The sequence below is a fragment of the Acinetobacter sp. CIP-A165 genome, from assembly GCF_000367985.1.
Taxonomy (GTDB): domain Bacteria; phylum Pseudomonadota; class Gammaproteobacteria; order Pseudomonadales; family Moraxellaceae; genus Acinetobacter.
Genome location: NZ_KB849201.1, coordinates 211,133 through 268,803, shown reverse-complemented (window position 1 = coordinate 268,803; position 57,671 = coordinate 211,133). Strand labels below are relative to the sequence as shown.

General features: G+C 39.0%; 54 protein-coding genes, 1 tRNA gene, 4 pseudogenes and 2 other annotated features (1 of these 61 cut by a window edge). Of the genes and pseudogenes, 37 read left to right on the top strand and 22 right to left on the bottom strand.

The features are described from left to right. On the bottom strand, positions 1–1,144 hold the 5' portion of the coding sequence (gene gmtY, locus F991_RS03985; protein WP_004669098.1) for a gamma-mobile-trio recombinase GmtY. It extends 167 nt beyond the left edge of the window; the window shows 1,144 of its 1,311 coding nt (coding positions 1–1,144); it begins with the start codon at positions 1,142–1,144; its stop codon lies off the left edge, out of view. Positions 1,145–1,253: 109 nt separating this feature from the next. On the opposite strand from gmtY, the pseudogene F991_RS03980 reads away from it, so the two are divergent. Continuing rightward, a pseudogene (locus F991_RS03980) lies at positions 1,254–1,601 on the top strand (GreA/GreB family elongation factor); the annotation flags it as partial. 96 nt (positions 1,602–1,697) lie between these two features. Further along, positions 1,698–1,787: transfer RNA gene (locus tag F991_RS03975), tRNA-Ser, on the top strand. Positions 1,788–2,066: 279 nt separating this feature from the next. Here F991_RS03975 and F991_RS03970 read toward each other — a convergent pair. The 4 genes from F991_RS03970 to F991_RS03955 form a co-directional block, all read right to left on the bottom strand. Further along, a complete protein-coding gene (locus F991_RS03970; protein ID WP_004669095.1) occupies positions 2,067–3,137 on the bottom strand; it encodes a hypothetical protein in 1,071 nt (356 codons plus the stop codon). 1 nt (position 3,138) lies between these two features. Then, positions 3,139–4,326 carry a YagK/YfjJ domain-containing protein gene (locus F991_RS03965; protein ID WP_004669094.1) on the bottom strand — a complete coding sequence of 396 codons (1,188 nt, stop codon included), beginning with the start codon at positions 4,324–4,326 and terminating at the stop codon, positions 3,139–3,141. Positions 4,327–4,696: 370 nt separating this feature from the next. Beyond that, positions 4,697–4,930: a helix-turn-helix transcriptional regulator gene (locus F991_RS03960; RefSeq protein ID WP_004669093.1), complete on the bottom strand. Its 234-nt coding sequence runs from the start codon at positions 4,928–4,930 to the stop codon at positions 4,697–4,699. Positions 4,931–5,064: 134 nt separating this feature from the next. Then, complete coding sequence (locus F991_RS03955) at positions 5,065–6,141, bottom strand: hypothetical protein (RefSeq protein WP_004669092.1); 1,077 nt, start codon at positions 6,139–6,141, stop codon at positions 5,065–5,067. Between the two features lie 894 nt (positions 6,142–7,035). Here F991_RS03955 and F991_RS17045 point away from each other — a divergent pair. From F991_RS17045 to F991_RS03925, 7 genes and pseudogenes are all read left to right on the top strand, one after another. Beyond that, on the top strand, positions 7,036–7,293 hold the full coding sequence (locus F991_RS17045) for a hypothetical protein (protein WP_004669028.1): 258 nt from the start codon (positions 7,036–7,038) through the stop codon (positions 7,291–7,293). 12 nt (positions 7,294–7,305) lie between these two features. Further along, positions 7,306–7,455: a hypothetical protein gene (locus tag F991_RS17630; protein ID WP_004669091.1), complete on the top strand. Its 150-nt coding sequence runs from the start codon at positions 7,306–7,308 to the stop codon at positions 7,453–7,455. A 61-nt stretch (positions 7,456–7,516) separates the two neighbouring features. Continuing rightward, the gene (locus F991_RS03945; RefSeq protein WP_004669090.1) at positions 7,517–8,014 is read left to right on the top strand and encodes a hypothetical protein; all 498 of its coding nucleotides are present in this window, start codon (positions 7,517–7,519) and stop codon (positions 8,012–8,014) included. 15 nt (positions 8,015–8,029) lie between these two features. Further along, positions 8,030–8,707: a hypothetical protein gene (locus F991_RS03940; protein WP_004669089.1), complete on the top strand. Its 678-nt coding sequence runs from the start codon at positions 8,030–8,032 to the stop codon at positions 8,705–8,707. A 69-nt stretch (positions 8,708–8,776) separates the two neighbouring features. Further along, positions 8,777–9,112 (top strand): hypothetical protein, encoded by a 336-nt coding sequence (locus F991_RS03935; RefSeq protein ID WP_004669086.1) that lies wholly within the window; start codon positions 8,777–8,779, stop codon positions 9,110–9,112. A gap of 105 nt (positions 9,113–9,217) precedes the next feature. Continuing rightward, on the top strand, positions 9,218–9,508 hold the full coding sequence (locus F991_RS03930; protein ID WP_004669084.1) for a hypothetical protein: 291 nt from the start codon (positions 9,218–9,220) through the stop codon (positions 9,506–9,508). A gap of 27 nt (positions 9,509–9,535) precedes the next feature. Continuing rightward, positions 9,536–10,135, top strand: a pseudogene (locus tag F991_RS03925) (DUF932 domain-containing protein); the annotation flags it as partial. Between the two features lie 38 nt (positions 10,136–10,173). Here F991_RS03925 and F991_RS03920 read toward each other — a convergent pair. Then, a protein-coding gene (locus F991_RS03920) for an IS3 family transposase (protein ID WP_155757136.1) occupies positions 10,174–11,393 on the bottom strand; the annotation gives its coding sequence in 2 pieces (ribosomal slippage) (positions 10,174–11,117 and positions 11,117–11,393; 1,221 coding nt in all). Next, positions 11,002–11,118: a sequence feature (AL1L pseudoknot), on the bottom strand. It overlaps the preceding gene by 117 nt. Positions 11,394–11,441: 48 nt before the next feature. Between F991_RS03920 and F991_RS03910 the strand changes: the two are divergent. Beyond that, positions 11,442–11,903, top strand: a pseudogene (locus tag F991_RS03910) (DUF932 domain-containing protein); the annotation flags it as partial. Between the two features lie 176 nt (positions 11,904–12,079). Here the strand turns inward: F991_RS03910 and F991_RS03905 are convergent. Continuing rightward, positions 12,080–12,589, bottom strand: coding sequence for a hypothetical protein (locus tag F991_RS03905; protein ID WP_004669080.1), 510 nt, complete (start codon positions 12,587–12,589; stop codon positions 12,080–12,082). A gap of 278 nt (positions 12,590–12,867) precedes the next feature. Here F991_RS03905 and F991_RS03900 point away from each other — a divergent pair, with 278 nt between their 5' ends. From F991_RS03900 to F991_RS03840, 13 genes are all read left to right on the top strand, one after another. Next, positions 12,868–13,983, top strand: coding sequence for a YqaJ viral recombinase family nuclease (locus tag F991_RS03900; protein WP_004669078.1), 1,116 nt, complete (start codon positions 12,868–12,870; stop codon positions 13,981–13,983). A gap of 386 nt (positions 13,984–14,369) precedes the next feature. Continuing rightward, positions 14,370–14,588, top strand: coding sequence for a hypothetical protein (locus F991_RS03895; RefSeq protein WP_004669076.1), 219 nt, complete (start codon positions 14,370–14,372; stop codon positions 14,586–14,588). Between the two features lie 114 nt (positions 14,589–14,702). Next, complete coding sequence (locus tag F991_RS03890) at positions 14,703–15,605, top strand: recombination directionality factor (protein ID WP_004669075.1); 903 nt, start codon at positions 14,703–14,705, stop codon at positions 15,603–15,605. A gap of 99 nt (positions 15,606–15,704) precedes the next feature. Then, on the top strand, positions 15,705–16,340 hold the full coding sequence (locus F991_RS03885; protein ID WP_081398946.1) for a restriction endonuclease subunit S: 636 nt from the start codon (positions 15,705–15,707) through the stop codon (positions 16,338–16,340). An 8-nt stretch (positions 16,341–16,348) separates the two neighbouring features. Further along, positions 16,349–17,629 (top strand): N-6 DNA methylase, encoded by a 1,281-nt coding sequence (locus F991_RS03880; RefSeq protein ID WP_004669071.1) that lies wholly within the window; start codon positions 16,349–16,351, stop codon positions 17,627–17,629. Positions 17,630–17,639: 10 nt separating this feature from the next. Further along, positions 17,640–17,906 (top strand): DUF4258 domain-containing protein, encoded by a 267-nt coding sequence (locus F991_RS03875; RefSeq protein WP_004669069.1) that lies wholly within the window; start codon positions 17,640–17,642, stop codon positions 17,904–17,906. A 108-nt stretch (positions 17,907–18,014) separates the two neighbouring features. Beyond that, positions 18,015–20,435, top strand: a complete 2,421-nt coding sequence (locus F991_RS03870) for a type I restriction-modification system subunit M (RefSeq protein ID WP_004669068.1) — start codon at positions 18,015–18,017, stop codon at positions 20,433–20,435. Beyond that, positions 20,432–21,685: a restriction endonuclease subunit S gene (locus F991_RS03865; RefSeq protein WP_004669066.1), complete on the top strand. Its 1,254-nt coding sequence runs from the start codon at positions 20,432–20,434 to the stop codon at positions 21,683–21,685. Before F991_RS03870 ends, F991_RS03865 begins: the two co-directional genes overlap by 4 nt. Then, on the top strand, positions 21,682–23,505 hold the full coding sequence (locus tag F991_RS03860; RefSeq protein ID WP_004669065.1) for an ATP-dependent nuclease: 1,824 nt from the start codon (positions 21,682–21,684) through the stop codon (positions 23,503–23,505). The genes F991_RS03865 and F991_RS03860 overlap by 4 nt, the downstream gene beginning before the upstream one ends. A gap of 1 nt (position 23,506) precedes the next feature. Further along, the gene (locus F991_RS03855) at positions 23,507–25,411 is read left to right on the top strand and encodes an ATP-dependent helicase (protein ID WP_004669063.1); all 1,905 of its coding nucleotides are present in this window, start codon (positions 23,507–23,509) and stop codon (positions 25,409–25,411) included. Positions 25,412–25,414: 3 nt separating this feature from the next. Next, positions 25,415–26,635 (top strand): RNA-binding domain-containing protein, encoded by a 1,221-nt coding sequence (locus F991_RS03850; protein WP_004669061.1) that lies wholly within the window; start codon positions 25,415–25,417, stop codon positions 26,633–26,635. Between the two features lie 13 nt (positions 26,636–26,648). Then, positions 26,649–29,741, top strand: a complete 3,093-nt coding sequence (locus F991_RS03845) for a type I restriction endonuclease subunit R (protein ID WP_004669060.1) — start codon at positions 26,649–26,651, stop codon at positions 29,739–29,741. Next, complete coding sequence (locus F991_RS03840) at positions 29,741–30,442, top strand: M48 family metallopeptidase (protein WP_004669059.1); 702 nt, start codon at positions 29,741–29,743, stop codon at positions 30,440–30,442. Before F991_RS03845 ends, F991_RS03840 begins: the two co-directional genes overlap by 1 nt. 310 nt (positions 30,443–30,752) lie before the next feature. Here F991_RS03840 and F991_RS17035 read toward each other — a convergent pair. The 7 genes from F991_RS17035 to F991_RS03800 all read right to left on the bottom strand — a co-directional run bounded on the left by F991_RS17035 (position 30,753) and on the right by F991_RS03800 (position 39,084). Beyond that, positions 30,753–31,897 (bottom strand): IS3 family transposase gene (locus tag F991_RS17035; protein WP_155757138.1). Its coding sequence is split into 2 segments (ribosomal slippage): positions 30,753–31,633 and positions 31,633–31,897, totalling 1,146 coding nucleotides; the frame shifts between segments, so codons are not numbered across the junction. A gap of 37 nt (positions 31,898–31,934) precedes the next feature. Continuing rightward, the gene (locus F991_RS03825; RefSeq protein ID WP_004669058.1) at positions 31,935–32,888 is read right to left on the bottom strand and encodes a hypothetical protein; all 954 of its coding nucleotides are present in this window, start codon (positions 32,886–32,888) and stop codon (positions 31,935–31,937) included. Next, positions 32,885–34,066 (bottom strand): YagK/YfjJ domain-containing protein, encoded by a 1,182-nt coding sequence (locus F991_RS03820; protein WP_004669057.1) that lies wholly within the window; start codon positions 34,064–34,066, stop codon positions 32,885–32,887. The genes F991_RS03825 and F991_RS03820 overlap by 4 nt, the downstream gene beginning before the upstream one ends. Before the next feature lie 407 nt (positions 34,067–34,473). Then, positions 34,474–35,603, bottom strand: a protein-coding gene (locus F991_RS17030; RefSeq protein ID WP_119026777.1) for an IS3-like element ISAcsp5 family transposase whose coding sequence is annotated in 2 segments (ribosomal slippage) — positions 34,474–35,351 and positions 35,351–35,603 — 1,131 coding nt in all. Because the reading frame shifts where the segments join, the coding sequence is not laid out codon by codon here. 140 nt (positions 35,604–35,743) lie between these two features. After that, positions 35,744–35,977, bottom strand: coding sequence for a helix-turn-helix transcriptional regulator (locus tag F991_RS17025; RefSeq protein ID WP_004669055.1), 234 nt, complete (start codon positions 35,975–35,977; stop codon positions 35,744–35,746). Positions 35,978–36,109: 132 nt separating this feature from the next. After that, positions 36,110–37,594, bottom strand: coding sequence for a hypothetical protein (locus tag F991_RS03805; RefSeq protein WP_004669054.1), 1,485 nt, complete (start codon positions 37,592–37,594; stop codon positions 36,110–36,112). 44 nt (positions 37,595–37,638) lie between these two features. After that, positions 37,639–39,084, bottom strand: a complete 1,446-nt coding sequence (locus F991_RS03800) for a tyrosine-type recombinase/integrase (RefSeq protein WP_004669053.1) — start codon at positions 39,082–39,084, stop codon at positions 37,639–37,641. 333 nt (positions 39,085–39,417) lie between these two features. Here F991_RS03800 and F991_RS03795 point away from each other — a divergent pair, with 333 nt between their 5' ends. After that, the gene (locus tag F991_RS03795; protein WP_004669052.1) at positions 39,418–40,629 is read left to right on the top strand and encodes a tyrosine-type recombinase/integrase; all 1,212 of its coding nucleotides are present in this window, start codon (positions 39,418–39,420) and stop codon (positions 40,627–40,629) included. Positions 40,630–41,045: 416 nt separating this feature from the next. Further along, on the top strand, positions 41,046–42,014 hold the full coding sequence (locus tag F991_RS03790; RefSeq protein WP_265588193.1) for an IS30 family transposase: 969 nt from the start codon (positions 41,046–41,048) through the stop codon (positions 42,012–42,014). 293 nt (positions 42,015–42,307) lie between these two features. On the opposite strand, the gene tnpC is transcribed toward F991_RS03790, so the two are convergent. The 6 genes from tnpC to F991_RS03760 all read right to left on the bottom strand — a co-directional run bounded on the left by tnpC (position 42,308) and on the right by F991_RS03760 (position 47,516). After that, positions 42,308–43,954, bottom strand: a complete 1,647-nt coding sequence (tnpC, locus tag F991_RS03785; protein ID WP_034595387.1) for an IS66 family transposase — start codon at positions 43,952–43,954, stop codon at positions 42,308–42,310. Positions 43,955–44,028: 74 nt separating this feature from the next. Further along, positions 44,029–44,364, bottom strand: coding sequence for an IS66 family insertion sequence element accessory protein TnpB (gene tnpB, locus F991_RS03780; RefSeq protein WP_004669045.1), 336 nt, complete (start codon positions 44,362–44,364; stop codon positions 44,029–44,031). Further along, a complete protein-coding gene (gene tnpA, locus F991_RS03775; RefSeq protein WP_004669044.1) occupies positions 44,361–44,801 on the bottom strand; it encodes an IS66-like element accessory protein TnpA in 441 nt (146 codons plus the stop codon). The genes tnpB and tnpA overlap by 4 nt, the downstream gene beginning before the upstream one ends. Before the next feature lie 114 nt (positions 44,802–44,915). After that, on the bottom strand, positions 44,916–45,182 hold the full coding sequence (locus F991_RS03770; protein WP_004669042.1) for a helix-turn-helix transcriptional regulator: 267 nt from the start codon (positions 45,180–45,182) through the stop codon (positions 44,916–44,918). A 79-nt stretch (positions 45,183–45,261) separates the two neighbouring features. Next, a complete protein-coding gene (locus tag F991_RS03765) occupies positions 45,262–46,305 on the bottom strand; it encodes a hypothetical protein (protein WP_004669040.1) in 1,044 nt (347 codons plus the stop codon). Next, on the bottom strand, positions 46,305–47,516 hold the full coding sequence (locus F991_RS03760; protein WP_004669038.1) for an inovirus-type Gp2 protein: 1,212 nt from the start codon (positions 47,514–47,516) through the stop codon (positions 46,305–46,307). Before F991_RS03760 ends, F991_RS03765 begins: the two co-directional genes overlap by 1 nt. 887 nt (positions 47,517–48,403) lie before the next feature. Between F991_RS03760 and F991_RS03755 the strand changes: the two genes are divergently transcribed. Further along, positions 48,404–49,240: a hypothetical protein gene (locus F991_RS03755; protein ID WP_004669036.1), complete on the top strand. Its 837-nt coding sequence runs from the start codon at positions 48,404–48,406 to the stop codon at positions 49,238–49,240. A 23-nt stretch (positions 49,241–49,263) separates the two neighbouring features. Here the strand turns inward: F991_RS03755 and F991_RS03750 are convergent, their stop codons facing one another. Continuing rightward, positions 49,264–49,584: a pyrimidine/purine nucleoside phosphorylase gene (locus F991_RS03750; RefSeq protein WP_004669035.1), complete on the bottom strand. Its 321-nt coding sequence runs from the start codon at positions 49,582–49,584 to the stop codon at positions 49,264–49,266. Positions 49,585–50,117: 533 nt separating this feature from the next. Between F991_RS03750 and F991_RS03745 the strand changes: the two genes are divergently transcribed. From F991_RS03745 to F991_RS03690, 11 genes and pseudogenes are all read left to right on the top strand, one after another. After that, positions 50,118–51,149 (top strand): hypothetical protein, encoded by a 1,032-nt coding sequence (locus F991_RS03745; RefSeq protein ID WP_004669032.1) that lies wholly within the window; start codon positions 50,118–50,120, stop codon positions 51,147–51,149. A gap of 4 nt (positions 51,150–51,153) precedes the next feature. Then, positions 51,154–51,489 carry a hypothetical protein gene (locus tag F991_RS03740; protein ID WP_004669030.1) on the top strand — a complete coding sequence of 112 codons (336 nt, stop codon included), beginning with the start codon at positions 51,154–51,156 and terminating at the stop codon, positions 51,487–51,489. Positions 51,490–51,611: 122 nt separating this feature from the next. Continuing rightward, complete coding sequence (locus F991_RS03735) at positions 51,612–51,869, top strand: hypothetical protein (protein WP_004669028.1); 258 nt, start codon at positions 51,612–51,614, stop codon at positions 51,867–51,869. A gap of 12 nt (positions 51,870–51,881) precedes the next feature. Next, complete coding sequence (locus F991_RS17625; protein WP_004669027.1) at positions 51,882–52,031, top strand: hypothetical protein; 150 nt, start codon at positions 51,882–51,884, stop codon at positions 52,029–52,031. Between the two features lie 61 nt (positions 52,032–52,092). Further along, positions 52,093–52,590 (top strand): hypothetical protein, encoded by a 498-nt coding sequence (locus F991_RS03730; protein WP_004669025.1) that lies wholly within the window; start codon positions 52,093–52,095, stop codon positions 52,588–52,590. A 15-nt stretch (positions 52,591–52,605) separates the two neighbouring features. Beyond that, complete coding sequence (locus F991_RS03725; RefSeq protein ID WP_004669022.1) at positions 52,606–53,283, top strand: hypothetical protein; 678 nt, start codon at positions 52,606–52,608, stop codon at positions 53,281–53,283. Between the two features lie 69 nt (positions 53,284–53,352). Then, on the top strand, positions 53,353–53,688 hold the full coding sequence (locus F991_RS03720) for a hypothetical protein (RefSeq protein ID WP_004669019.1): 336 nt from the start codon (positions 53,353–53,355) through the stop codon (positions 53,686–53,688). 107 nt (positions 53,689–53,795) lie between these two features. Then, entirely contained in the window at positions 53,796–54,086 is a 291-nt protein-coding gene (locus F991_RS03710; protein WP_004669017.1) for a hypothetical protein, read from the top strand. 26 nt (positions 54,087–54,112) lie between these two features. Next, the gene (locus F991_RS03705; RefSeq protein WP_004669016.1) at positions 54,113–55,153 is read left to right on the top strand and encodes a DUF932 domain-containing protein; all 1,041 of its coding nucleotides are present in this window, start codon (positions 54,113–54,115) and stop codon (positions 55,151–55,153) included. A 122-nt stretch (positions 55,154–55,275) separates the two neighbouring features. Next, positions 55,276–56,495, top strand: a protein-coding gene (locus tag F991_RS03695; protein WP_155757136.1) for an IS3 family transposase whose coding sequence is annotated in 2 segments (ribosomal slippage) — positions 55,276–55,552 and positions 55,552–56,495 — 1,221 coding nt in all. Because the reading frame shifts where the segments join, the coding sequence is not laid out codon by codon here. Further along, positions 55,551–55,667: a sequence feature (AL1L pseudoknot), on the top strand. Its footprint overlaps the gene before it by 117 nt. 149 nt (positions 56,496–56,644) lie before the next feature. Next, positions 56,645–57,019: pseudogene (locus F991_RS03690) on the top strand (YqaJ viral recombinase family protein); the annotation flags it as partial. A gap of 39 nt (positions 57,020–57,058) precedes the next feature. Here F991_RS03690 and F991_RS03685 read toward each other — a convergent pair. Continuing rightward, on the bottom strand, positions 57,059–57,671 hold a 613-nt coding region (locus F991_RS03685; protein ID WP_004669012.1), incomplete at its 5' end, for an IS3 family transposase.

Genomic DNA, 57,671 nt, shown 5'->3' with positions numbered 1-57,671 from the left:
TTCCATGATCTTTCTTACAAATTAGCCCAATACGCTCTACTGCACGTTTATGCAGTCGTTGAAAGTTTTTTATAGTTTCCGGCGCACCTAAGCTATTTGTAAATGCAAAAGGATGAGGATTACTTCTCAGAGGCTCTACACGCTGATATTTGAGATAGTTTGCCCAAATTAATAAGAACTCTTTTGCTTTCTCTGGTGGGTTAAATACAACATCAAAATATCCTTGTTTTGATGTAAGTAATGGGTTTTTCCATCCTGCATATAAACGTTCGGTAAATGGGTAGTTATTTCTAGGTTTGAACGATGTTTTGGATAAAAGAAATTCACGCCTATTTTTGAAATGAGGATCTGGAGCTACACCTAGTTCTGGATGATAAACACGAACAAGAGCTTCTTTAGGGTGATTTGGATTCAATGTGATATCTGAAGTGTAAATATGAAAAATTTCGCTTTTCCTAAGCCCACCGTAATTCATCAACATCGTAATCGCTTGTGATTTATAATCATAGTGTCCATTTTTTTCGAACCCTAAGTAAATCAACCTTTCAATTTGATCTTCAGGAAAACGGACTGCATATTCAAAATCAATCAGATCTTCATTGAATGAGCCAACCAAGCGGACTTGCTGCTGTGATAGATCTTTTTTAGTTAAATGATTTAGGAAAACATTTGCTTGTTTATGATAATAAGCACACCAATTTAGACGTTCTTCATAGCTTGTGGCTTTGCGAAATGGATTTACGCGAATTGTTGAATGTTCATCCTGCAACATCAGAAAATCTGTGTAATGGGTAATATGAAATAATAGATTATTGGTATCTCTGACTGTGCGTGGTCGCCAATAAAGATCGAGAGCATCAGTTCGGTTAGATGGGTCAATTGTACCTGTGATTAATGCCTCAGTGAAAGCTTTGAGTAATTTAGTAGCATTCTCAATTTGAGGAACAGAATTTATATATTTCAATAAAAGTTTAAGCGCATAACAAGATCTTTCTTTCCATGATTCACTTTTTGAATTAAACCAAGCCAAATAGCGCAAATGAGAAATGATGACTCCTTTCTCAGTCAGGATACAAGGTAATACTAGTGTTGTATGTGAAGTACAATCTTTGTAATTTACATAAATTTTCTTAACGTAAGCCATATACTATTTAGTATGAAGTATGAGGTGTTTTGTAATTTAAAATTAACATTATTTGATCAGTTGTCAATATAGAATATTAAGAATAGTATGTTTTAAGATAGGGTTATAATATCAATATAATAAACAAATACTTAGGAAAATTGATCGTCGTGTTCGATATCTGGGAAAACGTCTAGAAGAATTGAAGATCATCGATTATGTACCCGAACAAGAAGGAAAAGTTTATTTTGGTGCTTGGGTAGAGATCGAAAATGATGCAGGCGAAAAGAAATCACTGCGTATTGTTGGTGTTGACGAGATCTATGATCATCATCCTCAACATATTTCAATTGAATCACCAATGGCACGTGCATTACTTGGTAAAGCCGTTGATGATGATGTTGAAGTCGATACGCCGCTTGGGAAAAAAGTATGGTATATCAACTCCATTCGTTATGAAAAAAACGAAAATTGTTAAAATAACAGGGTGTTGATTTTATTTTGATCATTTGATGCATGATTTTGCATAAAAGGTTTGCCAAGGCGCGGTTTTATTTATATGATAGCCGCCATTGGAAGCGTGGCAGAGCGGTTTAATGCACCGGTCTTGAAAACCGACGAGGGTGTGAGTCCTCCGTGAGTTCGAATCTCACCGCTTCCGCCAAATATCTAAATAAGCCCTTGTTTTTGCAAGGGCTTATTTTTTATCTGTAGTTTTACCCCTCAACTTACCCCTCATCAAGTTTTGGTTGTGATTGAATCTAATTGTCCTTTTTAGTATGTCTTTGGATGATAGTTTAAAATTATCAAAGAAAAATAAACTGATTTCTCATCGGCCGAGTCGGGTGATTTGAGCTGATCGTGTCTGAAATTTTAATCAAATGGTGGAAACAAAAAAAACAGCATAAGTTTCCCTATGCTGTTTTCATTCAATCAATTTCAGTTATCGTTCATAATCTGCTTTACCTCGTTCAACTTTTAAACTTGGAGCGTTATCTCTGAGCCTAAACCAGTAGTCTGGAGCAACCAGTTGAACTTTGAGTACATTTAGGCGATTACCCACGTGAATTTGCTTTAAATCATAGTAGTTTTGTTCCTGTCCTTGAAAAAGAGGAGCATTCCCAGAATTCATGGTGTAGGTTGTGCCTAATACTACATGATCAAGATTTAGATTCATAAGATAGGGTTCAAGTGTTTGGTAAAGTGGTGTACTGTTAAATTTAATCAGGTCTGAATGTTTTTTTCGAACAAAAAAAATCAGCCTAATCGATTGTGCTTGCTCAATATCCATTTCCTCGCGCGAAAGAATACCAAGGACATTATTTTGACGACGGTTACGCCAAACAGCTTGAATGATCTCTTTACATTGTTCCTGTACGATTTCATAAGCGGACATATCCCTAAAATCAGGATCACCAAAAACAGGCTCTAGTCCATTGCGTAGTTTACGCTGTACAACGAGTGAATGAACTTCAAAACGATTTGTTTCACCGCAGATAAATTCTAAGAATCGATCGTATGAAGTGGTCAAATGTCCAAATCTATTGCTCCAGGATCTACATTGAGTTGTGATTGCTCTGGTTTGGATTTGGACTTTGAAATCAGCAAAACACATCTCACAAGCCTGTTCTACATCTTGGTACGCACCGATAGGGATATCGCAAATTCGATGTTTAAACATTAATTGACTGAGTAAGGCAATTTCAGGATGAAGTAAGGCATTTTGAAATCTACCCGTTGTATAAGGGTTACACGTATTGTCTCCTACAATAGCTAGAACAAGGCGACCCAAGTTTGTGACATAAAGATTGGGTATAAATGGATGAGAGACGGCCGTAGGATTATTGGTGAATATCCGAAAGCGTTTTCCAGTTTTAATTTTGTGGATCAGCTCTGAGTATGAGGCTAAAGAAACAGGGACAACATGTGTGTATCCTTGATAAGCATAGGCTTTAGTCACAACATTAAGATAGTTGAGGGCTTCGGTTTTTTCCATAGCGTTGAATGTAGTCATATTATACTTCCTGAGAGAATGGTTGAGATTTTGTTGTGATTAAAGTGCGAGGGCGGCCTGAATTGGCTTTAGGCTCAGGAAGCTCACTGCGGTGAAATCGTTTAAAATTCTTCAGCTCAGAAAACATAAAAAACTGATCAGCTTTGACGATGTAATCAAAAGTTTTGAATAAGTAAGACTGTTTTTCAGTATCAGAATAATGAATCATGCCGATACCACAGTATTTGTATTGGTCTTTCTGCATATTGCAGATGTAGGTGCAGCCGCGATTTCTGGTCACTTTTATCCAGTAATCCGAAATATATTGGGCGAGCGTAATATCCTCTTGATGTTTATCACCATCATAGAAAAAGTAGGCGTGTATATGGAACCCAGTGGCATGAGAGTATTCATACTGCCAGATATAGCCTTCTATGGCGTTTAATAGCTTGTTATTGCGCCAATTGTTCTTGAACTTTTTCATAGACCGTTTTAGATAGCTCAGGTCATGACGCGAATAAGTGAGAGCAATAGACGATGCATGTTTGAGCAAGGTCTCTGGATCACGTTTCAATGCAAAATCCATTCTGATGACCAAGACTCTGGCAAACTTTGCAATGAGGTGGTTGAAGAGCTCAATGCACGCAGACTTATTATTTTTCTTGTCTATACTTCGATCTCTGATTTTCTTTTTATACTCGGTACTACCCAGCTGTTCCATCAGCCGTGCTATAAACAGATTAAATAAATCAACATACTTTTGGGCACTCTGCTTATCTTTAGGATTGATAAGCGCAGGGAAGGAGAGTATCTCAAGGTCTTCTGAAGAGAATTTTGATTGCACGGACATCCATGCTTTTACTTCTGCACCATATGAATACTTCGTAGAAAATTGATGCTGGAATGCTGAGCGCATTTTCTCTTCTAAAGATTCCCATTTGGGAAGAAAATGAACTCGATGACGTTCAGGAAAGAAAGGAGACTTTTCTTTCACTATTTTTGCTACAGGAAGTTGAGTCTTTTCACATAGAGCAACGACATTGACAATGTTGAAGCAAATATCAGCCACATGATCAATCGCATGTCGAAATTGATATGAGTTGCCATCTAGTGCTGTCAGCATGCTTGAACTTAGATCAGAATGCTGAAGAGCAGTTAGCTCCTCAAGCGTAAATGTGCCAGCGGAGTTATGGAGTTTTGGTTTGTTCATACATTTCTCGATAATAGGTTTCAAGAAATTTGGGCAATAGCTGTCTGTAGCCACGAGGTTGAGTCGTGTCTAAATGGGATGAATGACATCAGTTAAATATGATCTACTCTCTGAGAAGGATTAACTCAGTGAGTGATCTGACTTTGCTAGAGCAGTCAGAATCACTACAGATGATCATTGCTCAATCATCTCTGTCTCTTACAGTATGAAGATCAATATATTCAATAATTTAAGTATCTAAAAGATATGAATATATTAAATGGTTTAATACCGTTATTCATCTTCAAGCAAAACTCAAGTAAAACAGACAGGCTATGCACAAATTCATATTGTATTTACGTGAATATCTCAATTTATGAGATATACACAGTTAGGCCGTCTTTTGTGGATGATTACGGGCTTCTATTTTGGACTGAATCCAAGCCTGAACCTCACTAAGTCGCCAACGAGTCAGATGACCGAACTTTACTGGTTTGGGAAAGTCGGGGTCATAACGTTTAGACTTTGAATTCATGCGATCATAGATGGTTGACCGAGATAGACCTGTAAGCTCTTCTAGATCAATGCGCGTGATCATTTTGAAGGGATCGGTTGTTGAAGCCATAAGTGTATTCCTTGTTGGGGGATTTAAGTGCATGTTGTACAACATAGGAATACTTTAGATGGGGCCTCGATGCACTTACAGTTTTGTGCACCGAGAGATTTTTATTAGAGAAATCTTAGGTCGTGAATATTGAACTAGGCATTTGTTTTTAAATGTGTATTTTCCCTTTCCAAGGTATAATATTTTTTTACTTTTTCATAAAGTGAAAGTTTTTCGCCATCTTGATCTTTAATTTGATGTTTCCATTGATAGAAATTTTGCAGAATATTTTTATGGATATAAGGGATTGCATTAGCAGAACGTAATTTGTTTAATGTTTCCTTACAGCCCTCAAGTCGGTCATCTAAGCGTTTGATATGTATGGCACCTTGGATACCAGTTTTAATGAAGCTATCTTTTATCTTTTTCTTTCTAGGCATATAGGTATAGCTATAGCTACCTTTATTTTGAGCGCTTTTAAAGACATTCTGTTTATTCAATAAATTTCTTTGTTTATGCGTGTAAATTTCTATGATGATTGGAAGAATCATTTTTTCATATTCAACATCAATTTCAGTATCAAAAAGTGCATGCGCCTCAATATTCTTTTTCTTGGTTGGACTGAGATACTTTTCCACGTGCTCTTTGTATTTGGGTTTTAAATGAACCCGAATCATTTCTTTGATTTCTAAATCTTTATATGCCTGAGCCTGTATTTTTTTTATTTTTTCAGCAATTTCTGCTGGAATATCTACTGATCTACAATCCATATGCCGTGCATAAAATTGGAAGGCATGTTGATAGGCTGTTTGTGCCTTTTTTAAGCTTACAGGCCATTCAGTCTTTTCTGTTGAGTCGGGGACTTTGTTTCGTAATAGGTCTACATAATCATTTGAAGCAATATAGTTTTTAAAATCTCTGATGGCGAGGAGCACTTCATCATAATGCCGATAAAGACGGTCTTCTATAGGAAGTTCCATAAATTTATTTTTATCGAAATAGTGGGGTTGTAAGCCTAGTTCTAATAGGGCTTTTTGTTCATCTGAAATTGAAAAATTGCCGTTATCAAGGAGTGATTGAAGGACTTGTTGTTCTTCAGCTTGATTTTTTACATGGGAAAAATGCCAATGATGTTCAATTGAGAGAGCTGGATTACGGATATTCTGAATCACAAATCGCTCAAGGATTCTAATTTCTTCAATTTCTTTTATGAGATCAATGTATTTTTCCATGTTGAATTGTCGATTATGAACTTGGCTCAATTATAGCAAAACAGATACGAGCTTTATAAAGTTATAAGCAGAAAAGGGAAAGGAGTTTGTAAAAAGTTAGAGGGGGTTTTGATGTGCAGAGTTAACCAATTAAGTGCTGTATTTTAATGATTTAGCTCAGAATGACCACCCTCAATTGAATTGCTGTTTTTAACACGCATTTAGAGGAAGTCGTTTGGTTATTTATCAGTGGTTGATCAAGCATATGTTGATTTATTGAGAGACCGATCAAAACTAAGAACTAGAATTGAATCCTTGGAATATATTTTATACATACTCAGAGATTAAGTAAACTCATCCATTTATGTCAGATTGACATATTCTCACCTAGAAACTATTCTTTGCCTGCTGGCCTACATTGCCAGTCGGTTTTGACAGACCGTTTACACACAAGCACATCAAAAAAGTAATTTTTTGGTGGAGAACTCGTTCGTTCCTCCTCCGTTGCGGTAGGGCGAGGGAGGGACGCCTTGTGCGTGCTGATTCTTGTGTGTCAGTCTGTCAACCCTTTCTCGTTCTGCCACCATAATCAATTGACAGTGATTTGGTAGAGCTCTTGATTACACACAAGGAGTCCGCCATGCGTACTATTTCTATTCTTCATTTCTTTTTTTCATCTCAGTCTTTACCTGTGTTGTATTGCAGAACCTAGCTTTTCTGCTGATTGAGCTGAAACCTTTATGACGATCACAATCAATAATGAACTTGGGATTTACTCAGGATAAGTCACGTCTGGGCTTTATAAAAACAACTTCATTTTCTGATCTTAATTAAAGCAATTTCACATACACATTACCTCAATGAAGCCATATCCAAAGATGGACTGGCACGCATATGTATTGATAAGAGGAAGAGATGGGATTAACACGATTATTTTTATTATTCGGCTGTGCCTTGCTGACAGCCTGTAGCAGTTCATTTGAATCCGAGTTTAAAGATGGTTGCCGAAATTGGGGAGCCAATCGCAGTTTCTGTTCCTGTAGCTATGACAAGGTCGAGCAGTACTACGGTGCAGATCGTTTGGAACAGATTAAAGAGCCGTGGCAATTCCCAGAAGACTGGGAGAATAAAGTCCAACAAGCAGGCATGGCCTGTATGTCCAAATTGAAATAGGGAGGACTGACCATGAAGAATTTTATTATCACTTACCTCCTGATCATGTTGGGCTACTGGGTGAAATTGATCTGGAGCTTTCCTGCGGGCTATTCCAAAGCCTATCTGCTGGGTCGCGCCTTTGTGTGGCCTTTTGCCTTTCTGGAGTGGCTGTTCTCTTAGCAACTTCAAGTAGCACGCATTGGCGATGCAATAACAGAAAAAAATTAAACAGGTCAGATATATGAAAAAAAGATTGATTTACTTCAGCGCTTTAGCGCTGGGATACAGTTCATGGAGCCATGCAGCGCCTTCTTATGGATTGGGTTCAGCTGAAACCATGGCGCACTTAGTCAATGTACAGAAAGGCAGTGGTTATTCAAGTATTTGTACCTACCGCTCTGCAACACGCCATTATGGTGTACATCAGATTCAAGCCTCAATGTCCAATGGTTGTGAACAACAGCTTGCTTATACCGCAACGTGGGAAGGGGGCGGCGTGTTAAGAGTATTCGGCACAAGTAACAGTTTAATTGTTCGACGAGTCGGCTACCGTGCACCTGCTAAAGCGTCACGATCGACACCAGCGCCTGTGAGTAAATACAAACGCTTATGTGATAACCCGAATGTCTCAGAAAGTTTTAACCAACAAACAGGTGAAACCACCAACTGTCGAACAGGTGAGGTCACGATTGACCCATACATCAAAGCAATCAAAGAACAAGGCCTATGGCCATATTAAATAGGGGGAAAACATATGCAAAAGCTTAAACCCGCCAGCCTTGTGGCACTGATCATAGGTATTGTCATCGTTGTTGTGGGGGCTTATCTATTTAATCAGCACCAACAACGACAAACAGACCTACAGTTAGCCCAACTGGCATTAGAACAATCCAAAGTCCAAAACCAAACAACGGACATCGCTCAAGCCGCATCTGAACCGATTGAGCACGGGCTCTCAGGGATTGAAGGCTTAACCGAAGATCGTGCCAACCAAACAGCGCATCTAGAGGTCAGTCCTGATGAGGTTGCTGGGGCACTTGCTGCGGTAGAAAGTGCCAAAGCCACTCAAAAAGCAGCCGCGGCTGAGCGTTTAAGTTATGAGGTTGATGCTAAATACCATGATGGAAAAACCCTAAGCTCAAAGCTTTCCCGTTATGGCTTACAACCGATGAAATCTGCACCTGCTGATTTAAGAGCAACAGTCCCGGATATTGATCAGATGCTGGCGACTCATCTCATGGAAGTATGGGGACGCTCTAGTCCAGATCAGGTCGCAAAACGACTGGATGGCTGGAGTGAACAGGGGAACACCATTACTTACCGTACTGCGTGGGATTCTGATCGCTACCAATGTACCTGGTATGTGGTGCAGTGGAATAAAGACACGGATGAATTGCTCAATGAAGGCTATAAGCCCTGTTTTGGTCGCTAATCCAGCTAGTTTTACAACAAACTCATTCAATACAACATGACTTTATTTTAATCAATACGAGACAATCCTATGAAACTAATACAACGCTTGAGCTGTGGTCTTTTAATGCTTACCGTGAGTGCAATGGCATTTGCCAAGACAGAACAGATCACCTTAAAAAAAGATATTGGATTTGGTGAGGAGGCAGTGATCTTCCCGACTACCAGGGGTGAAGTGATTTTTAACTATTTTGCCTTTCCAGATCATGTTGCCAAACAGATTAAACCGTATAAGAAAGGGCAATGTCTGGAAATCCAGTCCAAGTATGGTTTCTTTAAAGACACAGGTGATGGAAGCTATATCCAAAGCATCCGCCCATGTAACAAGAAACCCCAAGCCAGCACCACAACCAAAGTGAATCGTTAATCGAAACAAAGTAAACCGCATAAACCTTAAAAAACCACGAGCCCATGCTTGTGGTTTTTTTATGCCTGTTTCCCAATTTCTGAATACCCAAACAAGGAGCACGCCATGCAGCAATGCCCCTATTGCCATTCACCGCATGTGCAATTACTACGGCGCAGCCAACACACCCAATCCCAAAGCAAAATCTCATTCTCCTCCTGTTCACCGATGTCGCTGGCAGCAGTGGGTATACAAATCTCGAAACGCTTAGGAATCAATCCACTGGTGGGCGGCTTTATTGGATTGGCAGCAGGTGGAATGTTTCTGCTCTACATCCAGCAACAGGACAATCTGATCACCTTGCATTACCAGTGTGAGCAATGCCTGGAACACTTTGAAATTCAACAGCCTGAATAAGGCGAATCTACTTAAAAGGAAAACATTATGGCACATCAACTAGAACAAATGGCTTATGTCGGTCAAACCCCTTGGCATGGTTTAGGTAATCAACTGACCCCAAGCCAACCGATTGAAGTCTGGGCACAACAGGCAGGTATGGACTGGCAGATTGAATCCTCCGATGTCAGCTATATGGCACAAAACCCACGTGGGCAAAGCATTATTATGCCCTTTGAAGAACAACGGGTTTTATACCGCTCTGATACCCATGCACCGTTATCGGTGGTGAGCCAACGCTTTCAGGAAGTCCAGCCTAAACAAATTTTAGAGTTCTACCGAGACTTAACTGAACAATCAGGCTTTGAACTGGAAACCGCAGGGGTACTCAAAGGTGGTAAGAAGTTCTGGGCCTTAGCTAGAACAGGACAAAGCGCAGCCTTAAAAGGTAGGGATGTCAGCAATGGCTACATCCTCTTAGCCACGGCTTGTGATGGAACGTTGGCAACAACAGCGCAATTCACTTCTATTCGAGTGGTATGTAATAACACCTTGGCCATTGCTCTTAAAGGACAACAAAGCAATGCTGGTGTGGTCAAAGTCCCACACAGCACTCGCTTCGATGCCGAGAAAGTCAAACAACAACTTGAACCGTACCGGGTTTATCGGAGACTTTTTTATTTAAGTTAGGCCACCTGACCTAACGGATTAATCTTATCATAGTACATTGCTTCAAACTCAAAAGGCGATACATAACCCAGTGCACTGTGTACACGCTTTTTGTTGAACCAATCTACCCAATTTAATGTCGCAAGTTGTACATCCGCTAAACCTTGCCAATCTGCTTTTAAATATTCAATCACCTCTGTTTTGTATAAGCCATTCACCGTTTCAGCCAGAGCATTATCGTATGAATCACCCGTTGTACCGACTGATGCTCGTAAATTTGCTGCTTCTAAACGATTGGTATAGCGAATGGAAAGATATTGCACACCTCTGTCGGAATGATGAATCACATTCTTTGGCATGCCTCGATCATGCAATGCTTGCTCCAGTGCATCAAGTACCATATCTGTATTCATCCGTGTTGATACTTTCCATCCAACAATTGTTCGCGAGAACACATCAATAATAAATGCGGTGTAGACCCAGCCAGAATTGGTTTGAATATACGTAAAGTCACTGACCCATAATTGGTCAGGTCGATCAGCACTAAAATTCCGTTTCACTAAATCATCTGCTCGTTTTTGATCATCTCGGCTGCGGGTAGTTTGTTTGTTCTTACCACGCCAAACACCTTGTATATCTAGCTTTTTCATCAATCGAGCAACTGTACAACGTGCAATAACATAGCCTTCACGTTTCAATTTTTGCCAAACTTTACGTACACCATATCGACCTAAACTTTCTTTCCAAATACGTTTGATTTGCTCTGCATGATGTAAATCATGCAGAGCACGTTTCGCTCGATGTTCTGGGTTATCAACGAGATCTAAAGCCCGATAATAGGTCGAAGCTGCAATCGGTAAAATTCTACAAATCGCTTCAACACCATATCGATCTTTATTGTTATGGATAAAATCCACCATTATTTGTGTGGGCGGTCGAGCTCCGCCTGGGCGAAAAAAGCGGCTGCTTTGCGTAGAATTTCATTGGCACGCTTTAATTCTTTAATTTCACGTTCCATTTGCTTCATTTTTTCTTGGTCAGATATCTGTTGTACTTTGGCAGGATTTAGTTGATCCATATGCTTTAAATACCAAACACGCAATGTTTCAGGAGTACAACCGATTTTAGGAGCAATAGCTGTGATTGCTGCCCAAGTAGAAGGATAATCTTTTTCAGATTCAATTAGTAATTGAACCGCTCTTTCTCTAATTTCGGGGGTATAGTTTGGTTTTTTCATCGGAATAGTCTCTCAGAATATTGAGTCTCCGACAAACCTGGTACGGTTCAACTTGGGATCTCAGTGCGTGCATGGGATGAACACATGTATGAAATGAAACAACTGAGTCAACGTAAAGTCACGCAACAGGAAGCCGCAGCGTACTTTGATGCAGTATTTAATAACGGCAATCTCAGCAGTGCGGAACAGGATGATCGTTTGATTCAATACTACCGTAATGCAGCTATCCCCAAAACTATTCCAGCCAGCAACCTTCGCGCTGACAATAAAACCGAACCGAATGGACGTGCCATGTCTAAGGTGATGACCATGTTTAACGGGCATGGACGTGGGGCAGAACTGAGTTCGGCCAAAGATACTGCCTATGGATTACTGTGCTCGATTACCGAATTTGTGGATCATGAGCGTCGCGCCATGAGTACCGACCACCGACTCGATTCAGCATGGTTTGGGCCAGGGGCTTCGATTAAACAACGAGGATTAGAACAGGCACTCAGAATGGTGGTGTAATACTTAACCCTAAAGATTGAATTTCAGCTTCATTTAAGCTTAGTCAATTAGCCTAAGCAGCATCAAGATCACTGATCTAACTGAACACCCTTCGCCACATTCCTCAGATGTGGCTTTTTTTATGCCTGAGATTAGGTTTAAATTAGAGCGTAGATTGGAGGGGGATACTTGTTATATCAAGATGATTTTTTATCCATGACTTGATTGCATTTGGTTTCTGTAGGTAAGAAACCGAAGAGTTTGCTTTGTTGATTGAGAACAGCAATAACGCCAATGAAATAAAGTAATATGAATACAAAGCAGATTAATCCCAGAGTAAATGATCGGCAATAGTAGTGGAAAGCTTTTCGCCAAGATTTTTGTCCTAAAACATTAATAATTTTGGTTGTTGATTTGAGTTCCTGCTCTGTTAAATCATGCTCGATTTCTTGTTCTTTTAGGCACTTAAGTAGATCGTTACGATAGTCGTAATAAAGAATAGCAATATTACTGCTTGCAAGGTAAAGAGACCAACAGAACATAATGATGCCCGACCACAACAGCATTAGATATTCATAAGTAAGTAAATCTGGCTTAGTCATTGCACGGTCTATGACAAATAAGCCAAATCCACCGATGAGTAGTAACGCCGCAATATTACGTGAGAAAGCGAGTATCCGTTCGTTCATTGTATAGTTAAAAAGCATATAGTTTCTCCATAGAAGTTTGTTTTATAAACATAACTTTTCTGAAAGAAAAATATATGTATGATCGCTAAATGAACGACATTTCGCGTCGCAAAGTTGGGTGAAAAATAACCAATCGAAGAATCACAAGTATTGAGCTGATACCTACTCCAGCTTTAATCAATGGAGAAAATCTATATATTAAATTCGATTTTTACTATCTCACCACATCATCTGATGTGGTTTTTTTATGCCTGAAATTTAACTTTTAAGATTTTATTCAATAGGAAATCGTCACAATGAACAGTAATACTCAAATACAGCACAGTTTAAACAATCCCCCCTTACAACCCTATGCACCGAACCTAAATCAATCAATTCAACAGACCGAAGTTGGCACCCGCAGTAAACGTAGACCCCAAAAAACTACTCGCTTGCCTTCAGCCAGACGCCTTGCCAATACCAAACAGATGAATTATCAACAATGGTTAGAACTCAGAAAACAGGGTATTGGCAGTAGTGATGCAGCCACTGCCTGCGGACTGAATCCTTATATGTCGATGCTGGAACTGTGGATGATTAAAACAGGACGCATGCAACAAAGCATAGAAGATGAAAGTACAGGTTACGCACCTTTATACTGGGGTAAACAGCTTGAACCTCTGATTGCTGAATACTACAGCATGCATACCAACCATAAGGTCCGTCGGGTGAATGCTATCTTGCAACACCCAGATGAAGACAAAAAGTTTATGTTGGCAAATCTCGATTATGCCGTGGTGGGTAATGACGATGTGCAAGTGCTAGAGTGTAAAAGCGTTGGAGAATATGGCGCTAAGCTATGGCGGGATGGTGTACCACTGTATGTACTGTGCCAAGTCCAGCATCAACTGGCGGTCACAGGCAAACAAGCCGCACATATCTGTGCCTTGATCTGTGGACATGAAACCCGAATCTATAAAGTCAGTCGAAATGAAACCGTGATTCAGCACATCATCAATGCCGAACGTCACTTCTGGCAATGTGTAGAAACGGGTATTCCACCGAGTGTCGATGCCTCAGAATCCGCAGCCAAAGCTTTAAAACAACTCTATCCTGAACATATTCCACTGTCGGTTGAAGACCTGACCCAAAATGAACAAGCCAACTACTTATTTAGACAACTACTGCAAGAGCGACACAAAGTGGAACAACACCAGCAATACTTTGATGAACTAAAGCATCAACTGCAAATGATGATGAAGGATGCAGAACGTGCAGTGTTTATCGATGGATCGGTGACATGGAAGAAGTCACAAGACTCCACCACATTAAACAGTAAAGCCTTACTCAAACAACACCCTGAATATCTACAGCAGTTCCCACAAATTAAAGTGGGGACACGAAGATTTCAGATTTATTCGAATGGTGGATAACTCAGCAATAATCCACAATGGCAAAATCTGAAAATAAGAAAGCATGACCAATACCATTAAAGTCTTGAATCTTGAGATGAAAAATTAGTCATGCTTTTATATTTTGAACTGCGTGGTTCTTGGGTTAAGTCTTTGTTTTAGCAATCTAAATAAGCTTTTAAATGTTTGCTTACAACGCTTTGATCGACAAGCCTCGTTTATATTTGCCATATTGCTGCTCACAAAACTTTGCAGAAGATTCTTGATTGGAATCAATATGCCTTACAACACAGCTGCTTTTAATTTCACTTTTATTGCTATGCCTTAGGCACTCATTGGCAATCACATCATTCACAACTTAGCGTAGCTGTGTATTGTTTTTTAATTCAAAAATGGAGGTTATTGCAATGAACAATATACAAATCAAAGTAAAGGATCAATTTGAAAGGGAAAATTTAGCCATCGCCTTTATTCGAAAGGCGAATACGCAGGACATTCCTTTATCCAAACGTATTGAGCATATCGAGATTGAAGGTGAGATACTTCGACCGAATATGGAATTACTCTACGAAAACCCAAAAGACGGGCGCATTTATCGCTTAATCGACATTGTTGATGCAAGTTAACTGTTGATGTAACGCAAGCTCACACAAACAGCTGATTCAAAAGAAAACCCACTCCCTTGCAGGATGTGGGTTTTTTTATGGCTGAACCTTTTAAACTCTATAGAGGATAGCACCATGATTAAAGGTCTCGCAATAACACCACCAGTTCTAGGACGTATCAGTATTGGTAAAATCGTCGAAAAGAATGGTAAACGACTCCCCGAAAAGGATGACCAGTTCACTATTACTAGCCAAATTCAAAATAAGGATGGCTGGGTCAAACATCCATTGGATGAACAGCTCCGAGCTAAAGCACCGAATCAAAACCAAAAGCTCAGAAGCATTCCAGTTCGCATGATCTTCAATGACCCTGAGCTGAATCTACGAGCGGAGTACAGCCTATTTGACCGACAAACAGGACGTTTAATTTGCTCAGGCAATGGCGAAACCTGTCAGCGACTCGGACAAAGCGGCATTGAACAACATCATTGTCCATCGCCTGATCTTTGCACATTGGCACAAGGTGGGCTATGTAAACCCTATGGACGACTGTATGTCAATTTAGATGAATCGGATGAGTTTGGTACGTTTATCTTTAGAACCACAGGTTTTAACAGTATTCGGACACTGGCGGCACGGCTGAGTTATTACCATGCGGCATCGGGTGATTTACTGTCATGTCTGCCATTGCAACTTACTCTGAGAGGCAAAAGCACAACACAAAGTTATCGTACCCCGATCTACTACGTGGATTTAACGTTACGCGATGGTGTGAATTTGCAGGAGGCGATTAGCTCAGCCAAACAGATTGATGAAACAAGTAAGGCAGCAGGGTTTTATCAGGAAGCTTTAGATCATGTGGCACGGCAGGGCTATGGCAATGCTAGCTTTGAGGTGGGCGGGGAAGAAGGCTTGGATATTGTTGAGGAGTTTTATAGTGATGAATCTAAGCCACAGCAGCATCAACAATCTCATGATTTGACTCATGTTCAGGATATTCAAAAAGGGTTGCAGCAGTCGGTGCAGGCTTTGAACTAGCTACTAGTGATGAAAGGTACAACAGTATCTTTCATTATTTTTTTTGCTACTTTTTAAAAAGTACTAATAAAACTATTGACGAATTGAGTGGGGTGTTTTATGATTTCTTTAATAAATCGTACTAATAAAACTATTTTTGGAGTTTTAATGAAACTGGATAATGTATTGAGTGTGAAAGTTGGTGTGGCTCAATTTGAAACCACTGATGAGGGTGTAAATAACCTTGCACAAGTAGGTTTGGTTAATGGTGCTAATATTTCTGAATTAGGTGATTTAGACTTTGTTGATGCGGAGTTGAAGTATGTATATGTTTCTGCTGAAAAATTACATGATAATGTTCTGAAAGTTGGTGACATTGTTTTGATGTCTAGAGGGTCAAATATGCGTGCTGCAATTGTAAATCAGCAAGATGCTGATAAAGACTTAATTGCTTCACCGAACTGTTTGGTTTTAACGGCTAACCTGAACTATGTATTACCAGAAGTTATTGTTGCATTTCTCAATAGCGAGCTTGGTCAAAAAACACTAGATTCTTTAAGTACAGGGGCAACAATAAAAAATGTTCCTGCTCGAAAAATTAAAGATATTGATTTAAGTGTTCCTGATTTAGCAGTACAAAACAAAATTGCACAAATCTTTAAACAGAATATCGAGACCTTAAAAAGCCTTAAAGTGTTGCAGATGCAGCAAAAAATTACTGCAAATGCTGCAATTCAAAAATTAATGGCAGAGTAGGAGGCTGTATGAATCTTAATGCTGAAGTAAAAAAACAGTTATTTAAAACGTTTGAGATACTTAAAACAACTTTATCAGTGGATCAAATCCCTGAAATTCTGAGTTTAACGAGCTATAGCGTATATGCAGAGTTTGATACAGTGAAAACTGTATCGAGTACAGGTGAAAATGAAATCTTGAAATATTTTCAAGATTTTGTTCAAAGACATAATTTAATTTGGGTGAATGCTCCAGTTTTAAAAGCTGCTGCACATTCATTTTCAGACATACTTCGGTCTCTTATTACTTTTTATGGTGAATGCACTTCAACTGATGAATTTGGGCGGCAGATTGTAGGTCTTTTACAAGAATGGGTTGGTCTTAATCCATCTTCTTTAGGGTCTTTTTACAGCAGTTCAGAATCGGTGATTGCATTATTCCAAGCCTTAATAGGTGATTGTTCTGATGCTGTACTTTATGATGGCGCATGTGGGATTGGGATGATTGCGAATAGGTTGAACCCTAAGAAAGCGATCTTAAGGGATATCAATCAAACGGTTGTGGGCATTACTGCATTATTGTTTAAAATGTCCAACATAGATGTGGATTTACAGGTTGCAGATACCTTAACGCACAATGAAACTTCTTATGATGTTGATATTGTAGCGAGTACACCACCATTTGGTTTAAGAATTCAGTCTCAGTTGGTAGAAAATACTGCATACATTAGAGATATTCATTTGGGAAAATCTATACCATCGAGTGCCTCAGAAAGTCTATGGATTCAGCAAGCCTTATATCAGCTAAATGACACTGGGCGAGCATTTTTGCAAATTATACCTGGTTGGTTGTTTCGTGGTGGCTATGATGCTGCTTTAAGAGAGAAATTAATTGAAAAAGATTGGGTTGAAGCCGTAATACAATTGCCTGAAAAGTTGCTTAGTAATACCAATATTGAAACAGTGCTTTTAGTTTTAAATAAAGCCAAAGACACTAATGGAGTGGTGCGTTTTGTAGATGCACGAACTCTAGGTCAGCGTACTCGTTCGCAGACGACATTGATGTTAGAAGACATCAATTTAATTCGTAATTTGGTTATGGGGATTGAGACTGATTCACAGCTTAGTCAAACCATCTCATTACAGCAGATTAAGGAAAATAAATACAATTTACACTGTAATGAGTATTTTGCCTCTGAGATTGAAGAAACAAAGCTAGACTTAAAAGCTGAGAGTGACAAGCTTATTCAGGCACAGCTTGAATATGAGAAAGCTCAACAAATTTTTAATCAGATTTTGAGTGAAGTTTAAGGGGATAATTATGATGCAAGTAACCCACCATGCACAAAAAAGAATGACCAAACGTGGAATTACCAAAGATATGATTGACTTTACTTTGGATTTTGGCGAGACAAAAGGTGATAGATGGGTGCTTAATCGTAAAATGATTGAGCAATCCATTGGTGATTTAGAGCGTAAATTGAGAACGGCTAAAAAATTGAGAGATAAAGGTGGCATAGTAGTTGTCGCTGAGGGTGAATCTTTATTGACAGCTTACGATTTTGATAGCCGCAAAATGGCATATTGATTTGAGAAACCTAAATAGTGGTTTAGCTAAACTACTATTTTCTAAATTTTGAATAGATTATCCAATTAATCATTTATTTGAACAAATGACGTAGAGAAACGAACAAACATGGCGATTAAGAAAACAGAACTTTATTCTTCCTTATGGGCAAGTTGTGATGAGTTACGTGGTGGTATGGATGCTAGCCAGTACAAAGATTATGTGCTGACCTTGCTTTTTATGAAATATGTCTCTGATAAATATAAAAGTAATCCGTATAGCATGATTGTCGTACCAGAGGGTGCGAGTTTTGACGATATGCTTAAACTTAAAGGTGATAAAGAAATTGGCGATAAGATCAATAAAATCATTGCATTATTGGCAGAAGAAAATGATCTGAAAGGCGTGATTGATGTTGCTGATTTTAATGATGAAGACAAGCTTGGCAAAGGCAAGGAGATGCAAGACCGTTTGTCTAAGCTGATTGGGATTTTTGAGGGGCTGGATTTATCATCAAATCGAGCTGAGGGTGATGACCTACTTGGTGATGCTTATGAATATTTGATGCGTCACTTTGCGACCGAATCGGGTAAGTCAAAAGGACAATTTTATACGCCTGCTGAAGTTTCTCGTATTTTAGCAAAAGTTATTGGGATTCGTCATGATACCCCACAAGATGCTAGTGTTTATGATCCGACCTGTGGTTCAGGTTCATTGTTATTAAAAGCCAGTGATGAAGCTCCACGAGGTTTGTCTATTTATGGTCAGGAAATGGACAATGCGACCAGCGCGTTGGCTCGTATGAACATGATTTTGCATGACAATGCGACCGCTAAAATTTGGCAAGGTAATACAATTGCCGATCCACAATGGAAAGATGGCAACGGGCAACTTAAAACCTTTGATTTTGCTGTAGCCAATCCGCCATTTTCCAGTAAAAACTGGACGAGTGGGATTAATCCTGAACACGATAAATTTGAGCGTTTTGTGTGGGGCGTACCTCCTGAGAAAAATGGTGATTATGCGTTTTTATTGCACATTATTAAAAGCTTGAAAAGTACAGGTAAAGGTGCAGTTATTTTACCGCATGGCGTACTGTTCCGTGGTAATGCAGAAGCTCGTATTCGTGAAAATCTGATTAAGCAAGGTTATATTAAAGGCATTATTGGTTTGCCTGCCAACTTATTCTACGGTACGGGAATCCCTGCTTGTATTATCGTGATGGATAAAGAAAATGCCCAAGCACGAACAGGCATTTTCATGATTGATGCCAGCAAGGGCTTTATCAAGGATGGCAATAAAAACCGATTGCGTAGCCAAGATATTCACAAAGTGGTGGATGTATTCAGCAAGCAGCTTGAATTACCACGTTATAGCCGTATGGTGACTTTAGCTGAAATTGCTGATAATGAATATAACCTGAATATTCCTCGTTATATTGATTCCAGTGAAGCTGAAGACATTCAAGATTTAACGGCTCATTTACAAGGTGGGATTCCACAGCGTGATATCGAAGCCTTAAATGCGTATTGGAAAGTATTTCCAACGATTCGCACTACGCTTTTTGCCGATGATCGAGAGGGTTATGTAAAGTCCTTGGTTGAAGCCGCTCAAGTCAAAAGCACAATTTTAAATCACCCTGAATTTAAATCTTTTGCTGAGCAGAGTTTGCAGCCATTTACCGCTTGGTGTGAACGTGCAGCACTTGGAAATATTCAAGTGGGCGAACAACCCAAAGCCATTATTCATCGTATCAGTGAGGATTTACTCGACAGTTATGCCGATATGCAATTGTTAAGTAAATACGATATTTATCAGATTTTGATGGATTATTGGGATAGCGTCATGCAGGATGATGTGTTTATTTTGAGTCAAGATGGTTGGAACTCTGCCAAAGTATTAAAAAAACTGCTTGTCATCAAAGGTGAAAAACTCAAAGAAAGTCCTGATCTGGTGATCAATAAAGATAAATACAAAGCTGAAATTATTGCACCGTCTTTGATCGTGGCACGTTATTTTGCAGTAGAACAAAAGAAGATTGATGCGCAACAAGCCGAACTTGACAGCATTAGCCAAGAGTTGGAGAGCTTTATTGAGGAGCATAGTGGTGATGAGGGCTTATTGGTCGATGCACTCAATGATAAAAATAAAGTCACGGCTGCTACGGTCAAAGTTCGGTTAAAAGTGAGTAAAGATGCCGAAGAAATTAGTGTGTTAAAGCAGGTGCAAAAACTATTTGAGCAAGAAAGTACATTGAAAAAAGCAGTCAAAGACTTACAGGATGCTTTGGATCTGGCAGTTTTTCAAAAATATCCACAGCTTGATGAGCAAGCGATTAAAACCCTTGTGGTCGAGGATAAATGGCTTGCGACACTGAAAGCTAATATTAAAGCGGAAATTGAGCGAGTCACACAACAACTTGCTAATCGAGTGAAAGAGTTGGATGAGCGTTATGCAGAACCTTTGCCACAAATTAGCAAAAATGTTGATAGTTTAAGCGATAAAGTAGCTCAGCATTTAAAAGCGATGGGTTTGGAGTGGTCACTATGAGGGAGGAGAAGATACCACAAGGTTATAAACAAACAGAAATAGGGACGATTCCTGAAGATTGGGAAATCAGTGAATTACAAAATGCAGTAGATTTTTTAGATGGATTAAGAAGACCTGTTAAATCTGGAGATAGAGCAAAAATTAGTGGTATTTATCCATATTACGGTGCATCAGGTATTGTTGATTATGTAAACGATTTTATTTTTGATGATGAGTTAATTTTGTTAGGTGAAGATGGCGAAAATATTTTAAGCAGAAACTTACCTCTTGCATTTAAAGTATCAGGTAAAATATGGGTTAATAATCACGCACATGTGATGAAGCCAAAAAATGATTTTGATATTGGTTATTTAACTGACTTTTTAGAAAGCTTAGACTATTCTTTATTAAACTCGGGTACTGCTCAACCAAAATTGAACAAACAAAATTGTTTAAAAATTAAAGTTGCAAAACCTAGCTTAAAAGAACAAACACTTATCGCCACAGCATTATCTGATGTCGATACTTTAATCAGCGAACTAGAAAAACTGATTAGCAAAAAACAAGCGATTAAAACTGCAACTATGCAGCAACTTTTAACAGGTAAAACTCGTTTACCGCAGTTTGCTTTGCATGCAGATGGTACAAGAAAAGGCACCAAACCCAGTGAGTTGGGGGAAATACCGGAGGATTGGGATGTCTTTTCATTATTGGATATTGCAAACCTTGTTCATGGAAAAGCGCACGAACCGTATGTTGTGGAATCAGGCGAGTACGTTGTTGTGAATTCAAAATTTGTTTCCACTGAAGGGAAGGTTCGCAAATACTGCTCACAGAATGATTGTGCTGCAAAAAAAGGTGATATTCTAATGGTCTTGAGTGACCTCCCAAATGGAAAGGCACTGGCTAAGTGTTTCTATGCTGATCAGGACCATGTTTACGCTGTAAATCAGCGAGTCTGTATATTTAGAACAAACGTCTTTGATTCAAAGTACCTTCAACTCATAATGAATCGTCACAAGTATTTTCTCGCATTAGATGATGGGGTAACACAAACCCATATCCTAAATGGCGATATTGCCGCATGCCAATTGTTTGCTCCAGTCAAAAGAGAAGAACAAACCGCCATCGCCACCATCCTATCCGATATGGACACAGAGATTCAGGCATTGGAACAACGCCTTGGCAAAACCCGCCAAATCAAACAAGGCATGATGCAAGAACTGATGACGGGGAAAACACGGCTATTACAAGGAACTGTAAACACATGAGTATTCAAATTGATGTGGTTCGTATTTGTGGATTTCGAGGGATAGCCAATATTGAAATAACACTGCCTAGAGTGGCAGTGTTATTGGGGCAAAACAATGCGGGTAAAACTTCTGTAATTAAGGCATTACAGTTAGCACTAGGGGATTATTCTCGTTATTTGACTGATGAAGATTTTCATATTGGAGATGATGAAAAACGTCAGGAGTTAATCACTGTTGATGTTCGATTTATTGCCACGAATGAAAGTGGTAGAGTAAACGAATTTCCTACGGCATGGCAAAATGAATTTGGGGATAAAATTCAGGCAGAAGCAGATGGTAAACAATATGTTGCTATTCGCACTAGAGTGAAACCAGACAAGGTAAAAGGTGGTTACACCGTGGAACGGTTTCATTTAGAAGTGTGGGCGGCTATAAGTGGCTGGCAAGATGTTCCAGTAAATACTAAAAATAGATTAACTAAAAGGTTGGAAGCGACACCTTTTATTTCGATTGATGCCCAGCGAGATATTCATAATGAGCTAAAGGAAAAGACTTCTTTTATTGGTCGTGTATTATCTAGCGTAGAATACAAAGAAGATGATGTAGCTGAATTAGAGCGTATGGTTGCAAAAGTTAATCAAGAAGCTATTATGAAAAGTGACCATCTCAATAGTTTGAAAACGCATCTCGATAAACTTAATCAATCATTTGCAGGTTCTGGTCAAACAGAACTGACTCCTTTCCCAAAGAAAATCCGTGATCTTTCTAAACGGTTTAGTGTGCATTTTGGAGAGTCTGATAAAGATTCTTTTTCAATGGAATATCATGGCATGGGAACTCGTAGCTGGGCTTCGATGCTAACAGTAAAAGCATTTACCGAATTAATGGTAAAAAAGCATGAGGACGAGGTAGAGCCATTCTTTCCGATCTTGGCAGCAGAAGAACCCGAAGCACATTTACACCCCAATGCACAGCGGACTTTATATAAGCAGTTGATTGATACAACGGGTCAAGTGATTATCAGCACACATTCACCTTATATCGCTGGTTTGGCAGAATTACATGAAATTAGGTCATTAAGAAAAACTGGCAATTCAGTTGAAGTATATCAACTCAGAGATAACTTTGAAGATGATGATTTAAGAAAACTAAAAAGAGAAGTTGTCCATTCTCGTGGTGAACTTTTATTTTCTAAAGCCATCGTGTTGTCAGAGGGAGAAACTGAAGAGCAAGCACTGCCTGAATTATTTGAAGCATATACCGGACAGCACCCATTCGCACTTGGGATTAATTTTGTTGGCGTCAATGGCTCAGGTGCGAAATATCGCCCATTTTTCATTTTAGCAAAAGATCTAAATATTCCATTATTTGTATTTAGTGATGGTGAAGTAGAAACGATTAAAGCGCTGAAAAAGAATTATGAAAAAATATTTGGCGATACCGACGTTGAAAATACATCTAATATATTTATTCTAACTGGAACAGATTTTGAGGGCTACTTATTTAGCCAAGGGTTTAATGACTTAATTGAGCAAACTATTCGTGAAGTTGACGGAGAGGGGAAAATTGATGAATGGATTCAGAAAAAAAATGGAGAACTATTAAAACGAATTAAGACAAATAAGCCACCATGTACAACGTGTAATCAACCTATTTTTGAAGATGTGTTACGAGATTTTAGTGGGAAAGATGGGGTAAATCAGGCAATCCTTGAGATTATTGACAAAAAGAAGCCGCAGTATGCTAAAGCAATTACAGGAAATTTGATTAAGTTACCAAAAGAGTCGTTCCCACAAAAGATTATTGATCTTTTTAAAGAAATTGAATCTGGAGTCTGATATGAATCTTTCCCAAGCTCAGCGTCAGATTGTTGAAGCACCTATTGGTGGGGCTATTCAAGTCCTTGCATCGGCTGGCTCAGGTAAAACTCGAGTTTTGACTGAGCGAATCCGTTATATTTTGGAAACGACAAAAAAAGAGGGTGTTATTGCTTTAACGTTTACCAATAAAGCGGCTGAGGAAATGAACACTCGTTTGGCTCATAGTGAACACATACAAGATAGAGCATGGATTGCTACAACTCATTCAGTTGCCCAACGTATTTTAGAAAAATATGGTCATACCATTGGATTACCAACGGATTTACATATTTATGATAGAGATCGGGACAGAATGGAAGTCTTTTTGCAATCTCTACGCGATGATGGAATCGAGGTTGATAAGTATTTAGATATTTCTGATTCAAACGAGTTGAAAAACAGAGAAAAAAAACTTCAAACATATATGGATATTTTTTCAAAAATCAAACGGGAATTGCTGACAGAATCTGGTATATCCTCAATCTATCCTAATAATAATATTTGGAAAAAATTTCAGGATTATCAACAGTCATTGCTCAATAGCGGTGGCATTGATTATGATGACATTTTGATATATGCCCACAAAATACTATTGACACATGAATGGATTGCAAAAATATATCGTTCCAAATACAAGCATATATGCGTAGATGAGGCTCAAGATCTAAATAAGACTCAATATGAGTTTATAAAAGTATTGTGCGGTGATGTGATCAAAAGTGTTCTGATGGTAGGTGATCCTAACCAAATGATTTATGGATTCAATGGGTCATCAGATCGATATCTCAATGAGGAATTTATCCATGATTTTTATCCTCAACAATTTGAGCTAAAAGAAAACTATCGAAGTACTAAAGCTGTTATTGGGGCAGCAAATAAATTAAGACCAAACTCTCAAACTGAGGTTGAGTATGCTTTAGATGGTAATGTGCAAATTAAAGATTTTGATACAGAAGAAGCAGAAGCAAATGCCGTTGTTGATGAGATTAGGAAACTCTTGGATTTAAAAAGTCATGCCGAAATTGAGGGAGAAATATCCTTAAATAAAATGGTGGTGATTGCGCGGAATAGATTTGTCTTTCACAAATTAGAAGCAATTCTTAAAGACAAGGGAATACCTTATTCATTAAGAAAAGGTGAGAGACAACTTGAACCATCAACAACTTTTGGTAAGGTACTGGATTGTGCTATCCGAATTAAATTAAATCCTAAAGATTGGGTGAACGGTAAAAAGTTATGTCAAGTATTAGGTATTGTAGAACCTGAGAAGTGGGATGTAGATGTCTTATCAAATATGGCAGTTCAGGTTGATGAAACTATTGAGGGGGAAAGCAGTGCATTATTGGCAAAACTACTCTTAACAATTGATGGCTTGGATGTTGAAAATCCTAATATACCTAAATTTATAAAAGAGCTTGATATTGCTTTAAAGTCTTCAGTAGAAAATCAACAAAGCGCACTTAGTGATGAAATAGAAGAAGTTAGATTGAGCCTTGAAGAGTTGAATGAATTTAGTTGTGCATGGACTAAATTTAAAAGAAAGGGTTTGGGGGATTCATTGACGGCATTTAGAAATGCCTTGGCTCTCGGTCAACTTTCAGATCATGATATTGATGGCGGTCTAACTTTAAGTACGGTACATACCATGAAAGGATTAGAGAAAGACATTGTATTTTTAATTGGTATGTGTGAGGGAGTATTTCCTGACTATCGGGCTAAGACAGCTAAAGAGTTAGAAGAAGAGAAGAACAACGCTTTTGTGGCAGTAACACGAGCTCGACGTTGGCTATATATGTCTTATCCTAAGCAAAGAATGATGCCTTGGGGTGATATAAAGTTTCAGGCAGAGTCATGTTTTATTAGATTACTTAGGGCTGGGAAGTAGATCATGCTAAAAACAGAGTTATTGGAAATCATTGCCAACGGTGAAAACTCAGGCATTGAATTTAAACGTGATGATATTCGCCCAGAACAATTTGCCAAAGAAGTGGTTGCCATGGCCAACTTTCAAGGTGGGCGAGTGCTATTTGGTGTTGAAGATGATGGCACGGTGAGTGGGATACAAAGACCAGACCTTGAAGAATGGGTGATGAATGTTTTTCAAAGTAAAATTCACCCGATGATTTTACCTTTTTACGAAGAGGTAAAACTTGATGATGGTAAAACAGTTGCTGTCGTGAGTTTTCCGATTGGTATTTCTAAGCCTTATGTATTGCGACATAGTGGTAAAGAAGAAATTTATATCCGTGTTGGAACAACCTCACGGTTGGCAACTCGAGAGCAGCAAATGCGTCTGTTTGAACTGGGTGGTATGTTACATACAGAAGTCATGCCTGTGCCTCGTACAGATATGAGTTGTCTAGATGATGCACGTCTGATGAACTATATTCGAGATATTTTGCGTGATCCTGATGTACCACAATCAACAGAGGCATGGCAAGCCAGATTACTTGGATTGGGTTTTCTGACCGAAGCTGCTGGAAATATTTGCTGCACGATTGCAGGTTTGATTTTATTTGGTAAAAATCCACGACGCTATTTAAAGCAAGCTGGTTTAAGAGTGATGGCATTTCAGGGTGATGATAAAGACTATCAAACGGCTTTGGATGAAATTCTTGATGGTGCAATGGTTGGTCGCTGGGATATGAGCAATGGAGATAAGCGTTTGATCGATGGGGGCATTATTGAACGTTTTATGCAAGCCATGACGCCATTTATTTCACAACAATCGGCTGAAGTAAATATAGAGTTAAGACGAGAAACACAGTGGTTTTATCCTCTTGAAGCTGTGCGTGAAGCATTGATTAATGCTTTGGCTCACCGTGATTGGACACGTTTTGTAGAAATTGAGGTTTCTGCTTATTCAAATCGGCTTGAAATTATTAGCCCAGGCACATTACCCAATTCAATGACTGTAGAAAAAATGAAAGCAGGTCAGCGTTCGCCTCGTAATACCATTGTGATGGAGGTCTTGCGTGATTATGGTTATGTTGATTATCGTGGTATGGGCGTAAGAACAAAAATTGTACCTTTGACTAAAGCCTTAACAGGTAAAGAACCTGAATTTGAACTTACAGAAGATTATTTAAAAACAGTTTTGTATCGCTAGATAAGGATAAAAAATGAGCCAAGTCGGTCAGCGTGAACGCATTACCCAAAATCGAGTGGTGCATTTTTTTCAGCAACAATTAGGCTATCGTTATTTAGGCGATTGGCAAGATAGAAATGACAATAAAAATATTGAACACGACATTTTAATTGCTTGGCTTAAAAAACGTGGTATCAGTGATGCTTTGATTAACAGAACCATGCGCCAACTCGATACTGCAACTGCATTGGGTGAAGGCAAAAAACTTTATTATGCCAATAAAGATGTATATCGCTTATTGCGTTACGGAGTTAAAGATAAAGAAGGTGCTGGTGAACTAAATCAAACCGTTTGGCTCATTGATTGGCATCATCCTGAAGCAAATGATTTTGCAATTGCTGAAGAAGTTTATATTAAAGGTGAAAATAAAAAACGCCCAGATATTGTGCTATATATCAATGGGATTGCTTTGGGTGTATTAGAGCTGAAACGTTCATTGGTTGATGTATCTGAGGGCATTCGACAAAATTTAGATAATCAAAAAAAAGATTTTATCCGTAATTTTTTTAGCACAATACAACTGGTGATGGCGGGTAATGACACGCAAGGATTGCGCTATGGCATGATTGAAACACCTGAAAAATATTATCTGGAATGGAAAGAAGAGCCTAATCACGTAGAGGGACATAAACTCGATTATCATTTAGGTAGAATGTGTAATAAACAACGGTTTTTGCAAATCATTCATGATTTTATAGTCTTTGATGCGGGTGTGAAAAAAACTTGCCGACATAATCAGTTTTTCGGTATTGAAGCTGCAAAGCAACGTATTGCCAAACGAGAGGGTGGTATTATTTGGCATACCCAAGGGTCAGGTAAGAGTCTGACAATGGTGTGGTTAGCTAAATGGATACGAGAAAATGTCAGTGATAGCCGTGTACTTATTGTCACAGATCGAACTGAGTTGGATGAGCAAATTGAGAAAGTCTTTACTGGTGTAGAAGAAGAAATTTATCGTACAAAAAGTGGTGCGGATTTGGTTGCAACACTGAATCAGCCAACCCCTTGGCTTATATGTTCATTGGTGCATAAATTTGGTCGTTCTTCAGACGCAGACGATGATGCTGCAACGAATGAATTTATTGAACAGCTCAAACAATCCATGCCTAAAGACTTTAAAGCTAAAGGTAATGTATATGTTTTTGTTGATGAATGCCATCGTACCCAATCAGGTAAATTACACGAGGCAATGAAAGCGATTTTACCTGAAGCCATGTTCATTGGTTTTACGGGTACACCTTTGATGAAAAAGGATAAACAGAAATCAATAGAAGTATTTGGTTCTTATATTCATACCTATAAATTTGATGAAGCTGTTGCCGATGGTGTTGTTCTTGATTTGCGTTATGAAGCACGAGATATTGACCAAAATATTAGTTCACAGAAAAAAATTGATGAATGGTTTGAAGCAAAGACTCGTGGGCTGTCACGCCTAGCAAAAACCCAACTTAAACAGAAATGGGGAACAATGCAAAAGGTCTTATCAAGTAAATCTCGTTTACAGCAAATCGTAAATGATATTTTACTGGATATGGAAACAAAGCCACGCTTGATGGATGGGCATGGTAATGCCATATTGGTTTGTTCCAGTGTCTATCAGGCATGTAAGGCTTACGAAATGTTTAGCCAGACTGATTTGGCTGGTAAAGTTGCTATTGTGACTAGTTTTCAGCCGACCCCTGCCAGTATCAAAGGTGAAGAAACAGGCGAGGGACTCACCGAAAAACTATTTAAATATGATATTTACCGCAAAATGCTAGCGGATTATTTCGAGAAAACGGAAGAAGAAGCAGCAAGCCTTGTCGAAGAGTTTGAGACATCTGTTAAAAAACGTTTTATTGACGAACCTTCACAGATGAAATTATTGATTGTAGTGGATAAGCTTTTAACAGGTTTTGATGCGCCATCAGCAAGCTATTTGTATATTGATAAACACATGGCAGATCACAATTTATTCCAAGCGATTTGTCGGGTCAATCGCTTGGACGGTGATGATAAAGAATATGGTTATATTGTCGATTATAAAGACTTATTTAAATCTATAGACCAAGCTATTTCTGATTATACTCAGGAGGCTTTTGATGGTTATGATAAGGACGACGTTGAAGGATTATTAAAAGACCGTTTACAGCAGGCTAAATTAGATTTAGATACTGCTTTAGAAATGGTCAAGGCATTGTGTGAGCCTGTTAAAGCACCTCGAAACACTCAGGACTATATTCATTATTTTTGCGGGGAATCAGGGCATAATCAAGATGAACTCATTGAAAAGGAAGCTCTCCGTTTAGCGCTTTATCAAAATGTGGTGAAGCTCATCCGTGCTTTTGCAAATATTGCCAATGAAATGCAAGAGGCTGGCTATAATGAACAGCAGATTGTAACTATTCGAGCCGAAGTCATACATTTTGAAAAAGTGCGTGATGAAGTCAAAATTGCTAGCGGCGATTTGCTTGACATGAAACGTTTTGAGCCTGCTATGCGTCATCTACTCGATATGTATATTCGTGCTGAAGACAGCGAAGTATTGATGGACTTTGAAGAGTTAGGCTTGATAGAGTTGATTGTGGAAAAAGGTGCAGATGCGTTGGATGCATTGCCTAAAGATATTCGCAATGACGAACAAGCGATGGCTGAAACTATCGAAAATAATGTTCGTAAAACAATTATTGATGAAAACCCCGTGAATCCAAAATACTACGAACAAATGTCAGTTTTGTTAGATGAATTGATAGAATTACGTCGTCAAAAAGCCATTGAATATCAAGAATATTTAAAACATATCCGTGATTTATCTAGTAAAATTATTCGCCCTGAAAAAAGCACATCACATTATCCTAGCTCTATGGATAGTAGTGCTAAACGAGCGTTATATGATAATTTTGGAAAGGATGAGTTACTAGCCACAAAGATTGATAGTGTTATTCGCTATACTAAAAAGGCAGATTGGGTGGGCGATAAATTTAAAGAACGTGAAATTGCATTTGCAATACAGCAAGACACAAAAGGCTATGATATTGATATTCAAAGTGTCATGGAGCTTGCTAAAGCGCAACGAGAATATTGGTGATGCAATGGCTACATATTGGTGAGCTTGAGGTAGAGCTGCACCATAAGGCAATCAAGAACTTACATTTGAGTGTGTTGCCACCAGATGGAAAAGTCAGGGTATCTGCTCCTATTACTATGTCTGATACGGCTATACGCATGGCGGTAATTAGTCGTATTCCATGGATAAAGAAACAGCAATCGGCTTTTCTTAATCAATCTCGTCAATCAATCCGAGAAATGGTCAGTGGGGAATGCCATTATGTTTGGGGGAAAAAATATCGCTTAAATATTGTGGCAACATCTGGACAGCATCGCATTGAATTTTCCCATGCTAATCGGCTTGATATGTATGTTCATGCAACTACCTCAACCCAAAATAAACAGAAATTACTAGAAGCATTTTATCGAATGCAACTACAGGAAAAACTTAATTTACGCTGTTCATCTTTACTTACTAGAATTGGTGTAGAACCAAGTTTTATTGGTATTCGTAAAATGAAAACCCGTTGGGGGAGTGCTAATCCATTGTCGAAAAGAATATGGCTGAATTTAGAATTGGCGAAAAAACCAGTTGAATGTTTGGAGTTTATTCTTGTGCATGAACTGGTGCATTTAATTGAGCGTCATCATAATGATCGTTTTGTAATGTATATGGATCGGTTTCTTCCCCAATGGCGTGAGCGAAAGGCTTTGTTGAATAGTTTACCTTTAACCTCCTAAATATATGCGCCTTATCTGGCTCAAGGTCAGACGAAATAACCCGAAAGCCGAAACTTTCGGGGTTACAGCGGTGTGTTTAAATATAATTCGATTGATTAATATGAACTTTTTTCGACTTTAAACGTTGTGTTGGTGTACTTAAACCGAACCCAGTATTCAGGACCAATCAAACTGTATTTTAAAGTGGTAAGTCGCATCCCAATGTAGTTCTGATTTGTATCGTAAAAATTGGATTCTATACCATAAACCAGAGGTGGTCCCACTTGTTTGAACAACTAAAAGCTTATTTATAAGTGATACTCTGCTCTAGTTAAGCTACCTTATTTTGTTGTGGTAGCTGGTCATAGTAAAACTCATCTGGAGTCATTTTGTCCAGACTCGAATGAGGTCGTTTCAAATTATAAAATTCAAAATATGCGTTTAATTGCTTCTTCGCATCCAAAACATTGCTGTAGGCTTTGAGATACACCTCTTCATATTTAACGCTCCGCCATAATCGTTCAACCATCACATTATCAACCCATCGACCTTTACCATCCATACTGATTTGAATGCCATTTGATTTCAATACATCAATAAATGCATCACTGGTAAACTGACTGCCTTGGTCTGTATTAAAGACTTCAGGTCGGCCATATTTTTCAATAGCTTCATTTAATGTTTCTATGCAAAATGTAACCTCCATACTAATCGATACTCTATGCGCAAGTACCTTGCGGCTATGCCAATCAATCACAGCACATAAATAAACAAAGCCTTTTGCCATAGGGATATACGTTATATCCGTAGACCACACTTGATTACTGCGCTGAATAGCCAATCCTTTGAGCAGATATGGATATTTACGGTGAGCTTGATTAGCCTGGCTTAAATTTGGTTTGCAATATAACGCATTAATGCCCATTTTCTTCATTAAAGTACGTGTATGACGTCGTCCTATATGATGTCCTTGACGATTCAATAAATCACGCATCATACGGCTACCTGCAAAAGGGTATTGCATATGTAACTCATCCATACAGCGCATCAGCTTCAGATCTGATTCACTCACAGGTTTTGGGCGATAGTAATAACAACCACGGGAGACTTTCAGCAGCTTAGCTTGCTTAGATACTGAAATCTGAAGTGAGTCATCGATTAACTTTTGTGGTTGAAGCGACCCAGTTTCTTCAACACACCTTCTAAAAAATCAATTTCTAATGCCTGCTCACCGATTTTTGCATGTAGTTTTTTTAGATCGATGGGTGGTTCTGTTGGAGCTTTTGATTGATCGAAAGCTTGCGAGGAAGCTGAAATCAGTTGATTTTTCCAGTCAATAATTTGGTTTTGATGAACATCAAATTCAGCACTCAATTCAGCAAGTGTTTTTTCTGCTTTAATCGCAGCAAGTGCTACCTTAGCTTTAAAGTCATTTGAATGATTTCTTCTTGGTCTACGTGTCATAAAATACTCCATATATTGATGTTTATAACATCATTTGGGGAGCAAAATATCACTTATAAGTGTTGTTCAAATTTCCTGATCCACCTCTAACCAAAGGCTCTACCCCTGAGTTCATGCAGGTAATATCACTCCACCCAATACTGGTTTTACCTTCTCGGAATACAAAAGGTTCAACATCTGTATAGAGCTGAGATTCAGCAAAAGGGGTAAAGTCGGTATCTTCGCGTGCTACAAAAAATATGAGCCGAATACTCCTAAAACCTCGAATAGTCGTTTCCTGTTTCGACAAAATACCTAGAGTGTGATTTTCAGCATTGTTAGCCCAGACTGCTTCGATAATTTTACTCGACGTGGCCCGCAGCATATCCTCAACAGTCACAGGACTAAATGTTCTCTGATCCATTGAAAAATCATCAACATTCATAAACTCAGCAGAAACAAGCAATGAATGAACCTGAAACATTGAATTGTTACATAAGACAGCTTCTTCAAAACGATTATAAGCCTTTCTAGAATTGCCAAATGAAGAATCCCAGTGATTTTTCAAGCTCATAAAATCTCGTGTTTTAGATCTCACTTTTAGATCCTGACAGAACCCATCAACAACTGCTTCAAACTGTTGATACAATCCAAGTGGAAAGTCAATGAGCCTGTGCTTGTACAGTAAATCAACCATCAGCTTTATTTCAGGTCTGATGATCACATCTGAAAATTTACCTGTCAGGAAAGGATTAATCGGAATATCCTGAATAATCTTGAGTAAATTAACCCCCTTGGGCGTTAGATAAACATGAGGCACCAGATAGTCGTAAGTTGGTTGTTTGGAGATAATCTTAAAAGTCTTATTTTCAGTAATCATGAGATACAACTTCAGATAATCATCCAAGCCAACAGGAGGGCGATTATTGGGTATATAGCCAATAAAAGGCTGGATATACGCTTGAGTGATATGGTGAGTACTGAGTAGAGATGCATAGGATTCGTCAGGCTGTAATCTAATCATGCTTCATCTCCCGCAAAGGCATTGAATTCTAGGTGGTTTTTTCTCGGACGACCACGAGTCTGTGGTTTTAAAGGCTGACTAATCTGGAAACGTCGTCCATTTTTCATGTTGCTGAAAATGAATAACTGGCTGGTTTTACAGAGATAATCAAAGCCATCTTCAAGCCACTTTCTTTTCTGCGATTGGTTGTATTCAATCGTGCCTAAAAAACAGTTTTCATAAGTATGCTTCCGCATATTACAGATGTAGGCATAACCTTGATCATTGGTCACTTTTTTCCAAAGCTTTTCAATACCTTGTGCGAGGCTAATGTCTTCCTGATTTTTATTCCCATTGAAAAACCAGAATGTATGCAGATGGAATCCACGTCTTGGCGTATATTCAAAACGAAAAATATAACCGATGGCTTGTTTCAACACAGGATTATGCCGCTTGTTTTCTAATAATTGTTCAACACACTTTTTAAATGCATCAAAATCATTTTTAGATAAACAATCTTCAGCTTTGAAACAGGTTTGCAGTAATGTTTCAGGTTTATGCTTGAGATATAAATCAAGTCGAACAACGACTACACGCGAATACCGTTCAATTAAAGAGTTGAACATTTCGATCATTCGAGACTTATTTTTTTTCAGATTCTTCCGCTCATCGTAAACTTTGCGTCTGATGTTCGGGCGACGAAAAAAGGCACGAATTAATCCAATAAACTTATTTATTGCATTAATGTACGGGAGCAAATTCTCCTTTAGACTGGAAGATAGAGGTGTGCCATTACGTAGAAGATCTAATTCATCCTCTGACATCTGGCTTAGTGCATAATCAAATGCCTGAATATCAAGACCCTTCATAATGTCTGAAAGCGTAGAATAGTTTATAAGTTCTGCAATATCAGAAGGTAAATTACTCATTTGAGCAGGGTGTTTGACGGCAAAGCCATAGCGACCATTCGATAGTATTTTCGTTTCAGTTGTGACTTCAGGGAAGTTACGTTTTTTGAACTGTTTGACCAGTTTAGCTCTCCCTAAAGCAGGAGCTGTGATGTTATCCAGTGAATGTCCGACAAAGATGGTTTTATCGCCATCGTTGACTGGAGTAATTTGCAGTTCGGTTTCAAATTGCTGGAGCCATTGGTCATGTGTTCCCATATGCCGACCAGCATTTACATTTATAATGCGCATATAAATTAAACTCGATTTAAAGTTAAAAGCGCAACTGTGATCAGTATTCTGGGTATAAGCATCCAATGGATACTGTTTAGCGCAGTATCCATGATGGGATGTAAGTTGGTTAAGTTAACTTAGGATGAGTTTTAGTCATATTTACTACACCAGTACGTCTATACACCAACAACCTATATGGTCATATGAGTATTGATATATCTGAATACTTTAAAACTACTGATCATCTATAAATAGATAGAATATTCTTTGATTTATAGATATAGAGTAATAGTAAATATATAAGACCGTAATTCATTGAAAATTAAAATGATAGCCTAACCATACTTATAATTTGTAATGTGGTTCCGTTAATTAGACCACTCAATTCAGTTTTATAAGTGATAAATCCGCTCTAAATATTTAAATTATGCTGCCATTACTTTTAGTAAATGTTGATCATAAAATTCATTTGGTGTTGCCTTATTCAAACTTGAATGAGGACGTATCATGTTATAAAAATCCAAATATTCAGCAATTGATAGTTTCGCTTGTTTAACCGTATCGTAAGCCTTCAAATAGACTTCCTCATGCTTCACGCTGCGCCATAAACGCTCAATCATTACATTATCCATCCATCGTCCTTTCCCATCCATACTGATACGGATATTTCGCAATTTTAACTCATTCAAAAATGCCTCGCTTGTGAATTGACTGCCTTGGTCTGTATTAAACACCTCAGGACAACCATATTTCACAATTGCTTCTTGCAACGCATCTATGCAAAAGTCTGTTTCCATACTGATCGATACTCGATGAGCCAGTACTTTACGACTATGCCAATCTATAATTGCACACAGATAGACAAAGCCTTTAGCCATAGGAATGTACGTGATATCTGTACACCAGACTTGATTAGAGTGATCGATGACCATGTTTTTCAACAGATATGGGAAAATACGGTGTGCAAGATTAGGCTTACTGGTATTGGGTTTTGGATACAAGGCATGTATTCCCATCAAGCGCATTAAACGTCGGACTTTACGCCGACCTATTTGATGTCCTTGACGCTGTAGCATATCTCGTATCATTCGACTGCCCATAAATGGGTAGTCGAGATGAATTTCATCGATTAGACGCATCCAACTCAAATCAGTTGATGAAATCTCTTTGGGCTTGTAATACAACGTACTGCGATTGATTTGAATCAATTGCGATTGTTGTCGTACCGAAAGTTGATGGGTCTTATCGATCATTTTTTGCCGCTCAGCTGCCCTATTTTTCTGAGCGCACCTTCTAAAAAATCAATTTGCAATGCCTGATGTCCTATCTTGGCATGTAGAGCTTTGAGGTCAATCTCTGGTTCTTGTTGTGCTGTTGGTCGTGAAAAAATATTGACTGATTGCTCAAGCAGTTGATTTTTCCAATCGATGATTTGGTTTTGATGTAAATCGAATTGAGTAGAAAGTTCAGCGAGTGTGTGGTCGCCTTTAATTGCTGCGAGAGCAACTTTAACTTTAAACTCTGCTGAATGATTACGACGTTTTCTTCGTGTCATGGTTGACTCCAAAAACAAGCATTTCCCATGCTTATTGGGGAGTAGATTATCACTTATAGGCGTGGTCTAAAATCCTAGAACCACATCATTTGAGAATGCATTGCACAGCTGCATTATGTTTTGAATTTACAAGTACAGCGTTAGCTCTCAGTATTCCCTTGATTGCGTGTTGAAATTTTACTTTCAATCCACTCTTCAACTTCAGAGAGTAACCACCGTGAGGCATTGTTAAGCTTCAACGGGCGGGGAAAATTAGGGTCGTAGCGTTTAGACCGTCGGTTGAGTCGGTCATAAATGGATGACCGAGATAAACCGATCAGTTTAATCAGCTCATGTAGACGCAGCATTTGTACTGTATTTTGGAGAGTAGACATTTAGATTTCCTTCTATAGCGTTGGGTCAATCAGGAAGGTGTTGAACCAATGATTAGAAGGTACATAAATGTAATTGCATTTGGAGCAGGAAGTGCGTGGAGCCAATATATTTCTCAGTGTGAAATGATGAACTTAATCATTTAAAAGGTTTTTCAACGATTGATAGATTTCATGATTCTTTTTGAGCATCCTTTTAGTATCACCAATAAAATTTCTTTTAGGCTGAGTAGTTGGATGCTCCTGAGTCTGAAAACCTTTCTGCTTTTTAGCAGATTTATTCCGAGTGGCTTTTGTTTTAAGTTCAGTTAGGGTATCTGTGTCATGGATAGATGCAGTAGGAGTAAATAAGTACGGGTCATAAACAGGCTCACTGCTTATAGTTCCTGTTGACGAATTTGTCAGATTTCGCACAATGTGCTTTTGCAGTTGCATTTTAAAATTGAGCTGTTGGTGTTTTTTATCCTGTTTGTCTTCTAATATTTGTATTATTTGAGGTGTAAATTTAGTTTTAATCTTAGCAATAATCTTAACCTGTTGTTTTCTGTTTAATATTTTTGTCTGATATTTTTTAATGTAAGTTCGTAAAAGTTTGTCAATATTTCCTTGTTGTTTTATATATATATTTTCTTTTCGATCATACATTTGCATTAAAATCTCACGTACATATGCTGTCGCTTTTTTGTCCAGATACTCCATAAGCTGTTCAAACAGTATTATTTTTTTGGGTTTCAGGAACTGGATCTTTGAATTGTGTTGGCGTATAGCAAACTTATTTTTTAATGGACCAATGAATCGAAATGAAAGAAAAGACAATTCCTTGAGCGTATTCTGATCCTGTCTTGAAAAATTTAACGCATTCCAAAGTAACACATGATCATATTCGTATTTCTTGATAAATTCTTCAACAAAGTCGAGATAAGCTTTTTCTTTGATTTCATCAGGTTCTTGTGAAAGATAGCTGAGTTGAATTTTATCGATCGTGTTTTGAAAGCTTTCAGGTAATAATTCGACTACGTAACAATCACGATGTTTTGAGTATTGCTGGAGTAAGCTTTTATAAATAATTTTTGCTTGCGTATGATTTTTAGTTTCGATGGAGGAACGATAGCTTTTTATGTCTGAAATGATTTCATGATAATGTTTAGGCAAATATTCAAAATCCAGTTTCTCAGCTATATCACCACCTTTTTTACAAAGCACTTTATCTTTACAAATCTCACAAGGAACTTCATCATTATCTTTTGGACAAGAAATAGGTTTTTTGACAGTATCCCTACATAACCTTTTTACTCGATCTTCATCTGATTCTTTAAACATACCTTGATCATGTAATATGTAGATTGCTGTTTTAAGAATTTTGTCATGAATAAGTTTGAAGAAATTTAAAGGTGTAGCAGCTTGAATTTGATAAAAAGATTGGCAAAGTAAACTTTTATCAAATATCGTATACTTGAGTTTGACTAAGTTTAGAGGATCTAGTTTTATTTGATTATGTATCTTTGAGCGGAATTCTAAACTAGAATAAATTTTTTCAAATATATACTGTTCCAAATCATTTACAATTTTGATTTGGTCATCAAAAGAGAGATTTTCAGAACGTTCTTCTACGGTGTCCATTATTTCCTTACACTCAATATTTTGATTGAACATTATTGTAAATTTTAGTCTTTATGCCCTGATCCAAAGTGTACATACTTATGCGTTATTTCAGTACGGAGTTTTGGGTAATTATTAACTATATCATCAATATACACGAATAAAATATTCTGTAAATATACAGGGGGAGTTGTAGTTGAACGGGCAATTTTATTGTGTGATTTTTCAATAAATACTAATAGTAATTTACAACAAAACTCAGCCCAGTCAGCCATTAATCCTTTACGTTTTTCTAGATAAGCCCCACGTAAATAAGCTGCTTCGACTTCATCAGGTAGCTTATGTGCCAGTACGTGCTCACAAACTTCTCTAGGGTAATCTGTTTTGTCTGCTGACCAGTCCCGGAAAGTAGAGCGGAAACCATGTGTCGTGATCACTCTGTTTTGTTTAGGATCAATATAGCCTAATTGATTTTCTTTAAACTTTTGTTCGTGCATCCGTTTAATTAATGTTGTTAAGGACATATCAGAAAGCATTTCACCAGTACGTGGGGCAGGGAAAATGAAATCTTGTGCTTGAGTATGATCTTGGATTGATTCAAGCAAATTAATTGCCTGTTGAGACAATGGTACACGATGTTCCTTTTCTGCTTTCATCCGCTCTTTGGGAATGATCCAAACCTTATTCTTAAAATCAATTTCCTGCCATTTAGCTCCGAAAATTTCACCAGAACGACAAGCAGTTAAAATTGCAAATTCCAGAGCTTTAGGCGAAATCCCTTTTTTCTGTCTTAGGTGCTGAATAAATTCAGAGACTTGTTCATAAGGCAGAGATGGGTGAGGGCGTGATTCCTGTTTCAAGTTACCCAGTATAGGCTCAAGATTACCTTTCCATTCGGCAGGGTTGTCACCCTCAAAATATCCCATAGCCTTAGCATAATCAAAAATAGTTTCTATCCGCCCACGAATACGTTTAGCTGTTTCGTTCTTTTCATTCCAGATAGGTCTAAGAACTTCGGCAATATCGACTTTAGTAATTGTACTAATACTAATATCACCTAGAGTTGGGTAGATATAGGTTTCTAATGTAGATGTCCACTGTCCAATATGCTTTTCATTTTTAAGTTCACGGGTTTTATTTGCTATAACAACTTTTGCACACTCAATGAATGTTTTGTCACGTAGTTTCTGGATATGTAGTTTTGTAAGTTGTTCCTGTTTATGTGCAATTGGATCAACGCCATTTCGAATTTGTATTCTTAATTCTGTTGCTTTAGCACGGGCTTCAGCTAAAGAAACTTCAGGGTAGGGACCAATACCAATATCACGGCGATGGGGTTTTAACTTTCCATTTTTATCCAGACGTTTACCTACTACCGCACGCAAAATCCAGACACGAGAATTGCCTTCTATATTCAAGCAAAGACCATCAACACCCCCTACAGAATGTCGCCCAGTCTTCTTAATTTTTGCTACACTGAGAGCAGATAGCTCTTTAGATTTCTTTGGCATGTTCTAACTTACCCCACAACCTACCCCTCATAAAATACTGGAAATGGTAGGATTAGGCAAGACGGCTTAGGATAATAAAAATAATAAATATTTGAAAAATATATGTTTATAATATTATCTTGGATTGCTTAGGACTACTGTTAGACGGACACCGCTTCCGCCACATTGAAGTTTCTGACACTGTTTAACACTGCATAAGTTGTTGACTTATAAGGTTAAAGTTGGAAGCGAAACGATATGACAAGCTGTGACGCACTACGCTAATCAGTAGTTATAAAGTAGTAAAAAATGCAGTAAGATAATTTCTTACTGCATTTTTTTTGTTTATACGCTATGACTGCACGTGGAATCAATAAACTGACTGCTTTACAAGTTAAAAAGGCAAAAGCAAGTCCTGACAAAATGTATAAGCTTCCTGATGGGGGTAATCTTTACTTGCGTATTGACTCAAGTGGTAGCAAATACTGGATTTTTAATTATACCCGGCCATATATTGGCAAACGCAATGATTTGTCTTTAGGAACGTATCCAGAAGTCACTTTAGAAGAAGCACGAAATATTCGTGATGAATATAAGAAATTGATCAAACAGGGCATTGATCCAGCAACAGTACGTTTAGAGACTAAAAATCAAAAATTGAAAGAAGCTGAACATACGTTTCGTGTAGTTAGTGCAGAATGGCTTAAAAAACGTGAATTAGAAGGTAAACAAGACGAGGAAACACTTCGTCGATTAAATCATGATGCGTATCCTTATATTGGTGATATGAGTTTTCCTCAGCTCACCTTAGATGTACTAGAAGTCAAAGTATTCCAGCGTATTATAGAGCGCGGTGCCTTATCGGTAGCTAAACGATTAAAGTCAGATTTGAACCAAATCTTTAAATCGGCTAGAAAAAAGAAGCTGATCCAATATAACCCAATAGAAGATATTGAATTACCTAATCCACAAGGTGGAAATTTTGCAGCAGTGACAGAAGAGCAGGACTTAGCTCCATTGCTGAATAAAATTTGGAACTATTCATCATTACATGCTAGGTGCTTAATCACTACACAGGTTGCATTAAAACTTTCAGTATTAACTTTTCAAAGACCTGGTGAAATCAGAAAACTTAAAAAGAGTTACTACTATCCTGAAGAGCGATGCTTTAAATTTATAGCTAGTAAAACCAAGCAACAGCACGTAGTTCCATTGTCAGATCAAGCTTATGAATTGGTTGAGTCGATTATTGATCTTTATCCACATAGTGAATACCTATTTGTTGGACGTGATGCAAAGAGTTATCTATCAGACAATACCATCAATACGGCTTTAAAACGCTTAGGGTATGGTGGTAAACAAACAGCACACGGCTTAAGAGCAACAGCAAGGACAATGCTTGATGAGATTCTTGAGCAACGTGTGGATTTTATTGAGCATCAACTGGCGCATAAGGTTAAAGACAATAATGGTACTGCATACAATCGAACAAAGTTCCTGAATAACCGTCGGGAGATGATGCAAGAATGGGCTAACTATTTAGAATCTTTCCTTGAGCTAAATTAGTTAAAGAGGGTATCTACTAATTAAACTTGTTATGCTTTCTTAATGTTCAGTATTAACCTAAAACTACTTGCACAGCTAACAAGGCAATAGTTAATTAAAGAGAAACCCTAATTGAATAAAATAGTGTCTAAATTAATTTCTGACATAGGTTTTTATCTTTTTCTAGCTTGATATTAATATCTTTTACTGAATCTAAAGGAAGAGATTTGCAGTCAACGGCATAATCACCTAAAGGGTATTTGGTATAACATTGTTCTGAAGCTGTTTTATAATCAGCACCTTGGTTTTTTAGGGTATTGATACATGGCAGAGTAAAACTTGAAGTGCGACATAAACCACCTAATTAATTTAAAGGGTTTATGGAGTATATAAAATTGTCATACCATCATCTTAACTTTGAAGATCGTACTGCATTAATGCTTGAGTCAAGAAAAGAAGGCTTTTCAGCCAGAAAATTTGCTGAACTCATTAAAAGACATCCTAGTACGATCTATCGTGAGCTTAAAAGAAATAGCATCAATGACGTTTATCAAGCTCGATATGCTTCTGATAACACCTTCGCTAGACGTAGACGTGGTCACAGAAAACTCAAAATCGATTCAATCCTCTGGAAATTTATTGTTGAAGCGATCCGTTGTTTATGGTCTCCTCAGCAAATAGCAAAACGTTTAAAGACATTTCCTGATTTGGATCAAACAATGAATGTAAGCCATACAACGATTTATTCAACGATACGAGCATTACCAAAGGGTGAGTTGAAAAAAGACTTATTATCCTGTCTGCGTCATGAAAATAAAAAGCGAAAAGCTAACGGTGAACTTAAAAAAGATTCTATATTACAGGATATTAAAACTATTCATGAGCGCCCAGCCGAAGTTCAAGAAAGAAAAATACCGGGTCATTGGGAAGCTGATTTAATTAAAGGTAAAGACAATAAAAGTTCGATAGCAACACTTATTGAACGAAATACACGGCTCTGTATCTTGGCAACATTACCTGATGCAAAGGCAGAATCAGTGCGCAAGGCTTTAACTGAAGCTCTGAAATATTTACCTGCAGAACTGCGTAAAACGTTGACCTATGACCGTGGACGCGAGATGGCAGAACATAAAATACTTGAAGAAGATTTAGGCATAGATGTATATTTCTGTGACCCGCATTCACCCTGGCAAAAAGGCACATGCGAAAATATGAATGGTTTAATTAGGCAATATTTACCTAAAGGGATTGATTTAAATCAGGCAGATCAGCATTATTTAAATCAAGTTGCCATGTCACTGAATACTCGTCCTAGAAAAGCGTTAGATTGGCTTACACCATTAGAGAAATTTGCTCAGCTTGTTGATTATCATAAGACTTTTCAAACTGTCGCACCTCATGTTTGAATTCGCCTTTTTCTTGTTTAATTTCGAGTTGCTTATTTTTTTCTTTTTGGATGCTTGGTAAATAAATAACATATCTATAAAAGAAAGCAGAACCAATCAAAAGCAGAGCAATGGATATTGAAAAAGTGAGAGTTTTTGATTTGAGCATATGTATTATTTACGATGATTTATAAATATATTTATTCTATCTTAAAGATGATGGTTTATTGTACTAATTCAGAAACAAAGTACGATATTAATTTAAGAATTTTAATAAAACAGCGTAAGCATCCGCTGAACCCCATTACTATGTTTTAACGAGGTTCAGGTTTCCAACGGTGTGGTAGCAAATCCTCAATTTCTGTGACTTTATGGGTGGGTAGTCTTTTTAGGACATCACTTAAATAGGCATACGGATCCAGCCCATTCAGTTTTGCCGACTGGATTAAAGTCATGATATTGGCCGCTCGCTGACCACTGCGCAGCGAACCTGCAAATAACCAGTTCTTGCGCCCCAACGCCCAGGGACGCATCTGATTCTCGACCCAATTATTGCAAATCGGTAGATTGCCATCATCCAAATAGCGACTTAAAGCTGGCCAACGCTTCAGAGTGTAATTGATAGCCTTGGCAATTGGAGAACTCGACGGCACCGTCAGATAATGTTGGTTGAGCCATTCATAGAGTTGTTGCATCACCGGTTGACTATGCTGTTGTCGGTATTCGCGGCGGTGTTGCGCTGTACCATCCGTCTTTTTCCTGAGTTCTGCTTCTATGGCATACAGTCTCTGAATCATCAGTAATGCCTGTTCAGCGACCTGACTTTTTTTGGTCACATGCAGTTCATGAAATTTACGACGGGCATGCGCCATGCAGCCCACCTCAATGACTTTACCTGATCTAAAGCGTGCTTTGTAGCCACTGTAATCATCACAGACTAAATGACCTTGCCAATCTTTTAGAAAGGCTTCGGCATGTTCACCAGAGCGACTGTCTTGAAAGTCATAAATCACGGCTTGAACTGGATTATATTGGGTTGTTGCATAAGCCCAGACATAACCTTTCTTCGGTTTTTTATCTTTATCATCCATCCGCATGATGGTGACGGGTGTTTCATCTGCATGAATCACCGCTTGCTGTAGGATCACCTTTCTTAATGCATCGGTTAGGCGTTCTAACTCTACACCACAGCGACCAATCCAGTCAGATAAGGTTGATCTGGACAGATCAACACCTGCGCGTAGAAAGATCTGGCGCTGACGGTACAGCGGTAAATGATCTGCATACTTCGATACCAGTACATGGCTGAGTAATTCAGGACTGGCAATGCCTTTCTCAATCACATAGGCCGGCATTGCTTGTTGGGTCAGTGTGTCACATTGATCACACACCCATTTGCCTCGAATATGCTGTTCCTTATAGAACTGTGCCGGTCTGAAATTCAGTTTTTCACTGATATCTTCACCGATACGACGCAAGGCACAGCCACAGGCACATTCTGTCGATGCAGGTTCATGCTCAATACGGATGGTGTGTAGATGATCTGGTAATGGTCGACGTTTAGGTTTGTTGGCTGTGGCTTTCTGCGCAGCTGCATCGGTTTTAGCTGCATTCAGTCGTTCCAGTTCCAGATCAACCGCTGCGATATCTTCTTCAACCGCTTCGTCCCATAGGTGGATTTGTTTTGCGGTTAGATGTTCGTTTTTACTGCCGAATTTATGCTGTTTAAATAGTGCGAGCTCATGCTCGTATTTTTGCGTGAGAATAGAGAGATGTTGGTTGCATGCTTCAAGATGTTGAACTTTGGCATCTAATTGTTGATTTGATACTTCTAGATGTTGAACCTTGGTATCTAACTGTTGATTTGATTGCGCTAGAGACTGATGCTGAATCGCCAACTGCCGGGTAAATTCCAGCAGTTGTGTATGGGTCAGTTGGCTTAAATCAGGCAGCGTATTCATGACCACAGTATGGCTGAGATCATGAATATGTGTAAATAAAACGTTTGGAGAATAGCAGAATGGATGAGCTTGGTTTAGAGCATTGTTACCACTTGCTGCAGTCCGATTCTCTGCCAAGCTAAACCTTGGATCAGTGCCTGTAACTGTTCCGGGCTGATCGCCACGGTTTCACCCTGGTGAACCTGAGCCCAGTGAAATTTGCCCTGTTCCAGCCGCCGGGCACACAGCCAGATACCCAGTCCATCATGCACCAGCACTTTCATGCGATGGCCACGTTTATTACAGAACAGGTAAGCACAATGCGGTTTGATATAGCCAAAGGCTCTCAGCACCTGAGCCATGGCCGTATCCATACCTGCACGCATATCCATCGGCTGGGTAGAGAGCCAGATTTCATCGATACGGATCATTTGATCAAGCCCTGAATTAAAGGCAGTAATTCCTTTGCCGACTCCACCGGCCAGTCGATCTCGATCATCTGATCCCTTGCGGAACCTTGTTCCTTATGCAATGGAATCCTGATATGAGCGACAGCATTCTTCTCCGGCACAGGTGGTGGAGGTGTTTCTTGTCTGACTGGAGTCGGGTGAAGAATGACGGGAAGAAAGTCGGTCTGTGGACTGGGTGGGCTTTTTAATGCCGGGACCATTGATCTGGACTGGCGAATCCATTTATGTAGCAGATTGGCATTGATCTGATGTTGCATTGCCACCTTGGCCACCGATGTGTCTGGCTGCAGGCAAAGCTCGACCAGGTGCTGTTTAAACTCAGTTGCGAAGATTCTGCGGGTTCTTTCTGTCGTTTGTTCAGTGTCTATAAAAGTGTCTATAAAAGTGTCTAAGGCCATAAACATAATGTCCATTTAATAAATAATGGACACTATCGGGATATTGAGAAAATAAGAAAAGTGGGGTTCAGCGGACGCTTACAAAACAGCCTGCTATCGACAGGCTGTTTTGATTTATGCAGCTTTTAGCTCCTTCAGTTCAAGCCAATCATTTATCTGGCTTTCAGTCCAAGTGGGCATACTTGCTGTTAAGTAGGTGGGCTCAGGAAAGTCACCTCGTCGAATCATCTTCCAAAACGTTGATTCTGCGATATTCAATAATCCCTTACTCGCAGGCTTGTGCGAGAGTTTTCTTCTACGGCCCTTACGATCAACATAGTCCTTTGCAGGACGTTCAGGATAGTTGACGAGGTCTTTTACACGGTAGCGCTTTTCAATCATATCTTTGTACCTATTCAATCAGCATTCTTTGCTGATACAAATACCGTTGAGATTTATTGTATTCTCGACGGTATCCAAGTTATTCGGCTGATGCCTTGTCTGCTGGGGTATTGCTGTATATAAAAGGCTCTTCGGCTTGATAGAACACCTCAAAAGAGGGTTTGTTATCAAAAATCCGAACATAGTGATCTGTACCAATAAAATAAGCCTTGAGAATCTGAAGTCGTTTACCAATATTGATTTGATTGACGTTATAGAAAATTGGCGTCAATGCATTTGGTAGGGGGGTCCATGCCGAGTGAATTAACCCAGTCTGGTCGATGAATTGATTTAGACTTTGATAAATTATGGTTTCTTCAAAAGGCACGAAATCACTTGTTTTTCTGGCAACAAAGAAAAATAAGTTAAGATTCACCTGTTGAAAATGATTGGCTTCCCATTTACCAACAATAGCCAGAATATTTGCATTTTTAGTGTCATGAGCAACTGCAACGATCTCTTGAATATGATGATCGAATAGCAAATAAGTTCTGTTTAGATCCTCATGACTAATTTTGCTAACATCATTGATCAAGGTCATACAATAAACATCAAAAGAGCGTGCCATTCCCAATAGCTTGGTTATGAAGTTTTCATAAAGCCAATGTCCCTTTCTTAGCTCTCGTGTCCAAGCATTTTCTAGACTTTTATGTTTCTGTGTCAAAGTAAGCATTTTGTAATGCGCCATGTACATATCAACTGCAACTTCAAAGTTGGGATGTAAATGATTGATCATTGGCAACTGATGCTGTTCTATAAGATCCTTTTGTAGTTGAATCTTTGGAGCAAGTTGAACACAAGGAATTGTGCCAAGAATATATGGATTTGATTTCATTCCGTTCAGGACGGCGCAGAATCTGAGCCCAAAAGGCAGCAATTGCAAATTAGGGGCATCACCAAAACTTCGCATCATCTTAAAAATCTTGCTAGATTTTTTGCTTACCATCTCTGCTCCTAGGGCATCAATCTCATGCAGTGTGGCTTGATGAGGTGTTGCCAAGGACAAAGAACCAGGCATAGGTACTTGTTGAGGATTCAGCGTCGATAGGAAGTGCTCAGCATAAAATAATTCGAATTTATCCATTAGCATTTCCCCTTATAGAGCTTTTTGACAGAGTCAAAAGATAAGGGTGTACTCTTTTTCTCACGAGGTCTGCCAAGCCCTGATTTCTCTTGAGGAGCTACACTTTTTTGAATGGTACGAAAGCAGGCGAGTGGTCCAAATAGAAAATATTGATCAACCTTGGTTAAATAGGCCAAACAGCGGCACAAATTATGAATTTTCTCATGATCGTCATAAGAGATCATTCCTGTACAAGGATATTTATAATCTGAGCTGTTCCGATTGCAATTATGATAAGTACCTCTGCCATTGGTGAGCTTGACCCAATGTTGACCGATATTCTCAGCCCACTTCACATCTTTTTGATGATCGTGCCCATCCAATAGAAAGATACAATGCACATGCTGTCCCTTGTACGGCCCGTGCTCAAATTTCAAATAGTATCCAATAATTTCTTTCAATATAGGATCAGAGCGGAAATCACCGAGTAACAGTTCTACATCTGCTTTAATGGTCATTAGACAATGCACATTGTGTCTAGGACTATTAAAGTCTGGAGAGGTATTAGTCAATTCAGAAATATCATATCTGTAGTAGAGGTCTAGACGAAGTACCAGTAGTTTGCTGTACGTGTTTAAATATTTACCCAACCATTTAACACTGCTACGGTAATTCTTCCGGCAGTGCTTTCTGCGCTTTCTGAGTTCACGCTTAGTTTCAGGTCCTAACATGTTTTCTCGAATACGATTTATAAATTGGTTTATTCGCTGAACTATTTCGATATGACAAGGCTCTAACGGAACGCCAGCAGGAGGCAGCATCTGCAATAAAGGTGTATCTGGATAAGCTGATCTGGCATCAACATAGCTGAGAATTTCACTCCCAACTTTAAAATGCCCTGACTCAAATAACATACATTGATCAAATGTACTGCGAGATGGTTCAAACCATGGTGATACTTGATAGGTAATAATTTCACCTTTAGCAGTCTTGTTTGTCTGAAGCACAATTGCGGGAGTTTTGTTTTCCGCACAATGGATTGATAGACGAGAGATAGCTATCATCGTCGTGTATTGATGTTCATCTGGTACCCGCAGATGGTACGGTACGTTATCAAAAGACATGAGTTGGAATAAATCCACCTCACGGTCATCAAGTATTTCTCGATCCGATAACTCAAAACAACCAGCCGTAGAAAGAGCATTAGCAAGCGGGTTAAAGGGAAGGTTCATATAATTTCCTCTAAGCAGAAATTTAGGCAATAAAGTGCCTGCATTGATGATTTACAGGTCATCAATGGCGGTTAATCAAAGAGGATATTCATCGATTCGATTTATTTAGGCACGAGAGAATACCAGACGCAATTCATAGTAAATGCGCGATTGATTTCCTGATGAGAATGGGCTAGTTTGTATTTGTATACGCTTCAATGTCTGAGTTCATTTGTGAATCACTCATTCATATGATCGTGATAACAATCAATGAGTTTGATCGACTGGAATCTCTCCAACTCATTTCAATATCTAATAAATATATTCATATAGATAAATATAATTAAATTAATAACCCGAACTCTCAAGTGCCAATAAATCGAAAATCCATATGGATATCCATTAATTTTTCATTCATTTGTTGCGTTGATCACTTCAATAGTTAGTCCCCTTTTCAGAAATGATTCATATGCAAAAGTATCTATTTGATGATCGGGGATTAGCAGGTCCAAATATTCATTTTCCACAGCAGATCATCAGCAAAAGCGAGTAGCTCATGAGCATTAGTGTACTAGGATTAAGTTTTGAGGTTTTTTTAAGCAAAATCTAAAAAGATTTAGCTAGCGTCTTTTTTTTGTTATTGATTTTTAAAGATTAATTTAATTTGTTTTTTCATGGGTTAAATTTATGTTTACAACTGAGATAATCAGTGATTTGATGTAGCTAGAAGTGTGATTGGGATGATTAGACAGATAAACTCAAGCCAATAACCGAGCTGTTGTAGGTATTAGTATTAAAATTCAACAGTATTCCCAATAGGGTATAGAGCTTTATGGTAAAGTGTTGAAATACAATTGAAAGATGTTAACTTAAATGATACGGGTACTAACTTTAGATTAGGTGACTAAGTGAATGTAGATATTCCAGGCAAAGAAGAACTGAATCAATTAGAACAGCATCTCTATGCTCAGGCATTTTATTGCTTTGGTGTCGGAGCAGATCAGGAAATTTATACTGAGATTGAAAAGCGAGAGACTTTAGAAAAGTTAAGCAAAGGGGTGCAGGCTGTCAAATATGCAATATGTACCAATAGTATTCTATTAGCTGAAATGATGAATACAGTTCATCAGTTGCAAGAAGATATAGATAACACTATTCACTCTGATCAAAATGTTGAAAGATTGAAACTATTATTTAATCAATATAGTGATGCTTTCAGTGAGTTATATGGATTACCCAGTGTTTTTATAGAACGAGTGAAGGGGACAAAGGGAATCAATAAGCGTAAGTCTAATTATCTAAATCGGAAATATAAAATTTTTTACGATATCTTAAGACAGGAAGTTGAAGTACAGGGTAAGTTTAAAAATGCTAAACAGGCAGTTGAGCATGTGATAGATGAGGTCGAGCTTGCCTTTAAAGAATTTGATTATCACTATGCTTCAGAAAGAATAAATGAAATTAAGAAAAAAATTGAAGGTGAAGAGCAAGCACTTGAAAGGTTAAAAGTATCAAAGTCTCCAGCTTTTGCGATAAGGCCAAAATCAACTAAGAAACGAATTGAAAAGCTTAAGATAGATTTAGCAAAGTGGTCTGAAGCCTTACGAAAGGACGAATTGTATTCGGAATTTTCAGGTATCTTTTTGCTTAAGCCTATTAATTTTCTTGATAAAATATTAGCCAGAAACCTTAGAAAGCAGGAAATGCTTTATGCGCAAGTTGTAGAAAAAACATCCAAAACTTAAATTTGGTCTTTTGGATTTGAGTATTATTCAAAATGACAAACATAATCTACGATTTCATTGGTTTGAATCTTGAACTGACTATTTGCAGGAATTTGAAAAGATTCACCAGATCTATAGATTTGCATATTTGGATTATCAGCAATTTGAACTGAGCATTGACCTGAAATGATTTCAATACGTTCAGCCCAATGCGTCTTAAAGGTGAGAGGTTCCTCGGATGGAAGAATGACACCTAAGGTCTTTTTGCTTCCATCTTTTAAAACAAGAATATGGCTGATGGATGCGCCATTAAAATGAACATTGGCTTTCTTTTTAATCGAAACAAAATCGAATTGTTCAGGCACAGTGCTATTCCTAATTTTTATAATGGACTGGAATCAATATTAATGAATTGTCGTAACACAATTCAATATTTTTAACGTTGGGTAAATCTTGTTCCATCAATGCCAATGATCATTGTCTATCTGGCATGTAATCGTTCATCTATTCCTAAACGTATTGACACCATCTATCTCGTTGATTATGCTTTGCTTGCTGGCCACATTGCCAGCCGGTTTTGACGGACCGTTTCTCAGAGCATTAAAAGATTTTTCTTTTAGTGTTTAGCCCCTCGTGCCCCCCTCTAAGGTGGAACGGGAGGGGGGACACCCTTTGGGTGTGCTGGCCTCTGAGACCAGTCCGTCAACCCCTCTTTCGTTCTGCCACCATAAATTCTCAAATGCTTTGGCAGAATTCCGATAGATCAAGGAGTTTGCTATGCGCACTATTGTCTTTTTATTACTCCCTCACTTCATTTAAGTGTTGCTGGTGTTTTGTGCTCTGCACGATATAGCGACGAAAAAAATTAAATAAAAACTTAAATTGACGTGAGGTGATCATGATTCATGGCCGTATTTTAACGACATGTTTACTGCTGCCTTTGTGTATCAGTGCATGCTCAAAACAAGATTCCACGCTTTATATACCTGATAAAGAAGATCAATTATCACAGCGTATAGATCCAATGGCTAATCCAAGGCCAGTTGTTATTGCTGGGCAAAAGATCACAACTTTATATTTAGATAAAACGAGTGATGAAAGTTTTTTACGAGATTTTCAAAACTATATTGTTGATACCAAGGGTGCAAAAAAGACATTTCTTGCTTTAAGACAGCAATTAAAACTCCGCCCTGACCAACTCCTTCTATTTGGGGTACGCAAAAAAGATCACACTGAAATTCCTATAGTCGATCTGACCAGTCCTGATTTGTTTAGTCGAGCGAATAGCTTAGCTATTCAGCATTTGGCTTTACTTAAAACTAGTTCTATTCCAGATAAAGATCCCTATGAAACAACAGATACTTACCAACAGCGTATCAAAGCTAAACAGCAGCAAACTGAAAAGTTGACAGCAAAAGCCAATATCGATTTGGGTCGTATTGAAGATGCTTTGAACTTTAGCAATCGCTGGATTGAGATTCCTGATTATTTCGACCAATTGAATCGAATTGATTACGATGCTGATCAAGCGTTACTAACCATCCAGACGACAGCACCTGTGGTTCATGAAGATGATTTGAGAATGGCGCCAGAGGATGCACTTATCAGGTTGGTACGCTTTCAAGTTAAAGCATCAGCAGAGCAAGCTAAAAGCTTAATTAGCGTATGGGATAGTCGAGCACAAGCATCAGTTTATATGGCTTTTGTATTGGATTATCAACCTCAGGGATTAGCGATCAGTCGCGTTGTACTGATGGAATATCTGGGGATGGATCAACAGTTCCGAGTGATTGAACAACTAAAACCTCAACAGATTTATGTTCAGAAACTAAGACCAGATTTAACATTGGTCCAACAACAGGTGATTCCACTCCAACAGATCATACCATTCCAATTTGGAATATCCTCACATGCTGAGACTCAAGGATAGCGCCATGAAAATGAATTTTTCCTTAATCAGTTTGATGTTGACTGCAATGATTTGTTCAGGGTGTGGTTTATCTGGAGAGCAGATTGTCCAGCCCAAAGCTAATGATGTTTTGCAGGCATTAAGACAGCAAGATGAATCTGTTGTGCAAATTCAATTAAAGCAATGTCAGCGTTCCAATGTTTATGAGGGGCAAGAGAGGGCACATCCTTATTTTGATTTATATCGCTGTACACTCAGGGTTGAACGCTATGACCTGCTTCTCAACCAAAGTTTTATAAAAGATGAAATATATATATTGAATTTAACGACATCAAATGGCTGGACTATAGGCTCAGGCTGAGGTCTTTTTGATTGATTTCCTGAAAGCAAAATTGAATATAAAGAAAATTCAAATACACATTACCTCAATGAAGCCATATCCAAAGATGGACTGGCGAGCATACGTATTGATAAGAGGATGAGATGGGATTAACACGATTATTTTTATTATTTGGCTGTGCCTTACTGACAGCCTGTAGCAGTTCATTTGAATCCGAGTTTAAGGATGGTTGCCGAAATTGGGGAGCCAATCGCAGTTTCTGTTCCTGTAGCTATGACAAGGTAGAGCAGTACTACGGCGCAGATCGTTTGGAACAGATTAAAGAGCCGTGGCAATTCCCTGAAGACTGGGAGAATAAAGTCCAACAAGCCGGCATGGCCTGTATGTCCAAATTGAAATAGGGAGGACTGACCATGAAGAATTTTCTCATTACTTACCTCCTGATCATGTTGGGCTACTGGGTGAAGCTGATCTGGAGTTTTCCTGCGGGCTATTCCAAAGCCTATCTGCTCGGTCGCGCCTTTGTGTGGCCCTTTGCCTTTCTAGAGTGGCTGTTCTCTTAACAACTTTAAGTGGCATGCCTTTGAGATGCAATAACAGAAAAAAATTAAACAGGTCAGATATATGAAAAAAAGATTGATTTACTTCAGCGCTTTAGCGCTGGGATACAGTTCATGGAGCCATGCAGCGCCTTCTTATGGATTGGGTTCAGCTGAAACCATGGCGCACTTAGTCAATGTACAGAAAGGCAGTGGTTATTCAAGTATTTGTACCTACCGCTCTGCAACACGCCATTATGGTGTACATCAGATTCAAGCCTCAATGTCCAATGGTTGTGAACAACAGCTTGCTTATACCGCAACGTGGGAAGGGGGCGGCGTGTTAAGAGTATTCGGCACAAGTAACAGTTTAATTGTTCGACGAGTCGGCTACCGTGCACCTGCCAAAGCATCACAGGCAGCACCAGCCCCAGTAAGTAAATACAAACGCTTATGTGATAACCCGAATGTCTCCGAAAGCTTTAACCAACAAACAGGTGAAACCACCAACTGCCGAACAGGTGAGGTCACGATTGACCCATACATCAAAGCAATCAAAGAACAAGGCCTATGGCCATATTAAATAGGGGGAAAACATATGCAAAAGCTCAAACCCGCCAGCCTTGTGGCACTGATCATTGGTATTGTCATCGTTGTTGTAGGGGCTTATCTATTGAATCAGCACCAACAACGACAAACAGACCTACAGTTAGCCCAACTGGCATTAGAACAATCCAAAGTCCAAAACCAAACAACGGACATCGCTCAAGCCGCATCTGAACCGATTGAGCACGGGCTCTCAGGGATTGAAGGCTTAACCGAAGATCGTGCCAACCAAACAGCGCATCTAGAGGTCAGTCCTGATGAGGTTGCTGGGGCACTTGCTGCGGTAGAAAGTGCCAAAGCCACTCAAAAAGCAGCCGCGGCTGAGCGTTTAAGTTATGAGGTTGATGCTAAATACCATGATGGAAAAACCCTAAGCTCAAAGCTTTCCCGTTATGGCTTACAACCGATGAAATCTGCACCTGCTGATTTAAGAGCAACAGTCCCGGATATTGATCAGATGCTGGCGACTCATCTCATGGAAGTATGGGGACGCTCTAGTCCAGATCAGGTCGCAAAACGACTGGATGGCTGGAGTGAACAGGGGAACACCATTACTTACCGTACTGCGTGGGATTCTGATCGCTACCAATGTACCTGGTATGTGGTGCAGTGGAATAAAGACACGGATGAATTGCTCAATGAAGGCTATAAGCCCTGTTTTGGTCGCTAATCCAGCTAGTTTTACAACAAACTCATTCAATACAACATGACTTTATTTTAATCAATACGAGACAATCCTATGAAACTAATACAACGCTTGAGCTGTGGTCTTTTAATGCTTACCGTGAGTGCAATGGCATTTGCCAAGACAGAACAGATCACCTTAAAAAAAGATATTGGATTTGGTGAGGAGGCAGTGATCTTCCCGACTACCAGGGGTGAAGTGATTTTTAACTATTTTGCCTTTCCAGATCATGTTGCCAAACAGATTAAACCGTATAAGAAAGGGCAATGTCTGGAAATCCAGTCCAAGTATGGTTTCTTTAAAGATACAGGTGATGGAAGCTATATCCAAAGCATCCGCCCATGTAACAAGAAAACCCAAGTCAGCACCACAACCAAAGTCAATCGTTAACCAAGCCCAAATTCAAACTACAAAAACCTTAAAAAACCACGAGCTCATGCTCGTGGTTTTTTTATGCCTGTTTCCCAATTTCTGAATACCCCAACAAGGAGCACGCCATGCAGCAATGCCCCTATTGCCATTCACCGCATGTGCAATTACTACGGCGCAGCCAACACACCCAGTCCCGAAGCAAAATTTCATTTTCCTCCTGTTCACCGATGTCACTGGCAGCGGTGGGCATGCAAATCTCAAAACGCTTAGGAATCAATCCACTGGTGGGCGGCTTTATTGGATTGGCAGCAGGTGGAATGTTTCTGCTCTATATCCAGCAACAGGACAATCTGGTCACCTTGCATTACCAGTGCGAGCAATGCCTGGAACACTTTGAAATTCAACAGCCTGAATAGGTTAATCTACTTAAAAGGAAAACATTATGGCACATCAACTAGAACAAATGGCTTATGTTGGTCAAACCCCTTGGCATGGTTTAGGCAATCAACTGACTCCAAGCCAACCGATTGAAGTTTGGGCACAACAGGCAGGTATGGACTGGCAGATTGAATCCTCGGATGTGCGCTATATGGCACAAAACCCACGAGGACAAAACATCATTCTACCGTTTGAGGAACAACGGGTACTTTATCGATCTGATACCCATGCACCGTTATCGGTGGTGAGTCAACGCTTTCAGGAAGTGCAACCCAAACAGATTTTAGAATTCTACCGAGACTTAAGCGAACAATCGGGTTTTGAGCTAGAAACTGCTGGGGTGTTGAAAGGGGGCAAGAAGTTCTGGGCCTTGGCTAGAACAGGACAAAGCGCTGCTTTAAAAGGTAGGGATGTCAGTAATGGCTATATTTTATTGGCAACCGCTTGTGATGGAACATTGGCAACAACAGCACAATTCACATCAATCCGTGTGGTATGTAATAACACCTTAGCGATTGCCCTAAAAGGACAACAAGGCAGTGCAGGTGTGGTCAAAGTTCCACACAGTACCAAGTTCGATGCCGAGAAAGTCAAACAACAACTGGGCATTTCTGTTCGGGCATGGGATGAACACATGTATGAAATGAAACAACTGAGTCAGCGCAAAGTCACGCAACAAGAAGCCGCAGCTTATTTCGATGCGGTATTTAACAACACGAATCTCAGCAGTGCTGAACAGGATGATCGCTTGATTCAGTATTACCGTAATGCTGCTATGCCTAATTCATTCCGATCAGACAATAAAACCGAACCGAATGGACGTGCCATGTCTAAAGTGATGACCATGTTTAACGGACATGGACGAGGGGCAGAACTCAGCTCAGCCAAAGATACGGCTTATGGATTACTGTGCTCAATTACAGAATTTGTGGATCACGAGCGTCGTGCTATGAGTACCGACCATCGACTGGATTCCGCATGGTTCGGGGCAGGGGCTTCGATTAAACAACGAGGACTAGAACAGGCACTCAGAATGGTGGTGTAACACTTAACCCTAAAGATTGAATTTCAGCTTCATTTAAGCTTAGTCAATTAGCCTAAGTAGCATCAAGATCACTGAACCGTACCAGGTTTGTCGGAGACTCAATATTCTGAGAGACTATTCCGATGAAAAAACCAAACTATACCCCCGAAATTAGAGAAAGAGCGGTTCAATTACTAATTGAATCTGAAAAAGATTATCCTTCTACTTGGGCAGCAATCACAGCTATTGCTCCTAAAATCGGTTGTACTCCTGAAACATTGCGTGTTTGGTATTTAAAGCATATGGATCAACTAAATCCTGCCAAAGTACAACAGATATCTGACCAAGAAAAAATGAAGCAAATGGAACGTGAAATTAAAGAATTAAAGCGTGCCAATGAAATTCTACGCAAAGCAGCCGCTTTTTTCGCCCAGGCGGAGCTCGACCGCCCACACAAATAATGGTGGATTTTATCCATAACAATAAAGATCGATATGGTGTTGAAGCGATTTGTAGAATTTTACCGATTGCAGCTTCGACCTATTATCGGGCTTTAGATCTCGTTGATAACCCAGAACATCGAGCGAAACGTGCTCTGCATGATTTACATCATGCAGAGCAAATCAAACGTATTTGGAAAGAAAGTTTAGGTCGATATGGTGTACGTAAAGTTTGGCAAAAATTGAAACGTGAAGGCTATGTTATTGCACGTTGTACAGTTGCTCGATTGATGAAAAAGCTAGATATACAAGGTGTTTGGCGTGGTAAGAACAAACAAACTACCCGCAGCCGAGATGATCAAAAACGAGCAGATGATTTAGTGAAACGGAATTTTAGTGCTGATCGACCTGACCAATTATGGGTCAGTGACTTTACGTATATTCAAACCAATTCTGGCTGGGTCTACACCGCATTTATTATTGATGTGTTCTCGCGAACAATTGTTGGATGGAAAGTATCAACACGGATGAATACAGATATGGTACTTGATGCACTGGAGCAAGCATTGCATGATCGAGGCATGCCAAAGAATGTGATTCATCATTCCGACAGAGGTGTGCAATATCTTTCCATTCGCTATACCAATCGTTTAGAAGCAGCAAATTTACGAGCATCAGTCGGTACAACGGGTGATTCATACGATAATGCTCTGGCTGAAACGGTGAATGGCTTATACAAAACAGAGGTGATTGAATATTTAAAAGCAGATTGGCAAGGTTTAGCGGATGTACAACTTGCGACATTAAATTGGGTAGATTGGTTCAACAAAAAGCGTGTACACAGTGCACTGGGTTATGTATCGCCTTTTGAGTTTGAAGCAATGTACTATGATAAGATTAATCCGTTAGGTCAGGTGGCCTAACTTAAATAAAAAAGTCTCCGATAAACCCGGTACGGTTCACACTGATCTAACTGAACACCCTTCGCCACATTCCTCAGATGTGGCTTTTTTTATGCCTGAAATTCAATTTTTACACCTCAACACTTCAATAAAAATAGGATAACCATGCAATGAACAGTAATAGCCAAATACAGTACAGTTTAAACAATCCGCCTTTACAAGCGTATTCCCCCAATCTCAACTCACCAACCACAACCCAAACCGTAGAGGTGGGAACTCGGAGTAAACGTACCCCAAAAAAGACCAAAGGTCTCGCTTCAGCCAAACGCTTTGCCAATACCAAGCAGATGAGCTATCAACAATGGCAAGAACTCAGAAAACAGGGCATTGGTAGTAGTGATGCAGCGACCGCCTGTGGACTGAATCCCTATATGTCGATGCTAGAGTTGTGGATGATTAAAACAGGACGTATGCAACAAAGCATCGAAGATGAAAGTACAGGTTACGCACCTTTATACTGGGGCAAACAACTTGAACCGTTGATTTGAACCGTACCGGGTTTATCGGAGACTTTTTTATTTAAGTTAGGCCACCTGACCTAACGGATTAATCTTATCATAGTACATTGCTTCAAACTCAAAAGGCGATACATAACCCAGTGCACTGTGTACACGCTTTTTGTTGAACCAATCTACCCAATTTAATGTCGCAAGTTGTACATCCGCTAAACCTTGCCAATCTGCTTTTAAATATTCAATCACCTCTGTTTTGTATAAGCCATTCACCGTTTCAGCCAGAGCATTATCGTATGAATCACCCGTTGTACCGACTGATGCTCGTAAATTTGCTGCTTCTAAACGATTGGTATAGCGAATGGAAAGATATTGCACACCTCTGTCGGAATGATGAATCACATTCTTTGGCATGCCTCGATCATGCAATGCTTGCTCCAGTGCATCAAGTACCATATCTGTATTCATCCGTGTTGATACTTTCCATCCAACAATTGTTCGCGAGAACACATCAATAATAAATGCGGTGTAGACCCAGCCAGAATTGGTTTGAATATACGTAAAGTCACTGACCCATAATTGGTCAGGTCGATCAGCACTAAAATTCCGTTTCACTAAATCATCTGCTCGTTTTTGATCATCTCGGTTGCGGGTAGTTTGTTTGTTCTTACCACGCCAAACACCT

Bases quoted from the DNA above. Each gene is read 5' to 3' on its own strand.
- F991_RS03970 (WP_004669095.1), bottom strand. From the start codon at position 3,137: ATGACTACATTCAACGCTATGGAAAAAACCGAAGCCCTCAACTATCTT.
- F991_RS03965 (WP_004669094.1), bottom strand. From the start codon at position 4,326: ATGAACAAACCAAAACTCCATAACTCCGCTGGCACATTTACGCTTGAG.
- F991_RS03960 (WP_004669093.1), bottom strand. From the start codon at position 4,930: ATGGCTTCAACAACCGATCCCTTCAAAATGATCACGCGCATTGATCTA.
- F991_RS03955 (WP_004669092.1), bottom strand. From the start codon at position 6,141: ATGGAAAAATACATTGATCTCATAAAAGAAATTGAAGAAATTAGAATC.
- F991_RS17045 (WP_004669028.1), top strand. From the start codon at position 7,036: ATGGGATTAACACGATTATTTTTATTATTCGGCTGTGCCTTGCTGACA.
- F991_RS17630 (WP_004669091.1), top strand. From the start codon at position 7,306: ATGAAGAATTTTATTATCACTTACCTCCTGATCATGTTGGGCTACTGG.
- F991_RS03945 (WP_004669090.1), top strand. From the start codon at position 7,517: ATGAAAAAAAGATTGATTTACTTCAGCGCTTTAGCGCTGGGATACAGT.
- F991_RS03940 (WP_004669089.1), top strand. From the start codon at position 8,030: ATGCAAAAGCTTAAACCCGCCAGCCTTGTGGCACTGATCATAGGTATT.
- F991_RS03935 (WP_004669086.1), top strand. From the start codon at position 8,777: ATGAAACTAATACAACGCTTGAGCTGTGGTCTTTTAATGCTTACCGTG.
- F991_RS03930 (WP_004669084.1), top strand. From the start codon at position 9,218: ATGCAGCAATGCCCCTATTGCCATTCACCGCATGTGCAATTACTACGG.
- F991_RS03905 (WP_004669080.1), bottom strand. From the start codon at position 12,589: ATGCTTTTTAACTATACAATGAACGAACGGATACTCGCTTTCTCACGT.
- F991_RS03900 (WP_004669078.1), top strand. From the start codon at position 12,868: ATGAACAGTAATACTCAAATACAGCACAGTTTAAACAATCCCCCCTTA.
- F991_RS03895 (WP_004669076.1), top strand. From the start codon at position 14,370: ATGAACAATATACAAATCAAAGTAAAGGATCAATTTGAAAGGGAAAAT.
- F991_RS03890 (WP_004669075.1), top strand. From the start codon at position 14,703: ATGATTAAAGGTCTCGCAATAACACCACCAGTTCTAGGACGTATCAGT.
- F991_RS03885 (WP_081398946.1), top strand. From the start codon at position 15,705: ATGATTTCTTTAATAAATCGTACTAATAAAACTATTTTTGGAGTTTTA.
- F991_RS03880 (WP_004669071.1), top strand. From the start codon at position 16,349: ATGAATCTTAATGCTGAAGTAAAAAAACAGTTATTTAAAACGTTTGAG.
- F991_RS03875 (WP_004669069.1), top strand. From the start codon at position 17,640: ATGATGCAAGTAACCCACCATGCACAAAAAAGAATGACCAAACGTGGA.
- F991_RS03870 (WP_004669068.1), top strand. From the start codon at position 18,015: ATGGCGATTAAGAAAACAGAACTTTATTCTTCCTTATGGGCAAGTTGT.
- F991_RS03865 (WP_004669066.1), top strand. From the start codon at position 20,432: ATGAGGGAGGAGAAGATACCACAAGGTTATAAACAAACAGAAATAGGG.
- F991_RS03860 (WP_004669065.1), top strand. From the start codon at position 21,682: ATGAGTATTCAAATTGATGTGGTTCGTATTTGTGGATTTCGAGGGATA.
- F991_RS03855 (WP_004669063.1), top strand. From the start codon at position 23,507: ATGAATCTTTCCCAAGCTCAGCGTCAGATTGTTGAAGCACCTATTGGT.
- F991_RS03850 (WP_004669061.1), top strand. From the start codon at position 25,415: ATGCTAAAAACAGAGTTATTGGAAATCATTGCCAACGGTGAAAACTCA.
- F991_RS03845 (WP_004669060.1), top strand. From the start codon at position 26,649: ATGAGCCAAGTCGGTCAGCGTGAACGCATTACCCAAAATCGAGTGGTG.
- F991_RS03840 (WP_004669059.1), top strand. From the start codon at position 29,741: ATGCAATGGCTACATATTGGTGAGCTTGAGGTAGAGCTGCACCATAAG.
- F991_RS03825 (WP_004669058.1), bottom strand. From the start codon at position 32,888: ATGATTAGATTACAGCCTGACGAATCCTATGCATCTCTACTCAGTACT.
- F991_RS03820 (WP_004669057.1), bottom strand. From the start codon at position 34,066: ATGCGCATTATAAATGTAAATGCTGGTCGGCATATGGGAACACATGAC.
- F991_RS17025 (WP_004669055.1), bottom strand. From the start codon at position 35,977: ATGTCTACTCTCCAAAATACAGTACAAATGCTGCGTCTACATGAGCTG.
- F991_RS03805 (WP_004669054.1), bottom strand. From the start codon at position 37,594: ATGGACACCGTAGAAGAACGTTCTGAAAATCTCTCTTTTGATGACCAA.
- F991_RS03800 (WP_004669053.1), bottom strand. From the start codon at position 39,084: ATGCCAAAGAAATCTAAAGAGCTATCTGCTCTCAGTGTAGCAAAAATT.
- F991_RS03795 (WP_004669052.1), top strand. From the start codon at position 39,418: ATGACTGCACGTGGAATCAATAAACTGACTGCTTTACAAGTTAAAAAG.
- F991_RS03790 (WP_265588193.1), top strand. From the start codon at position 41,046: ATGCTTGAGTCAAGAAAAGAAGGCTTTTCAGCCAGAAAATTTGCTGAA.
- tnpC (WP_034595387.1), bottom strand. From the start codon at position 43,954: ATGAATACGCTGCCTGATTTAAGCCAACTGACCCATACACAACTGCTG.
- tnpB (WP_004669045.1), bottom strand. From the start codon at position 44,364: ATGATCCGTATCGATGAAATCTGGCTCTCTACCCAGCCGATGGATATG.
- tnpA (WP_004669044.1), bottom strand. From the start codon at position 44,801: ATGGCCTTAGACACTTTTATAGACACTTTTATAGACACTGAACAAACG.
- F991_RS03770 (WP_004669042.1), bottom strand. From the start codon at position 45,182: ATGATTGAAAAGCGCTACCGTGTAAAAGACCTCGTCAACTATCCTGAA.
- F991_RS03765 (WP_004669040.1), bottom strand. From the start codon at position 46,305: ATGGATAAATTCGAATTATTTTATGCTGAGCACTTCCTATCGACGCTG.
- F991_RS03760 (WP_004669038.1), bottom strand. From the start codon at position 47,516: ATGAACCTTCCCTTTAACCCGCTTGCTAATGCTCTTTCTACGGCTGGT.
- F991_RS03745 (WP_004669032.1), top strand. From the start codon at position 50,118: ATGATTCATGGCCGTATTTTAACGACATGTTTACTGCTGCCTTTGTGT.
- F991_RS03740 (WP_004669030.1), top strand. From the start codon at position 51,154: ATGAAAATGAATTTTTCCTTAATCAGTTTGATGTTGACTGCAATGATT.
- F991_RS03735 (WP_004669028.1), top strand. From the start codon at position 51,612: ATGGGATTAACACGATTATTTTTATTATTTGGCTGTGCCTTACTGACA.
- F991_RS17625 (WP_004669027.1), top strand. From the start codon at position 51,882: ATGAAGAATTTTCTCATTACTTACCTCCTGATCATGTTGGGCTACTGG.
- F991_RS03730 (WP_004669025.1), top strand. From the start codon at position 52,093: ATGAAAAAAAGATTGATTTACTTCAGCGCTTTAGCGCTGGGATACAGT.
- F991_RS03725 (WP_004669022.1), top strand. From the start codon at position 52,606: ATGCAAAAGCTCAAACCCGCCAGCCTTGTGGCACTGATCATTGGTATT.
- F991_RS03720 (WP_004669019.1), top strand. From the start codon at position 53,353: ATGAAACTAATACAACGCTTGAGCTGTGGTCTTTTAATGCTTACCGTG.
- F991_RS03710 (WP_004669017.1), top strand. From the start codon at position 53,796: ATGCAGCAATGCCCCTATTGCCATTCACCGCATGTGCAATTACTACGG.
- F991_RS03705 (WP_004669016.1), top strand. From the start codon at position 54,113: ATGGCACATCAACTAGAACAAATGGCTTATGTTGGTCAAACCCCTTGG.